Origin of the sequence: Leptospira mayottensis 200901116 (assembly GCF_000306675.2) — a bacterium.
Classification (GTDB): Bacteria; Spirochaetota; Leptospiria; order Leptospirales; family Leptospiraceae; genus Leptospira; species Leptospira mayottensis.
The window spans coordinates 2,840,001-2,897,671 of sequence record NZ_CP024871.1 but is presented as its reverse complement, the minus strand read 5'-3'; the positions used below and the strand labels follow the sequence as shown (position 1 = coordinate 2,897,671).

Below are 57,671 nucleotides of genomic sequence, written 5' to 3'. Positions count from 1 at the left end.
CGCGCCTTCCGCGGTTCGAAGGATCGTCCCGAGATTTCCCGGTTTTTCCACGCCTTCAATAACTAAAATAGGTTTCAATTTTTTGAATGTATCTGATTCTCTCTCGAAAAAATCCAGTCCTATCGGAAAAAAATGCGCGGTTGCGATAAGTCCGTCCGGTCTATCTCTATAGGAAATTTTTTCGAAGACCTTTTTCGGAACTTTGATGTTTTTGACTCCGATCGAACGGATGAGAGAAAATTCGTTTTCACCAAGGAAACATTCGGGAGAATAGAGTACGTTTTGAAATCGAACCTTACCTGATTTTTGCGCTCTGAGAATTTCACGATACCCTTCGATAAAAAAAAGCCCCGAAGTTTCCCTATGTTTTTTTTCTTTGAGATTGGAAATATGTTTCAGTTTCTCGTTTGAAAAACTTGTGATCTCTAAAAATGAAATATCTCCGTTCAAAGCGAAAGTCTCTCCGATACGTAAATACAATTCGAACCGGCGGGGTAAAGTCTTCCGTTTTCTTCCAGAATGGAAAGTTCCCCAAGATAAAAACGACCTTTGTTGTGGATTCTTCCCTCTAAAATTCTTTGAAGGGCCAATGGGCTAAAACCCGTAGAGTGACAAGTGAGAACGATAAAGTCTGGTTTATTTCCGCAGAGTTGCATAAGAAGGTCCATGAGTTCGGGAAGATCTTTTTCGATCTTAAAAACTTCCCCACTGGCTCCTCTTCCGAATGTGGGAGGATCCAAAATAAAACCGCGATAATCTTTGCCTCTTTTGATTTCCCGTTTTAAAAACTTCAGAACGTCTTCCACCATCCAACGGACCTTTTTGTCCGCGAGACCGGAAGCGCTTGCGTTGTCCCGCGCCCAGTCTACCATTCCTTTAGAAGAATCCAGATGGCACACCGAAGCTCCTCCGTCTAACACTGCCAAGGTGGAAATTCCCGAATACGCGAACAGGTTTAAAACTTCCTCTTCCTTTTTTAGTCCGGAGGAAAGCTGCTGGATTGTTCTCCAGTTTTCCAACTGCTCGGCAAAGATTCCGAGGTGTCCAAAGGGAGTGAATTTTATTTTAATAGAATATTCTAAAATCTGAATGTAAAATTCTTCGTCTACTTTTTTGTGCCAATTCCAGGTTCCACCGCCCTTGTCCGAGCGAACATATTCTCCGTTGGCGTTTTTCCATAAATTCGGCTTTGTTTGGGGCCAGGCGGAAACGGGAGAAGGGCGAATGATCGTATAAGGACCGATTTGTTCGAGTTTTCGAAAGTCCCCGGAATCGAGTAGTTTATAAGAACCTGCTACGATTATCGCGTTGCGACTTTGAGAGGATCGTTCCGGTTTTTTAAGTGAATTTGTTTTCGATCGATGAGGTTCAATTTTTTTTGCAGTTTTCATAAATATGCACCTTAAAATAATTTCCTTCCGGAAAATTCTTTCTTATCGGATGATCCGCTTCCGGTTTTAAACTTGTAAACCGTTCAAATGTCCAGCCTTTTGCTTTTAGAATGTTCTGAGCGAGTGATTCCAATTCTTCCGACCGAATTCTTCCGGAACAAGAACAGAGAATGATCGTTCCCGATTCTTCCAAAGACGCAAGACAACTTCCGAACAGATAAGAGTAGGATCTGAATGCGTTTTTTCTCGATTTTGCGTCCGGCGTGAGATTGGGCGGATCGATTACGATTAGTCCAAATGTTTTGTTCCCCAGAATGTCTTCTAATTCTTGAAAAAGATTTTTCTGAACGAAACTATGTTTACAACGATTTGTATTCCTTTTTAAACTCAAAACTCTTTGAAAAGAATCTAGAGCCTGTTTTGAGCCGTCCACGGAGAGAACGGAAGTTGCTCCCGCAACTTCCATACAAATCGACGTGAGTCCAGTATGGGAAAAAAGATGAAGGCAGTTTTTATCTTTGCTGAGTTCTTTTTTTTCAAGGAGAAATCTGCGTAAATTTCTAAGGTCTAAAAAGACGCCTCCCTTTTGTCCCGGAAGTTCAACCGGAAATTGGATGCCGTAAAGTTGGATTGTTTCTCGAATTCGAAATGGTTCTTTTTCGAACTTATCTTTTCGTTTAACAGATTCCTGGTTGTCTTTTGTTGGGCCGGTTCTCATCTTGATCTGTTCGTACTTTCCTCTCCAAAGTCTCTCTTCGATCCGTTTTGTTATATTGGATAAATTCGATTTTAGTAATACAGAATTTTCTGATGTTGTCGGAAAGTCCGGTAAAGCCGGACTCCGTAAAAGTTCTGAAAAAACGGTTTTGGGATTTTGCGTCGAAGGGGCGAAATTTCGGGGAGAATTATACATTCCAGATTCCGAAGAGAGGGAAGTTGTCGATGTATCTCCGGAATTGTGTTTTCTAAAAACGAACTTGTCGTCTCCGATCTTTTCGGCGGGGTCGAATAAAATCCGTTTCGGTTGTGGTTCTCCTAATTTAGAATTTTTGCATATATCGTAGAGATTCCAAACGAGCCATCGTCCATACGCGAGTAAAGAGGATGAATAAATCCGAACGACCCAGGTTGAGTTTAATCGATCGATCGTAACTCCTGGAAAGAAGTCGTTCTCTCCGTGTAAAATTCTATATGCGTTAGTGGTTTTTCTAAGTTCGTTTCTTTTTTGTAAGGCGTAGATTAAACTTTCTCGAACCTTTTCCTTGGAAAAGGAGGGTGAAAATTGTATCACCCGAATTGCCACGAGACCTATGTCCGAATAAATTCCGGTTGCTAATGGTAAATTTTCCGTGGAAAAAAGGCTCAACCATTGTCCGTTGACAAAGGGGGAGACTGCCGAAGAAAGATTTCCACTGAAGATCCAGGGATGTTTGCGTTGGATGGAAAGTTCGCTCTTCCGATTCAGCTGATATCTACGGAACCGGAAGTTTGCCATAGGAAGGTTCAGGCTTTTTTCTTGGCCTCTTTGTAGGAAGTTTCGGTGGCACCTGTGTAGATCTGTCTTGGACGACCGATTTTCATATCGGTCGATTCGATCATTTCCTTCCACTGAGCGATCCAACCGGGAAGACGGCCCATAGCGAACATCACCGTGAACATGTTCACAGGGATTCCAAGTGCGCGATAGATGATTCCGGAATAGAAGTCGACGTTTGGATAGAGTTTCCTTTCCACAAAGTAAGGATCGTGAAGGGCGGTTTCTTCGAGTTCTTTAGCAATATCTAATAAAGAATCCTGAACCCCGAGTCTTTTCAATACGGAATCACAAGCCTTTTTGATGATCTTTGCCCTTGGATCAAAATTCTTATAAACCCTGTGACCAAATCCAGAAAGACGGAACGAATCGTTCTTATCTTTTGCTTTTTCTACGATCTTTTTAACCGGTAGACCACTTGCTTGAATCTCTTGAAGCATTTCCAACACTTCCTGGTTTGCTCCACCGTGTCTTGGTCCCCAAAGAGCGCAGATTCCAGCAGAAATTGCGCCGTAAAGATTCGCGAGCGAAGAACCTACGAGACGAACCGTGGAAGTGGAACAGTTTTGTTCGTGATCGGCGTGGAGGATCAATAATAAGTTGAGCGCCTTTACGATTTCTGGATCGATTTTGTAGTCTTCGCTAGGAACGGAGAACATCATGTTCATAAAGTTTGCACAATAGTCGAGACTGTTCAGAGGATGGATTGTAGGTTGTCCGATAGATTTTTTATACGCGAATGCGGCGATCGTCGGGAATTTTGCGAGAAGACGGATCATGGAGATGTGTCTGTGTTCTGCGTTTTCGGGATCGTAAGAATCCTGATAGTAAGTGGAAAGAGATCCGATCATAGAGGACATGATCGCCATTGGATGGCCGTCTTTCGGGAATCCGTTGTAGAGACGTTTTAGATCCTCGTGAATGAGAGTGTGCATCGTAAGTTCGTCGTTCCAACGTTTGAGTTCTGTGTCCGATGGAAGTTTTCCGTAAATCAGTAAATAGGCGACTTCGGTAAATGTGGAACTTTCCGCAAGCTGTTCGATTGGAATTCCTCTGTATCTTAATATGCCGAGTTCTCCGTCGAGAAAAGTTACCGAGCTAGTACAAGCTCCCGTGTTTAGATATCCGTTATCCAGGGTTACATATCCGGTCTGTTGACGAAGTTTTGAAATATCGATTGCTTTTTCGTTTTCGGTACCTACGATGATCGGGAGTTCGTATTCCTTCCCGTCGATTTTCAGAATTGCTACCTCTGCCATGTTTTTCTCCTAAAGAATTGTTCGTTGTTTTTACCAAGTTATCAATCGTTCAAAAATTGCGTTCTAAATCGTTTCAGATTCCTATCCTATTCCTTCCGTTAGATAGACAATCTAAAAAATCAGAATGACCCAAGAACTTGACTGAAGATTTTATTTTCATTTTAGAGTTTCTTTACGCTATACAAACGAATAGCTTTTTGGTCGTAAAGAATCTGATAGAATATAAAATCGGAATTTGTCTAGGTTATTTGAAACTGACGGATACAAATTCTTCTTTTTTGCAAACAAAGGACCCACACATATTCCAAGTTTACAAAGGGGAAAGAGTTGCAGAATTTTGGATTTAGCCTGAAATACAGTTAGATGAAAACTACGGTTTTTGTTCTCAAAGAGCTTACGCTGGATTCAAGTAGGAATAAAAAAGAATCAAGTGTTCAATACAAGAAAATGGAATGACTTTTTCAATCCGTAATACGAATGCCCAGGAAGTTTGGTTTGATCGGATAGTCTTTGGGTTACTCTCTGGTGGAAGAAAACGTTCCGTACTTATTTTCCTCGACTGCTTCGTTTTACTGCGGAACAAAGATCGAAAGTTCATCGTTCGATGAGACCTCAGCGTAAGCGGACTGCTTTTGAGAATCAGAGAGACCAAATCAAAAAAACTTCGCGTTAGAGGTTTTTATATCTTCTCAAATTCTGATAGTTATAATAGTTCGAGCTAACAATTCTGCAGTAATCTCTTGGTTCTTTAATCGGGAGTTCTTCCAAGAAATGATTAAAGTCTCCGCGGTAATGGTTTCGTTTCCATTTCCGTAGATTTCCCGGCCCGCCGTTATAAGCGATCGAAGCCCATTGAAGACTGTTTCCGTTGGAGACGACTAGATAGCGTAAAAATCTCGCGCCCATTTCGATGGAAACTTCCGGATCAAAAAGAGAATAGGAATCGAGATTCATTCTTTTAGCGATTTCTTTTCCAGTCGGGCCCATGATCTGCATTAGTCCTCGCGCATTTGAAATCGAAGTTGCATTCTCCTTAAAAAAAGATTCCTGACGCATGATCGCGTAAACGATGTCTTCTTCGATTCCGACGTTTTGGGAAACGGAAGTCACGAGTCCTCTGTGCGGTCTCGGGTAAATTCTTGCGGCGAGTTTGGATGGAAGAAGGATAACATCGTCGCTGAGTTTTTCTTTTTTCATCAGGGATCTTGTGTAAAAGACGGTCAAGTAAGGAGTTCCGGTTTGTTCTCCGAGAGCCGCGAGAATTTCTTCCTTTTCGCTTTCTCCGATTCCTTGTTGGACTTTGTACCTTTGAACTAAGAAAAGCGCGTGAGCCATTTCTCCGACTTCCAGATATTCCTTTGCCGATCGCAGAGTGGCGCTTTCTCGAATTTTGGAATGAGCACCGTCGATTCTCACGTTCAATTGAAATGCCGCAGCTTGAGTTGCAAAGTCCAAATCCTTACCCAAGATTTTTCCTGAAAGTTCTGGAATTCCCGCAGTTAAAGAAAGATACTCGAAGAGGCTGTCTTTGTTCCAAGTAGGATTGGAAGGAAGTGGAAAAGAGGAAATTTCCTCCTGAAATTCCTCTCGGATAACGCGAGTGTAATACGAGCCCGGGATATGTCTGTAATAGGACTTAAGCCAGGAATTTAGTTCTTCGGTTCTTCCATTTTGTTTTAGAAAACGAAGATACCAATATACGAGTCTTCCTTTGACAGGAAGATCCGGAATTTTACGGAGAGCGTCTTTCCAGTAAGCGTCTCCCAAAAAATGTTTGTGGCTTCCTGTCAGAAGATCTATAAGTTCATCTTGTCGAATTAAATTTGTGGGACTTTTTTCGAGAGAATCTATTAGATTTCTGAAATATAAATTCTTGTTTCCCTGTTTTTTATAAGCGCTGGCGTAACTATAAAGAACCTCTTCGTTTTTTTCTGGACTCACTTCGTTTAACAAATTCAAGGCCTTACTGGAAAGATTCTGGTTTGTGAGTTCTCTCGATATCGCGGCCGTAAAATCCGGATTGGACCTTGCGAGGTTCACATTTCTTTTAAAGAGGTTTGGGAGAGCTTCCGGTTCAAAAGTTATAAGGGCTCTTGCGGTGTTACGAAACGCTTCTCCTTTAGAAAAGGAAACTCTTTTGAGATCTTTCGATAAGACCAGATGTTTCCTTTCGGAAGAATCCAAATGCGGAAGAAGCAAGGCCGCGCGTTCGGGAGTCAAGGAAGTGTAAAAGGAGTTTCCTTTCCAAATTTTAAGATCTGTCTGGATAAATTTTTTGACGGAAGAAAAAACGGAAGAATCTTCCAGAATCGAATAGAAGATGGTTTCGGCTTTTTCTGTGTCCCCGGATTTATAAAGAGATTTCGCATAACGATATAAGATCATCGGGGAAAAAATTTCCGACTGTTCCCGGTCGGAAAAACTTTTAAAAAATTCCAAACATTCCCGGATCATCCCCGCTTCGTAATAGATTCTGAAAATTTCGGAGATCGCGTTTTGACTTAGTGGATCGTTTTCTCTGGGAAATTTTTTTAAAAGACCGATTAATTCCTCCCTTCCTAAAATTTTTCTGCGTGAACTTTCCTCATAGAGTTTCCAGAGAGACAGTTTTGTAATAACCGAAGTCGAGGGCAGTGGGGAATGGAGAATCTCTAGAAGATCTTGTCTTCCGGGTGTGAACACAATTTTTCCTTTAAGAAGAGAAACCAGGTAAGCGAATTTTTTATCCCGGTTTCCATTCGGGTGTTCTTCGTGGTATCGGACTAACGCGTAGGCTTCGGATTCTGTTCCCGGGTGTCTTTCTTGAAAAATGCGGTGGATTTTTTGAAGACTGTAAGATTTGATCAGATATTTGAGATCATCGTTTGCGTAAAGGTTGCCGAAAATGAATAAGAGTAGGCTGGTTAGGGCGAATTTTTTCATTCGTATTCTTTACTTACCTTTTCGGCCTAAGGATTCAATCGCAAAAAGGAAATTCCCATGCAAATCCTGGAAAAAGAAAAAACGGACCATCTCTGGCCGGAAATCACATTGTCTTCTTATTCGGAGCAGTTTCTTATCAAGAAAAAAAAGTCAAAGAGTCCGATTTCCCGTAATTCAGAAATCATCAGACTCAAATCCAAAATTTTGGAATATTTTTCCGGAGCCTTAAACAGGATCCATTCTCCTTTCTACAACCTGAGAATCGACTTATTCGGCGAGTTTCGTTTTCAAACCGACGTTACCTCTCCTTTCGAAGAAGAAGGTCTTTCTGAGCGAGAGAAAAATCTTCTCAAGATTTTTTTCGAAGAACTTTTGGACAAGGCCCTTGAGGAACACCAGGCCGATCCCGAGGTCTTTCAAATTTTAGAATCCTTTCTATTACACGAACAAAAACTGGACGAATACCTGGAATTAATCGGTGTCTATGACGAGGATCTTCCGTTTATCGCGGAAGCGAAACAATTCTTAGCGCTTATGGGAAAAATTGAATATTCAACTTCTTTAAAGGACAAGGAAGTTTCCCGTTTTCAGAAATATGGAGCCCTTTGGAAATTTGGAGGCCTCCAGCTTGAAGATAGGGAAATGATCTACGATCTTGTCGTCACAGGTGAAGAGCCTGGTTTATTAGGACTTGCGTGGCTCCTTTTCAAACACGAGACCGTCGGTTTTCGAACCGTATTTCCGATCGAGAGAAGGATTCTTACTCTGATCGAAACGTTTAGTTCCGAAGAAAAGGAATCTTTTTTCAAAGCTTATTCTTCCCGTCACGGTTATCTGGAGAATTATTTTGTTTTGAGGAGAATTCATCCGATAGAATACAGAAAAGCCTGGCTCGAAGGGGAAAAAAGAAAAAACGGTAGATCGGTTTTATTGGGCTCTTTACAGGATAAGATTTTAGAAAGTCAAGACGAATCCCTAGAGAAACGTTATGCGATTTTGAAGCAAAATCATCTCGTTTATACTTTGAGTCCTTTCGAACTTTTGATCCTTTTGAATTCCACCGAATCCTCGAACGTTCAAAAAGAAATCGGAGGTGTGGAGAAAAGGCTTCCGGATTCTTATTTAACGAGAAGGGCCAAGGCAGTTCTTTATTTTTTCAAAAAGAACTTTGAGGAATTTTTGAAGTCTCTTGAACATTGTGGCCGTTTCCGATTTTCTCCGGAGATGCTTTATCTTCAAGGTTCGGCTCTTGTCGAAATCGGTAGAACCAGCGAAGGGATTGGACTTTTAGAAAGTCTTTTGATGAAGTTTCCCGATGCCGATTATCTCCGTTTGGTTTTAGAGCGTTATAAGAAGAATTGAAATTTAACGCACTTATTTTGTCCGATTTTTGATTTTTATTACTTGGACGCATGAAAAAGAATACTGTAATAAGTTCGTTTCAACAGTTGGAATTCTTCTTCAAAAAAGCCGACAATTCCGGATTTGGCGTGATTTTATGAGGACTTTTATATCTTTGCAAAAGTCGGGTGTTAATTTTTAGTACCATTTTCATGCGTCCAAGTAGTAAGTCTGAGATTTTGCGAAAGTGTTTTTGTTATTCTTATAGTTGAGGTACGAACGATCGAATAGATCAAAACCTTCGATAGAACTTTCCCTTTTTCTAGGGAGTCACCCCAAGCGTTTCTTTAAAGTTCGACGATCGAAAACGGCTCTCCGATTCATAAGCAGTAGCAAGATTCTTTTGCTCCGAAAATAAGTTTATGGTAAGAATGGATTGGGAGATTGTAGAAAGTTTTGACCGACCTTTTCATGTTGTTTTAAACTATAGATGATGGATGTCTATATGAACCAAATAACTCGCCGATATATTTTTGGAATGTAAATTCTTAATGATTACTTTTGTGTTCCTTAATCTTGGCAAGAGTTGGATGATTGACGCATGAAGATAATACCCAAAATTAACGGTCGATTTTGTGAAGGTGTAAAAGTTTTCAAAAATTATATCTAACACGGAATTTATGGTTTTTTTGAGGAGATCCCCGTCTTCTAACTTTTTGAAACAAGCTTATCATAGTACTATTTTTATACGCCCGAGTAACAAAAGTTCAAGAGTTTACGGCTAAAGTTTAGAAATGATGAATACATTTTCACAAAAAGAGTAAATTTATATACAATGAGAAAAATCATACCGTTTTTAATTTTGTCTTGTTCGTTGTTGTTTGCAAAGGACTTAAAGATCGAAACGTCGCCCGCACAAAAAAAATCAAATCCCTCCGTTTCGGAAATTATAATTCGATTGAAATCGATGGAAGGAAATTTAAAAAAATTGAATTCGCGTCAAATCGGAGATTTGGATCGTTTGAAAGAATCTTTAGCAGGTAAGAATGAAAAAGCAGCTAGGGAATATATAAAGTATCATGCCGACGATTTTTATTATTACGAACCTGCCGCGCAGTTTGTTTATAAACAATTTAACGCGAATATGAGTTTGTTTCATAGAGGTGCTCGAAAAAAAGAAGTTTTAGGATTTTTAAAAACCGTTTATAAATGGTATCGATTGGACGAAGAATTTTCGTACGATCCAGAGAAGGATCCAAAGTCGATTCCAATGCATCTAAAAACACGGTTTACGAAAAATATTTCTATACTGAATATATAAAGTATTTATATTATAAAACACATTGTAAAACATCAGTTTTCGAGGCAGTATCTGAAGAGGGCTGCGGACCTTGGATGGAATATGAAGAGGAACTAACCGTATGTTGAAAAAATATAAAGTCAAAGACGTTTTGCCCTTGGAAACAAACTGTCAATGTTATGGTTGTTAAAAAAACAAATCTGTAGAAGCCCCTATATTTTTTAAATGTAAGAACATATATGAGCGTATTTTATAAAATTCCGTTTGTAAATGAACTGAAGTGTTTATCGGTAGGTGTCTATAGAATTTCTTGACAGCCTGAAAGAATCAACTTAATTCTATTATGAATTTTAACAAATTTTAGGGAAAGTGATAAAACTCTGAATGAAAAAAAGAGGATGCGAAGTAGAATTTTAGGATAGGAAATTTACACTATACGAGCGGTTTACAATTTGCAATGACTCACGAAGACAATAGCGATGACATTCAAAGTTTATTATGTTGCTTCAGAGGAATCGTACATAAAAAGAGTAGAATTTAACGAATATGGAGATAGTAAATCGCAGAACTTCGTAGAATAACACAGTTGGATATAGGGACAAAATCAAAATGGCAATCAGTCACGAACAAATTCTTGAATTGCAGAAATACCAGAAGATGATCCTCCAATTGGAAAAAATCGCAAAAGGATCTCAAAACGACGAACAACGATATCGAGTTTCTAGGGAACTGGAAAAATACAAAACGAAGATGAAGGATATTTCTCCCGAAGGAATTCCGGACAATCTCGACATGACCGCGGAACAGATCAAACGATACAAAGAGAACCCAAATGAGGCAGGAAGGGTTCTGGCAAAATATCCGGTCATGAAAATTTCTCCGAACTCGAACGATCCCGAGGTCAATCAGATTGGAACTTGGATCAATATAATGGATCGGGAATATCTGCCCGTATTAAACGAAACTCACGTCCGTTTCGATTTTTCACATACGAACGAAAAAGACGGGGTCGTAAAATATATGGAGAACATTCGAAGGAACATCAAGGTTCTCACCGAAACTATAGAAGAATTTCACGCCGCGGAAAAGCAGGAATTCAGAGAACAGCTGAGTAGGATGAAAAATAAACAGACTAGGATCTTCATTGCGGAAGCCTTTGAAATGTTTCAAAAATTCAACGAATTTTTAAACAAGGTAATCAAAGAGGCCAAGGAAGTGGGAGGTGTTATTATGAACTTGGAAGATTCGATCCGGTTCAACCCGAGATTCGAAAGAGCCACCGAACTGGAGGGAAAGAGTATTATGGATGCTCTTAAGGAATTCCAGGAATTTACTTCCGAGGTTTTAGGTCGAATCAACGTTCCCAATATCCGTTGATTCCTGTTCTCTTTGTCAATTTTCAAAATGAAGCCTTGAAAAATCCTTTTCCGATTGATGGGATCTGCATATTTAGTGATTTTAACTCCCTCCGAAAAGGACACATAGGCGCATGGCACTCGTTAAAAATTCATCCGAAGTTACGAACTCCACTATCGGAGAAAATTCCTACTTCAGTGGCAAATTCTTTATCAATGGATCTCTTAAGATTGACGGAAAATTCGAAGGTAAATCCTTACAGGCTGAACAACTTTATATCGGCGTTACAGGTAAAGTAAAAACTAATATCACCGCAGCCAGTGTTATCATCGAAGGAATTGTAATTGGAAACATCACCGCAAGAAACAGGGTAATGCTCCTTCCTACTTCTAAAATTCTTGGAGATATCCGCACACCGGAATTGATCATCCAAAACGGAGTGATCCTTGAGGGACGTTGTATGATTTCGAATGACCTCAAACATTCCGCGAAAGACCTAATTGACCTCGAATATTCCAAAGATTCTCTCAGTGTCGAAAAGATCTTCGGAAAACAATCCGGAGCGAGAGAATAATTCGAAAGGTTTTCCTTTCGGAAAAAAATTTCCGGAATGAAAACCGACTTCTCAAAACAGTGAAGCGGATCTTGATTACAGAAGGCGATCCTTGTGGAATCGGTCCGGAAATTTTCATTCGTTCCCTTTCTATTTTAAGAAAAATCTCCAAAACAAGACCGATCGTTTACTTTCATTCGGGTAAGTTTCCACTTCCGAAAGAATTCGTTTCAATTTCTTCTTCCTCCGAAATCCTGAAAAAAGGTTTGTTTGCGATTGTCCACGATTCTCTTTCCAAAAAAGAAATCTCTTCTTTGAAATCAGGTAGACCTTCTGCTTTGTCGGGAAAATCTGCGTTAGCGGCTCTTTTACTCTCAATAGAGTTTCAAAAAGAAGGCGGAGGAGATTTGATTACTCTTCCTCTCAGCAAAGAATGGGTGATTGCGTCTGGTGTTTCCATGTTTCGAGGTCATACCGAATTTTTAGCGGAGGCGTATCGGACAAAAACGTTTATGCTTATGTCCGGAAACGATCTTCAGGTACTTCCTCTCACGACTCATATCCCTCTTGTAAAGGTTCCCGAGTTTTTGAAAGAGATCGATCTGAAATCGCTTGCGAATTCTATTCTTTCCTGCGAGAAGATCAATCTCCAAAAACCGATCGCATTTCTCGGCTTGAACCCGCATGCGGGAGAAGGGGGTAAGGTCGGTAAAGAAGAGGAAGAAATTCTAGTGCCGATGATTCGATCCTTAAAAAGACAAGGTTTGAAAGTGGAGGGACCTCTTTCCGCCGATTCCGTATTTGGCGAGTCCGCACGAAAAAAATTCGGTTTGCATCTTGCTTGTTATCACGATCAGGGTTTGATTCCTTTCAAAATGTGGGAAGGAAAGAAGGGCGTGAATCTAACCTTGGGTCTCCCGTTTACCCGAGTTTCACCGGATCACGGAACGGCATTTGACATTGCCGGGAAAGGGCTTGCAGATTCGACGAGCTTTGTAGAATGTCTGAACCGGATTTTACAATATTCATGAGTTGTATTACAATCGAGGTTTTATGCCGGGACTTTTAGAACAAATTGTATTTCCGATTTTTCTTTTTTGGTTCTGCGGATTGACTCTGCTTTTGTTTCGTTCCGATTTCGAGTTCGTTTGGAAAATCATTTTTGTTTTCGTTTTTGTCTTTTATTTCTTTCAATATTTTCCTGAGTTAAAAACGAGTTATGAACGTTTGACCGTGGGTTATCCTGTGGAAATTATTTCTTGGATTTATGGAATCGGAAAAGGTTTCTATTTCTTTCTGTTGTTTCTTTGGCCCACCGCTTTATTTCGAATCTTTTATTCTGCTTCTCCCCATGCAGGTAAATCCCTTGTAAAGGCTCTTGTGAGTGCAACTTTGATTTACTGGTGCGGTTTTATTCTATACAATAATTTTTCTTTGGAAATAGACGGCTTTTTAAATACGACCTTTCTCAAGTTCTTGAATTTTTCCGTGAAGTAAATCCCGTCTAAAGTGTAGAATGAATCCACTCTATTTACAATCTTTTGGAGAATCCGAAGATGCTAAAAAGCATTTTTTGACCGCTTACGAATATCAAACCAAGGGAAATCTCAAACTGGCTTCCAAACACTATAGAATGTCCATCGCGGCAAAACCGACAGCAGAAGCCTGGACGTTTTTGGGCTGGTCTTATTCTCTTGCCGGTAAATTGGATCGTGCGATTGAATTCTGTAAAATCGCGATCGAAACGGATCCTACATTAGGAAACCCTTATAATGATATCGGGGTTTATCTGCTTCAGCAAAAACGTTTTGAGGAGGCGCTTCCTTGGTTTGAAAAGGCAAAGTTTGCTCCTCGTTATGAGGTTCCCGTGTATCCGTATTTCAACGCAGGTTCTTGTTTGGAAATTTTAGGTCATATTGAACTCGCTCGTTTAGAATACGAAAAAGCCATTCAAATTCAGCCGAATTATCCTCCAGCAAACCTTGCTCTGAAACGGATTTACATCCGTTACAATTGACAAGATAGTAGTTCCCGTAGATTACTCCTCTTCCCAAAGAATTAGGGGTAAATTATGAAAGCTGATTCTTAAGGTTTTGAGACGGCTCTAAATATTTATATGAGTTTCCACATTTAGAATAAAATCGAATTTCCCGAGCCGTTACGCACATCCTGTTCTACTTAAGCTCCTACGGCGTCTCAAACTTTTCGTGTAGTTCGGTCATACTATCCACTAATTGTACCTACCGGGACTCGAACCCGGACCCCAGGCTCCGGAGGCCTGTACTCTATCCGTTGAGCTATAGGTACGTTTATAAGTGAGTCTTTTGAAAATGTTTGGGCTGTCAAATGTAAATCCTGAAGAGGGCTTAGTAAAGGAAAATCCTTGAAAAATGAATCGTATAAGAAATCGTTTTCCTAAAAATTAAAATAGAGGTAAAGATGAAGGTTTCGTTTCTGAATTCATGGAAAGGACTTTTTTTTCGGAGGGTCGTTTTCATTTTTGTATTGGTTGGGGCGTGTGGAGTTTTTACGCCGATTTTTTCAGTTAGTGAAGAGGAAGAAGCGAGGCTTTTGGAAAAAGCTCTCGTAGAAAGTGCGGTGACTCCAGGGCAAAAACAAGCGATCGCAAATTATCTCAAAGCGACTGCGGTTGCCAAAAGAGCAAGAGCAAATGAACTCAGAGAGTTGGCGAAACTTTCCAGAGGAGAGAAATTTCTTCAAGCCAGGGTTCGCAAAGAGAAACTTTTTAAAATGGCGGATTCTCTGGATCGCCAAGCGGATCGTCATGAAACAACTCTCAAAGAATTTCAAATCGAAAGCCATTGATATTATATATCAAATAAAAACGGATCTGAGAATCCTAAACGGGCTTATAGAAGAAAACGAGCCAGTCACGAGGAATTAAAAGTTTAGAAAAATTGGATCGGTCGAAATCATCTCATCTAAAAGTCCGATAATTAAATGATGGAAAAGTTGTTAAACATCGTATTCTTGTTTAAATAATTCAGGAAATTTTTCTTGGATTCTTTTTAGGAGTTTATTTTTATCAATAAGTTTATGATTAGGTGATATGCTCCATCTTTCAAGTTTTCTTGATATTGATTCTGGTTCTGGTAAATTTTGATAATCGTTTAAAAATTCAATCTTTGGTGATTTAAATTCAATTTTATGAGGTCATTTATAATTGATTGCTATTAAGAAGTTCTTAATATTAGATATCAATAAAGATAAAATTTGAATTTCACTTAGAGCCTGTCTTAAAAACCTTAAAAGAAATCAGTTACAATGATTCAGTACGTTCGTAATAAAATATGGAAGTTTCCATATGAACTCTTTGCATTTTATTGATTCCTACTTGGAAATTGTGTTCGCCAAACGACGATTCTGCGTTAAAATTGAATTCTTTAGGATTTTATAGTGGGCTTCTATTAACATTTCTTGAAAAAATTTCCAGACATTCCTGAACAATCTCGTCCGGGCCTTTTTTGCCGTCGATTCGGATCGTTTCTTTTGGGAGAATCCTATCATAGGCGGAACGAATTTTTTCAAGTTGAACTAACGTTTCGAATCTTTCTTTATTCTCTTTTCTTCGACTTAGTCTTTCGAGTGCGATTGCGGGATTAAGATCCAAATAAAATAGAAGATCCGGAATCCTAAAGTTCCTCTTCAAATTTTTTTCGATAATTATTTCGGGAAGAAGATCCTCGCCGCTCTGATAAGCGGCTGTGGAATACATATAACGATCCAGTAAAACGTTTTTTCCGGATTCTAAAGAGGGAAGGATGTTTTGTCTTAAAGATTCTTCTCTGTCGTTTAAAAAGGCATCGATTTGTTCTTTTCTTCCAAGCTCGATTTCCCCTCTTAAGAATTTTCGAAGATACTTTCCAGTTTCAAAGTTTGTGGGTTCGGTAAAGTTTACGGAAGGAATTCCTTGTTCGGTAAGTCTTTCGGTTAAGGATTTGCAAAGAGTCGATTTACCGCTTCCATCGATTCCTTCAAAAACTGCAAAGATTGGTTTTTCGATCTTCATTTTTATGGTTCCGATTCAATTCTTGACAAAGAGGGATTTATACGAAATCATTTCTATCTACATGGATTCTTTTGGAAATAGAGAATCCAATGAAAATTCCGTTATGGGCCCATATTTTTCGATTTTGAAGTTTTTCGGAGTGATTTTTTATTTCGGGTTATTTTATTTCTCCTGTTTTTCTCCGATTGCACAAACAAAAGAGACGGAGCCGGAAATCGATAAGCAGCAGACTTTTTCCGGAGAATCCCTTCACTCCGATCATTCTCCTCTTTTGCGCTATCCCAAAAATAAAGTTCGAGTACATCATATTTTTGAAGAAGTCTATCCGAGTTCTTCAGCGAGTTCGGTTTCGATTCTCGCCGAAAAAACGACTAAATCTCGGTTTCTTCATTCTAAGGGCGGGCATTTTTTGGAAAAAGTTTTGATTACCCTCGGCTATGGAATCGTTCTGAATCCGCAGGGTTACATTCTTACGAACGCTCATGTGATCGGGACTTACGATCATCTTTGGGTGAAGTCAAAATCAGGTAAATCCTACGAAGCGGTCATCATCGGTCAGGATAAGAAAATCGATTTAGCGATTTTGCAAGTCACTCCGGATGAGGATATCGTTCCCGTGGAAAAGTTAGATTATTATACTCTTCAAAGGGGAGAGGCGGCGATTCGAAAATATATCAATGCAAAAATTCAGATCAAAAAGAATCGGGAATCCAATCAGCCAAAATCCAAAAATCGGACTTCCGACTTGTAAATCTTCTCGATTTGTCGATTGAAAACGGAAACTCTTTTCTTGGTGGCTCGGTCTAAAAAATGAAAACGGAAGGATTCTCCTTTCCGTTTAAATCCAACTCATTTAATCGAATGTGTGTTCTCTAAGGACTGGCTTCCAAATCTAACTTGACAGTCATAGAAGCGAGCCGATTCTTTTAGATACCAAATGGAAATTCATTTTCAGAGGGATAGAATTCAATGAAAAACATGGAAAAACTGAAGTATGTTGCGATCGTAAGCATTTCACTTCTGCTCGGAGCGTTCTTATCTCCTGTCATGTTTTGTGGAACTGGTCAAAGCAGTCCTCTTTTTTTAAACGCTAAAGGTGATAAGGAGCCTAGTCCGGCGACTCGTCAGGCGATCACGATTCAACAAGCCTTTGAGGAAGTTTATCAAACCGCTTCTCCAAGTGTAGTTTCCATCGCTACGGAAAAAATTCAAAACGTTCCTGTTCATTCCGGGCCTTTCGGAGATCCTTTCTTCGATCAATTCTTCGGCAGAGGTCAAGGCGGAAGCGGAAGAGTGATGAAACAAAAACAAACCGGGCTTGGTTCGGGGATTATTCTCAATACTCAGGGATATATTTTAACCAACGAACATGTGGTTCGCTCCATGGATAAGCTTACCGTTCGTTTAAAAACGGGTAAGACATTTAACGCAGAACTCGTCGGCTCTGATCCTGTGATTGATTTGGCTCTTTTAAAAATCAAGCCGGACGGTGAAATTGTTCCGATCGAACTTGGAGATTCTTCCGCGGTAAAAGTTGGGGACTGGGCAATTGCAATCGGGGCCCCTTTAGGTTACGAACAGTCTCTGACCGCAGGTATTGTCAGTGCGGTCGGTAGAGCCGGAATCGATAACAGCGGAGTTCATTATCTTCAAACGGACGCTTCCATCAACCAAGGAAATTCCGGAGGCCCGCTTCTTGATATCAATGGTCGTGTGATCGGCATCAATCGTATGATCGCTTCGCAGAGCGGAGGTTCGGTGGGAATCGGATTTGCGATTCCGATTAACGAAGCGAAGGCGATTATGGAAGAGTTAAAAACCACCGGTAAGGTAAAACGTCCCGCACAGGCTTGGCTTGGAGTCGGAGTGGATTATCTTCACGAGGAAGATGCGAAGAAGTTGAATATTTCGGGCGGTGCGGTTGTCGTTCAGATCATGAATGATTCTCCTGCGGATCGCGCTGGAATTCAGCTGATGGACGTAATTACTGAAATTTCCGGAACTAAAATCAATTCTCCGGAGGAAGTGGTCAGCACGGTTAAGAAGAGTAAGGTAGGTGATCGTATCACCGTTACAGTTATGCGTCAGGGAAACATTTCTAGAATTTCGATCCAACTTAAGGAAAGACCGAACTGATTGGCAAAATCCCATACGCTTAATCCTGAGGAAGAATTTGAAGAAGAGTCGGGCCTACGTCCTTCTCTTCTTTCCGAATTTATAGGTCAGAAGGAGGTTCTCGATAATCTTACAGTTTATGTTCGAGCCGCTAAAAATCGAAAGCGCGCGCTTGATCACGTTTTGATTTCCGGTCCTCCCGGTCTCGGTAAAACGACTCTTGCCGGAATTGTTTCCAACGAACTTGGGACCAGGCTTACCATCACCTCTGCTCCCGTGATTACCAAAGGCGCTGATCTTGCCCGTCTTCTTACAAGCATGGGAGAAAATGAAATTCTATTTATAGATGAGATCCATACTCTTCATAAAAAACTCGAAGAGATTCTTTATCCGGCGATGGAGAATTATATGATCGATCTAGTGATTGGAGAAGGGGTGACCGCTCAAATGGTTCAAATTCCTCTCAAGCCGTTCACCTTAGTCGGAGCAACTACCAGAAGCGGACTGATCAGCGAACCTCTCAAAAGCCGTTTCGGAATTCAATTGAGGTTAGATTATTACAACGATGAAGAGATGAAGGAAATCGTTTTGCGTTCTTCTCGAATTTTGGGAGTTAAGATCGAAGACGATGCTGCTTTGGAAATAGGAAAACGTTCTCGTAAAACCCCCCGAATCGCAAATCATCTTTTAAAAAGAATTCGGGACTTTAGCGAAGTAGAGGGTAATCTTTCCGTGAAAAAAAATCTTTGTCTCAAGGCATTCGAAAAGATGGGGATTGACGACTTGGGATTGGACGGTATGGATCGACAGATACTAGGTTGTATGATTGATCGTTATAAGGGAGGTCCTGTCGGTTTAAAAGCGATTGCTGTTGTAGTCGGAGAAGAAGAAAAGACTATCGAAGATACTTACGAATCATTTATGGTTCGGATCGGACTCATCAATCGAACTCCCGCCGGTAGGGTGGCGACCGAAAAGGCCTATCGACAATTGAAACGAATGCAAGATTTTTCCGAAAACCATGGACAAGATCCGACTTTATTCTGAATACTCCGGAATTCCCGAAGATGAACAAAGGTTGATCTATGCCTCCTTTCTAGTTCTTGTACTCGCGTCTTTTTTTACCGCGCATTTGCTTACACGTAACATGCTCTGGAAAATTCTCGGAAGCGAGCCCATGGTCAAGATGGAAAGCAATGAAGAAAAAGAGAAAATTTACGAAGTTCTTCTTGAACAAGATTTCGTGGACAAAAACATAAAAGACGAATATAAGGCCCTTTCTAACGTGGACGCTGCCGGAGCCGGTGGAATCACTAAAAAGGAAGGGTTTCATTCCGCGAGCCCCTTTCGTGAGTTTATCATGGGTAGTATGGCGAGAAGACCTTCCGAAGCGCAGAAACAGGAAGCTAAAGAAAAGAACGACGAGAAGGTTTTCGAAGTAGGAATTTACAAGATCGATCCAGTACAAACCACTACTACGGAAGAAACCAAACAAAGTTCTCAGACCTACGGAAGAATGACGAAGATTCCGTTTAACTATCGATTCGAACAAGACTTTCTTTTTCGTTGGGATGGAAATCAAGCCCTTTCGATTCCTAGAAAAAAACTCGCGGGTTACGAATACTTCAAACGGATGTTGAAACAAATCGAAGGCAGTTTTGCTCCTCCTGGCGGAGGCAATTATGCGTATCGAGATATGGCGGGAACCGTGGTTCGAGAGGGAATTCTCCCTGGACAGGTCAAAGTCCTTTTTATGCTAAGTGAAAGTGGTCAGGTTCTAGATACAAGGCTCGTTTCGAGCCAGGGACAAGATGTGGTCAGTCAGGCTTGCGTCGATTCCATTCAAGGACAAAATTTCGGGAAGGTTCCTGATGAAGTCAAAGCACAGGGAATGATTTTCGGAATTAACTTTATCTTTCCGATGATGCGGACTCGCTGATTTTTTTGGTGAAAACCGGTTGACTTTAAGATCTTCGGGGCTACTTTACTGAGGTACGAAAGCTGTCGGGGTCAAGAATCTTAAAGAAAACTTGAATACGTTTTTACGCCTTGTAAAAGAAGGTGAAACGATTCTTGTGACCGATCACAGTCGAATCATTGCCGAAATCAAAAAAACCACTTCCGATATTTTAAGTTCGGATCTAACCGTCGAAAGTTATATTGAGAAAGAACAAAAAAGCGGTCTTCTCTTAAAAGCAAAAAGAAAATCTACCGTTTTAAAGCCTCCGTCCAAAGTAAAAGAAAAGTTTCAGTTGGATTGGATGAAAACATATTATGAAGATCGGGATTGATTTCCCTTTTCATGCCGGTTTATATCGATACTAGTTTTTTTCTTTCAATCATTTTTGAAGATACTAATTACGAACTATCGTATGAAAGTTGGATAGGGACAATTACAGATTTTCTTCCAGTCTACTCGGAAATCGAATCATTCATCATATTCATAAAATCTACAGAGAAAATCGGAATCGGGTTAAATGCGAACATTGTGGGAAATTTACAAAGATTTTTAAATAATCCAGAATGATCGATATTCCAGTTAAGCTTTTACTACACATTCTCGCTTCCGGTAATGCTTGGGAACAAAATTGACCAGACAAAAAAACTTTTATCAGAGATTCCTTTAAAACGAATTGGTTTGGAAATTTATGAAAGAATTCGAAAAAACGAAGAACTGACTTTTTTAAAGTCCTTGAATTCGATTCATTTGGGTCCCGTTTCGTTGAACACAGACGTTTTAAAAGACAGATTTTTTTCCTTGCGATAAAAATATTATAAAAATTGAATTCTATATGAATTTTAAAATTTGTGACGAAGAGGTATTATTAGGAAATCGGAATATTTAGTTCGAACAAATTTTCAGAACCTTTAGAATGGAAAACATAGCTTGCTCCCAATTTTTCGGATCTCATTCGAATACTGCTCATTCCGATTCCGGAAACTTCTTCCGGATTGATTTCGAATTTTTTCCCGTCGTCCGTCACTTTTAGAACCAAATTTTTTCCTTCTTTTTTCCAGGAAATTTGGATTTTCTTCGCTTCGGAATGTCTGAGAATATTGGACGCGACTTCTAAAAAGATTTTTTGAACGTGTAGACATTGATCCAGATGTATAAAATTGGAAACGTCTTCAATTTCCATTTTAACTTCTATGGTTCCGGTGCGTTGGATTCTATCTCCGTATCTTTTTATCACTTCTTCCACTAGTTCTTGGTTGTTTCCCTGATGGTGCATAAGAAATACGATGTCTCTTACGTTCGAAATGAGATGATTCACTTCCGATTTGAGCTTTTTCAGTGTGGAATCGTTTTTATCTCTGGATTCTAGCTCGAAAAGAATTGCTGTTAGCTCAGACCCTATGGAATCGTGAATATCCGAGGCGATCCTTGTTCTTTCCTGTGCTTGTAGTTTGAGCTGTTCGTTATATCTGATTTGAAGTTGTGCGAATTCTTTTGCCTTTTCTAGATCTTCTGCGAATCTTGAGGAAATAATATAGGAATTTAATGCGACAAAAGCGATAAGACCCAAAGGAAAGCTGTACGGATATAAGGTATAAATCTCGTATAAACCGTAAATTCCGTCATTCATCATTGTAAACGCCAGAATAAAACCGGTAAAAAGTTCTTTGGCCTTAAAAGTGGTTGCTGTACCTATAATCAAAATCAATGCATAAAGTGGAGGAAAATACATAAACCAAGAATAAAACCAGACTATGTTCCGTTCGTTTAAAGCGAAAATTCCGAAAAAGAAAATTGTACTCGTTCCAATTGCGATTTGGATCCATTTCCGGTTGAACTGAAGCGGAAACATCTTACGGAGCATCAGGAAAGAAATAGGGAAAAATGCGATCTCGCAAAAAAATTTTATCCGTAATCTCAGATCTAAAGAAAGATCCGGAAGAGCCATAAATTGAATTTCGGAGGTGATGAAAGAATATCCGGAAACTAAAAAACAAAACGCGGTGAAATAGAGAGGAATCGGATCTTTTCTGTAGGAAAAGAAGAATACGACGTGATAGATTCCGAAAGAAAAGATAACGACGATTAGAACCATCTCCCTCCATTCTTCTCTTTTTTCTTCCAAATCAATCGCCTTTGCGGATCCGATTTGGAACGGTTTTCGAATTCCACCTTTGAGATAATTTCCTTTGAAAGTGGAAACGGCTACGGTGATATAAAAATCTTCAGAAGGTACTACGATATTTGTCATTAATGGATGAGCTGAAAATACCGTGTCTAAGGGACCAGTTCCGGCGAAACCGTTTGAATAGACTTTGTGGTCGTCGAAGTAGACTTCGTAAACTCCCGGAAGTCTGGGAATTCTGATTTTTAAATTGGTATATTTACAATCGCATAACACGCGCAAACGATAAGTCGCATAACCTTCCGGAGTGAAGTTAGGATCGTAGTCCCTCCAAATTCCAGGAACGGGAAAATAAAAGAGAGTTTTAGGGATCGGACGATTGCCACGTACCAATTCTTGCCAATGAAATTCCCAGTTTCCGTTAAGTGTGGTAATGTTCTCGTCGAGATTAAAATTTCTGAGATCGATAACGCCTTTTTCCGCAATCGGCGCGTTCTTGGAGTTACATCCCGTCGAAACCAAGGTAAATATAAAAAAAATAGAAAATACGAATATTCTCTTTGCGAGCATTTAAGGATAGCCTGGAACGTCTCGTATAATTCCCATTCTTCTTCCTCGGATGATGGCTTCGGATTTGGAATGCACTTCCATCTTTTTATAAATCTTTTCGATATGTCTGCTGACAGTATGACTAGAAATATCGAGTTCGTCTGCTATATCTGCAACGGTCATTCCAAGTGCCACGAAATTAAGAATCTGGAGTTGTCTTTTCGTAAGTCCCAAAGTATTTTGGATCGGCGGATTTTGGTTTTCCTCTTTTTTGGTGAATTCTCGGATGATCTTGTCCGCAATTCTAGGAGTAAGTGGAGCGCCTCCTAGTACGATAACTTTGAGTTCAGCAAGGAACAGTTCGGGAGAAGTATCCTTCAAAAGATAACCAGATACTCCTCCTTGGATTGCTTCGACTATTTTTTCTTCGTCTTCAAAAACGGTAAAGATCACATACTTAGTGTTAGGTGTTTTTTCTTTGAGTTCTTTGAGACACTCCAATCCGTTCTTTCCGGGGAGTCCTATATCTAGGATCACGATATCGGGAATATTTCTCTGAATACCTTCGATCGCTTTTTGAGAGTCGGGGTAGTGTTCTAAAAATTGGAAGTCGGAGGAATTGGAAAGAAGTTCTTGAAGATTGAGGGCTGTGTGTTGATTGTCTTCGATGATGGAAACCAAATAAGGAGGTTTGGTCTTTTGTGAAGTTTTCGAATGTATCATTGGCTTTGATTATACGAATTCAGTTCGATTGGTAAATTGTTTTTTACTCGCCTTCATTTTAGTTTTACTAAAAGTAAATTCTTAAGTTACGAGCTATAAATGCGCCAATAAGAAGGTTTGTTTGAGTCGACAGACCTTATAAAGCCGTTTCAATCAAGTTTAGGAAGGGGAATAAAAGTTTATGCTGTTTCGCTGAAGTTCGCTTCTGACCTCAATATATTCCTTGGTGTTTTGTTTTCTAGAGGTCGTTCGAAAATAGAGGTGTAAAACTAAAGCGCCCTATTCATTTAAAAAGTTCGTCCCATTCTTCCTTCGCTTTTTTCCATCTTCGTTTGCGTTCTTCTTGATCTTTGATCTTAAGATACAACCTGGATTCTTTTCCGGGAAAGATAATCCTCACTCTATGTTCATGGAGAACTTCTATGAGGATGTTTTGTTTGTTTTCAATTTCTAGATCATAGAGAACCACATTTTTCATTCGCAGAGGAAGAGGGCCTTGGCCTAGGTCGCCAATTCCTTTTCTGAAATTCAATTCCACACATTCAACTGGTTTGTGCCAGACGTCGCAGAACTTTCCTTCGGGAGGGGGAACGGGTTTGAGTCCGCAAGAAACAATCCAAGTTGTAACTAAGGATACAATAAATCCTTTGAAAATTTTCGGGATAAGATGAGATTGCACTTCGTTTAACATCGATTTTCTAAAGATTTTACCGAGCCAATTCCAAATCGAGTTTCGTTTTAAGGGTCGGCTTTTCATTGACGATTTCTTTTACGAGTCGAATAATTTCCTCCCTTCTATTTTCCATCTTTGGATAAAGTTCTTCTAAAATCGCGATTGATTTTGCGTGTAGATTTTGAAGTCTGAAAATTTTCGCTTCTAAAATCCAAGATCCGATCGTGATAAAGTCTTCGTTTTCGTTTCTAACCTTACGGATGAAGTTGAGAGAAGAAACATACTGGCCTGCGCGGAATTCGGAAAGTCCGATTAAAAAAAGAGCTTCTCTTTCGGTGAGAAGAATCGATCCGCTGGATTCTGGACTTGCAAGATTGCGTTTTAAGAATTCCGTATCTCCTGATAAGGACGCTCCTAAGATCGCAATCCAGGTATAGCCGATTTTAAACTCGGGACTAATCTTGTTATACGGAATCGAATTTAAAAGATGAGTGAGGGATTTTTTGGAAAGATGTTGTTTTACCGTTTCTCCAAATGCGATCATCACTTCGTTATCCGGATTTTCGCCGATTGCGGGATCAATTGCCTTTGCACGAAGCGCATTTCGGTACATATCTTCCAGGATCGGAAGATATGATTCGTCTTCCTTGAGAAAGTCGTTGAATCCGGAATAGGCGAGTTTGACTAAGGTTCCCGAGTCGAAAGAGAATCCGTTAAGCAAAAACGAATTATAATTTCCTAATGCAATATAAAAATATCCCAATTCATCCGAAGGATTTGCGTGAACGTAATCTTTGGCGGCATTTTGGAAATTTTTCACGGAACTTTCTTCGAGAGTTCCCGAATGGATTTGTTGCTGAATGTTTTTTCTTTCTTTTTCGAGAAGAATTTTTCTATCACCCGCGAATAAGTTTTTGATACTCTGCTGGAAAAAAAATCCCGTTCCACCTAAAATCAACATAAGAGCGACAAGAATATAAGGTTTGTAACTGGTTTTCTTTTTATAACTTTTCAGGCCGGATTGATACAGCATACTTCGTCGATTTTTTATACACCTATTCTGGGTTCACGTATTTTTTGAATTCCCTAAAACTTGACACCTAAGCCTCCCCTGATTCCGTTGGATTTCTATGCCTTACGATTACGATTTTGATGAAGATTTTGAAGTTGAGACCGGTTATGATGAGGATGGGACCGGAGAAGAGGTATTAACGTTTGCTTGTGAAGATTGCGATCATCGTTGGGAAGAGGACGCTTACGAAGCCGAAGATTACGGCCTCGAAGGGGCGATTTGTCCGATGTGCGGTTCCTCTGTAGTAATCGAGTTTTGAAAAATACTGAGCCGGTTTGGCGATTCGCCAAGAATTGTGCCAGCCGGTTCCTCGTATCCGCATTTGCTTTATTTCCTCAAGGTTCGGTCTTACCGACCGATTTCAGCGACGTTTACGATTTTTACAAAAAAGGAAACTATGATACCTCAGTAAAGGTTTCCCGGGTTGCACTTCAAAGGGAGGAGATTGATTATAGGATTCTACTTTTATATACCTCCGCAGAAAAAGATCCGGAAGAAATCGATAAAACTTTGAGAAGTATCTATGAAAAAAAGGGATCTCATCCTGGAATTTTTTACAATTCTGTGTTTTTGTTTTTAGAACGTTGTCTGGTATTGGAGGACGAATCTTCTGGGATTTATTGGGGAAAGATTTTTATCGAAAACGGAACATCTTCGATACGTTATGCGGAAGGGCTTTACACCTATGCTTGCATTTTATACGGAGCCGGAAAATTTTCGGAGGTGAAACAAATTCTTGTCAAACTTAGAGAATTGCAATCGGCCGAAAAGTTAGCAAAAAAGATTCGGATCTTGGAATTGAGCGTCGAGAAAAAAACGGAGTAAAAATGTGAAAGCACTCAAGGTACAGGCCGGAAAGTTCAAAGGTAAGTCGATAGAAACGCCTATTGCCGTTGCGGGAAACACGAATTTTACTCCCGCGATTTTAAAAAAATCCGTTTTTGATATCGTCGGCTCTTTAGTTTTAAAAGGAAGATTGATACTTGAAGAAACCGCGTTTGTGGACTTTTTTGCGGGTTCTGGACAAATGGCTTTGGAAGCAGTGAGTCGAGGATTTGCAAGAGTCGTTTTATACGAGCTGGCTTGGGAAAGGTCGGATAACCTTCGGAAACTTTTCGCAAAACTCGGTGACAACTACGAGATCAGCAGAAAAGACGTATTCCGTTTTTATAATAAACTTGATATTCCCGAAAAATCGAAGATCTATTTTTTAGATCCTCCATATTCTTTCTGGGATAAGAAAAAGGAAAAAATCAAATCTCTTTTGGACTTTTTGTTAAACGACGATGCTACCGTAGCCGTTTTTGTTCAGTCTCCGATTGATCCGGACTGGCCCAGTTTTGAAACTCGTAAGTTCGGAAAAAATTTCTTAACTTTTCGTGTGAATGAAGTTTTGGATGTTTCTCGGCTTCCGAACGAAAATGTATCCGAAATTTCAGAAGAAATATCCTCATTTCATGAAAATGAAGATTGAATATTCGAAAAGTTGAATTCTATTTTGGGAATCGATTCCAATTTAACTTTTCTTTTTTGGAGAAATTTCGGAAGTGCCGAAAAATGGAATTTGCGGTTCGTAATTCCGGCGATAAGCACAAAAAATGGTTTGCTGGAGACTTAAAAAGTGCGCACTTAAATGGAAGTTGGTCGATTTTTTGCGGAGAAAAAGTTTTTATACGGTGTGGCGCGATGGTTTTCATCTTGTAATCGATCAAAGTTCGATTGTGGAATTTATCATTTGAATCTTAAGGGAGTAAACTTTCCCTTTAATCCTGTTTTTCGAGAATTTAGATTTCGACTTCAAACTTTTTTTCAGAAAAATCGTTTGTCGGAGCAAGTAAAAGAAAATGTTTGTCGAAAGCGAGATTGGGTTTTCGAAAACGTTCTGAAAGTGAGAATCACAGAAAATTTATGCCGAAGATGATCACAATCCTATTGGCGGAAAAATCCGTAAGATTATATCTTCGATTTTTTGCAATCGGAATGGGAATTTCTTTTGCGACCTTGATTTTAAACTCTTCGTTTCGGTTTATGGGAGTAGATCTTTCCGAATTCAAGTCCTTATTTTTATCCATTCTACCTTTATTCTTAAAAGATTATATTCAAACTTTGATTGCGAGCGGGATTTTGTTTGGTGCGATCGGTTTGCTTCTTTCTTCTGCGCAGCTTGGGAATAAAAAAGAGGTTTTAATTGGTTCGTCTTTTATGGATCCTTTGTCGGAAGAAGTAGAAGATGGGACCTTGTTGGCTCAAGATCTCGATCCTTTTGTCGGAATTGAAAAGGCAAACTCTTGTCGAAAAGTCTTTTGGACTTTCGGAGTATTTGTATTTCTTCTTTGGTGTCATTCTGTGATTTTTTATCCCCAACTCTATGGAGAATTTTTCTTTTATCGATTTTCATTTTTGCGTTTCTTTTTGTTTTTTCTTACGGATTGGGTTTCTCCCTGGATTCCGCTGACGATCGCGCTCGGAATTTTGGGAATTTGTATCATAATACATTCTGTTTTTTTAATATTAAAACGAAACTGGCACGGTTTTATCTTTTTTGTTTTGTTTTGTTGTTTACTCTTTTGGTCCCATTCTCACGGAAGTCTTTCGGGGATATTGAGTACGACTGTCTTTTATCTTTTCACTCGAGTTTTTGAGAACAAGGTGGTTCCGATTTTTGATCTAGCTCGGACCGTAATTTTAAAAAATGTAACTTGGAATCGAATCGTTCTCGTTTTTATTCTTTGTTCTTCTCTGATTTGTTTCGCTTCTTCGAAAAGTTGTCTTGGAATTTTTACTTTAGCTCCAACTTGGAACAAGGAAGTTCCAGAAAATACCGTCCTGAGTACGGAAGGTTTTCCGAATATTCTGATTCTGAGCGCGGATAGTCTTCGTTATGATAAAATGGGATACGTGCAAGGTAAGGAGGGATTGACACCTCATATCGATTTACTTGCGAAGGATTCTGTAATATTTCAAGATCATCATACTACAATTCCCAGGACCTTTCCTGCCTGGGCGGATTTGCTCACGGGACAACCCAGTTTTATACACGGAATTCAGGATATGTTTCCAGATATAAAGGATCGGGAGGGTTTGAACGATAATGTTTCTAAAACACTTCCGAATATTTTATCGCAACTCGGATACAAGACAGAGGTCGTTTCTTCGTTTGCGGGGGATATCTTTCCTCGAGCTGATTGGGGATTTCAATCTGTAAAAGCTCCTATGTTTCACGCGGAAACTCTCACGGCGCAAAGAATTTTAGAAACTCAGATTTTTCTTCTTCCGATCGTGACCGGTTCGATTCCGGGCGCGGGGGAATATTTCGGGGCAATTCGCGGATTTCCAAGTTTGGGGGACGATTCTAAAATCCTTCCAGATCTTTTGGCCGGATTAAAAAAGGAGGGAAATCCGTTTTTTACGGTCTTTTTTTCCTCTGTGACACATTTCCCATTCAGTCCTCCGTATCCGTATTACAAGATATTTACAAATTCTGAATATTATGGAAAATTTAAGTATTTTAAATTTGTAAATCCGAGTGATTCTTCCGAACTTTCGAACGGCGATCAGGAACAGATTCGAGGACTCTTTCAGGCTTCGATTTATTCTTTTGACGACTCGGTTGGAAGGATTTTGAAGCATTTAAAAAAAGAAGGGATTTACGATTCCACTCTAATCGTTTTAACGAGCGATCATGGGGAATCCTTGTTTGAAGCCGATCATAGCCATGGGCACGGGGAACATCTAAGAGGAGAGGGTGTGACTCATATTCCTCTGCTCATTAAATTCCCTCAAAATGTCGGCGCTGGTCGGAGGTTTACCGGAATCAGTAGTTCCCTGGATCTGTTTCCGACTTTGCTTTCGTTTGTTGCAAACCGGGTTCGAGATTTTTCCTTACGCGAGAATTTGCGAAACGAATTGAAAAATCGTTCTGGAAGGGATTTGTCTGCAGGTTTGAGTTTTCAGACTTGGAAAGATTCTCGAAATGTCTACGGTGAAACTGGAATTTGGTTTAGCGATTCGGGAGGTCAGTTTTATCAAAAGGAAAGAATTTACTATCCCGACATTCTTCATTTGCATTCGATTGAATCGGGAGAATTTCCTTTTATTTCGATCGGAGATTCTTACGCGAAGGAGAGTGTGATCGTTTCCAAACATAGGATGTTTCAGAATACGACCCGTAAACTCATCTACATCCCTTCGGAGAACGGTGTGTTTTGGCGTTGTTACGATCGGATTGCCGATCCTTGGAACGAAAGGTCGCTTGCGATCGAAGAGTGTTCTTCTCTGAAAAATTCTCTCGTTTCGTTTCTAGTCTCTTCCGGAAAATTCAAGAAAGCAGGTGAGTATTTGCTCCCTTTGTCGAATTGATGCTTGAAGGATAGGGCAAAACTAAAAATCTGTATTTTAGTATGCCTAGAAGAGAAGATATACGCTCTGTACTCATCTTGGGTTCCGGTCCGATTGTAATCGGACAGGCGTGTGAATTTGATTATTCTGGAACTCAAGCCGCTAAAGCCCTGAAAGAAAAAGGGATTCGTGTCATTCTACTCAACTCGAATCCTGCGACTATCATGACCGATCCGGATCTTGCAGATGCCACTTACGTAGAACCGATGACGGTTTCAGTCGTTCAAAAAATTCTCGAGAAAGAAAAACCGGACGCAATTCTCCCCACGGTCGGAGGTCAGACCGCTCTCAATCTCGCTCTTGCTTGCAACAGTGCGGGGCTTTTGGAAAAATATAACGTGGAATTGATCGGTGCCAAAGTGGACGCGATCAAAAAAGCCGAAGACAGAGAGCTTTTCAAGAAGGCGATGGAAAAAATCGGTGTGAGAGTTCCTGCATCCGGCTTGGCGAACAATCTCACAGACGCCGCCGAAATCAAAAAAAAACTCGGGCTTCCTCTTATCGTTCGTCCTGCGTTTACTCTCGGTGGTACTGGGGGGGGAATCGCTTACACCGAGGAAAATTTTGAGGAGGTCGTTTCAAAAGGTCTTAAGGCTTCTCCGATCAGTCAGGTTCTTTTGGAAGAATCGGTTTTAGGTTGGAAAGAATTCGAACTCGAAGTTATGCGTGATCTGGCAGATAACGTGGTTATTATCTGTTCGATTGAAAACATAGATCCGATGGGGGTTCATACTGGCGATTCCATCACCGTGGCTCCTCAACAAACTTTATCCGATAAGGAATATCAAAATTTAAGAGATATGTCGATTGCGATCATTCGTGAGATCGGAGTAGAAACGGGTGGTTCCAACATTCAATTTGCGGTCAACCCGACAAACGGAGATGTGATCGTGATCGAAATGAATCCGAGAGTTTCCCGTTCTTCGGCTTTGGCTTCCAAAGCGACCGGGTTTCCGATTGCAAAAATCGCCGCTCTTCTCTCCATAGGATACACGTTAGACGAAATTAATAACGATATCACGCGGGTAACTCCGGCGTCTTTCGAACCTTCGATTGACTATGTCGTGACAAAAGTGCCACGTTTTGCCTTTGAAAAATTTCCGGGCACGGACGATACTCTCGGGGTTCAGATGAAGGCGGTCGGCGAGGCGATGGCGATCGGAAGAACGTTTAAGGAGAGTTTTCAGAAGGCGCTTCGTTCTCTTGAAATCGACCGTTACGGTTTCGGTTCGGATGGATATTTTCAAGAATTATTATATGCAAGAAGTTTAAACAGTGATCAAAGAAAGGAATGGATCGATTCCTTTCTAAAACGTCCGAATGATAAGCGTATTTTTTACATCAAACTTGCTTTCGACGAGAAATACACCGTGGATCAGATCCACGATCTTTGCAAGGTGGACCGGTGGTTCCTCTGGCAAATGGAAGATCTTTTCAAATTGGAAAAGGAATATTTCGAAAAGGGAGACTCCGTCCTTGCCAAAATGAAACAGGCCGGTTTTTCCAATAGACAACTTTCGTTTTTAAAGAATAAAAAACAGATTTTGGATCTTCTCGACGGCGGTCTCAGAGTCGATCTGAAAAAAACAGAAATTCAGAATATTCTTAAGAAGTCGGAAGAGGAAATTGAAACCAAGCTCAGTTCCGAAAAAATTCTTCCCATTTACAAAAGAATCGATACTTGTGCCGGAGAATTCGAGGCTTATACTCCTTATTTCTATTCTTCTTACGATGAAGAGGACGAATCCGATGTGACTTCTACTAAGTCTGTGATGATTCTCGGAGGGGGACCGAACCGGATCGGTCAGGGAATCGAGTTCGACTATTGTTGTTGTCAGGCTTCCTACGCTCTTCAGGATTTGGGAGTCGAATCCATTATGGTCAATTCCAATCCGGAAACTGTTTCGACGGATTACGATACGTCGGATCGTCTCTACTTCGAGCCTCTGACCTTGGAGGACGTATATTGTATTTATCAAAACGAGAAACCGGAAGGTGTCATCATTCAATTCGGGGGACAAACTCCTCTCAAACTTGCAAAGGATCTGGAAAGAAAAGGGGTTAAAATTCTGGGAACAAGTCCAGATTCCATCGACCGCGCCGAAGACAGAAAGCGTTTCGTTGAAGTATTAGAAAAATTGAAACTGCATTCTCCAGAAAGTGGAATTGCAACTTCTATGGAAGAAGCGAGAGAAATCGCGCAAAAGGTCAAGTATCCGATTTTGGTTCGTCCGAGTTACGTTCTCGGAGGAAGAGCGATGCTTATCATCAATGAAGAAAAAGAGCTCGATCGTTATATGGAAAAAGCGGAAGAGATTTCGAAAGACAGGCCGCTTTTAATCGATTCCTTTTTGGAGGATGCCGTGGAAGTGGATGTGGATGCTCTTTGCGATGGAAAAGAAGTTTTCGTTACCGGTATCATGGAACACATCGAAGAGGCTGGGGTTCATAGCGGAGATTCGGCTTGTATTCTTCCTCCGCAAACGCTTTCCAAAAATATGATGGACGAAATCCGTAAAGCGACCGTGGATCTTGCTTTGGAACTTCAAGTCAAGGGTCTCATTAACATTCAATATGCAGTAAAGAATGAAATCCTTTATATCATTGAAGTGAACCCAAGGGCCTCAAGAACCGTTCCGTTTGTGTCCAAGGCTCTTGGTCATCCGATTGTAAAATATGCAACTCGGATTATGATGGGAGAATCTTTGAAAAGTCTTCCTCTTCCGAAAGAAATGGCGTTCTCTCAGGTTTCCGTAAAAGAAGTCGTTCTTCCGTTTAATAAATTTCCAGGAGTCGATACGATTTTAGGTCCGGAGATGCGCTCCACCGGAGAAGTAATGGGAATCGCTTCCACTGTCGGAGAAGCATTTTTGAAATCCCAATATATGGCCGGTGACGAACTTCCTTCTCAAGGGACAGTTTTTGTAAGTATTAATGACAAGACGAAGTCGGAACTTCTTTCTTATATCAAGGATCTTTCCGAACTCGGTTTCAATTTGATCGCGACTTCGGGAACTCATAAATTTCTTTCGGACAATGGAATTCTTTCTTCCAAGATCAACAAGGTTTACGACGGAATATTTCCCACGGCTTTGGATTATATCAGAGAGAATAAGATTCATCTTATCATCAATACTCCTCTTTCAAGGGTCACAAGAGATGATAGTTTTACGATCCGTCAGGCGGCTATAAGATTTAAGGTGCCTTGTTTAACTACGTCTAACGCCGCTAAAGCTCTCATCAAAGGAATGGTGGAAATGAAAAACAAGGGTTTTGCGATCCATTCTCTCCAAGAAATTCATACAATGCCAAAGGTTTTATGAATTCTATTGATTTAGAATTTTAGAATATTCTAATTATTTTGCAATATTTTTCTTGCGTGAATGCCTACTTGTAATTTTGAAAAGTTTTTTAGAGAACAACAACTTTAAAAAACAAGCTTCAAAATCTACCGGATGTAGTAGTGCACTCTGATTTCTTTTTTAGTTTGAATTCTCGCATTGCAGTTTGGAATAAGTTCTAAGAGTCTGTTTTAAAACCTGAAGAAAAAGCGGTTACAATTATTCTGTAAATTGGTAATAAAACAGTAGAGTTCCCACATTACGTCCCTATGGACTTTCGAACAGACTTTATTTCTGTTAAATTCTCGTGGGAGTTCCTACATTTTGAGGCTCTGGAATAGACTCTAAATTATCCCGCCGAGTTCGGTGCGACAAGTTTTCCCATGATTGGTCGACTTTTTTACTTTCTTCTAAGGACAGTATGAAAAATTGTCAGTAACTTTCCTCGTTTTTTCTAGAAACCATGTCTTTGAGAGCGATTTTTGGAACCGCTTCGGTTATGGACATTCTTTTGTTGAGCTCCGATAAAAAGATTCAATCCGCCTTGAATGAAGGTGTGGTCGGTTCTGATTCTCTTTTGGTTCCTATGAGTTATTGGAATCAGTTGGATACAGCTGCAAGGAAAGCCCTTTCTAGAAAACTTCCATTTTTGCTTAAGAGATATACGAAATACGTGGTTTCTTTGGATCGACTTCACTGGAGAGGCGGTAAGATCAAATATAATTGGGGCGTCGGGGAATTAAAGAAGATGACGATTCATGTGAATTCGGGTGTATGGACCGTTTTGGGCGCTTTGGCGGCTGCACATGGAGTTTCGAGGTGTTATCTTTTCAACTATTTACTTTGGCTTGAAGAAGTGGGGATCGGAGATTCTGTAAATGATGTAATAAACCGAGGAGTTCCTCAGTTTCATGATATTTACAGAATGATCTGGACCTTGGATCTACAGAAAAATCAAGTATCTAGAGAGTTATACTTTGAACCAAATCCGTTAAAAAATAAACACGCTAATGCATTACCGAAACCGGACCTGTAGAAAAATTGCTTACGTTGTTATAAGCTCAATCAAAATCAAGTTTTTATGTGTTCGAATTCAGTAATGTACTAAACTATTCTAAGTAAGCCTATGGTTTACTAAACACAGAAAGTATCGGTTTACGAATTGAAAAACGTATTCTAAAGAATTTAAAAAAACGGCGAGAAAAATCGCTAATACGACGTAATTTGTGGGGAATCCCACGTTTTTTAGAAACTTACCGGATTGTTTAAGGTTTTGAGACGGGCGCTAAGTTTCAAACACATTAATTGTCCAAAGGAATCAATTTTTGAGAATAGATTTCCGATGACGCTAATTGGAAAAAATCGTAAAATTGCGGATATCGACCGAATACGCTCTTTTCTTTAAACAAACCGAAAAAGAGAAAAATATGAGCGTATAACGTAAATCTTCTATCGTATTTGAATGTCACAGGGTGTTGTAATGTTTCTGACTCGACTGTGAATACTGCTTTCTTTATAACAGAATTCCATGTAGGGACTAATCCCAAGGTGAAAACCGTCAATAAAATTGTTCCGAACATAGTTTTAGTATTATTATAATCTTCTAATTTAACTCGAATGACATTTTTGTATTTTTTTTGGAGGAGATCTAAATCGTCGATCCCTTTGAAAGCGATCACTATGTTTTGAAAACAGCGGCATTGTGCGAAAGCGCTTGCAAAGTTTCTTTTTGCATATCCGGCAATCAAGGGGTTGCGAAATTTCTGAAGAGAGTTTTCTCCCATTTTGGAAGCATTTTCTAGGTCTACGAGTTCCGGGTTCACGTTGCTCCAAAATTCTTCTATAATCACCAACGTTTCTTCCAATCTGGGAAGATGATTACCGAGTTCAATTTTTGGAGGAAGTTCTTTTTCGGTTATTGTAAGGCAACCTTGTAAAAGAAAGGATATAAGGATAAAAAGAATTCGATTTTTCAAAATGATTGTCTATTAAGGTGGAATTTTTTTCATTGCTTAAGGAGAGACTCATAATGTCAATTTTTTTAAATCGAATTGTGTTCGTCGCGTTTTTTGTATTAGTTTCGAATTGTACGAAGGAAGTGGTGCGTGTATATAATCCTATAACAGATAAAGATAAAAAATCATATGGGGTCATGGCTTTCGGGCTTTATGCGTACAACCAAAACCACAAAGATTTATTGAATTTATTCAGCAAAGATTCAGGAACGGTATTTGCTGAGCTTGGAATGTACGGGGTCAAATTCTCCGAGATCGTTTCAAAAGACACCAAAAAAAATTCTCTGAGTGTAAGCCCGTATCCGATTGAAGAACCAGTGATGGTGGAAAAAGTAGAATCGACTCAATACCTTGAAGGAAAAACTGGATATCTTTCTCCGTTTTATCTTTTACTCTCGCTTGATCCTGCAAAGGAATATGCAATTACCGGCATAACTTATACTTACCAAGTAAATTGCGGTCAGAAGTGTAGACGAGTAGTGGTTCGAGATTTTTCGGTAGAGCCATCCAAATCTTTTAAGGTATTTCCTATCAAAACAAAAGCGGGGGATATCACATTTGGTGGGATTTTGATGGCAAAGGTGGCTCCGGCTTCTAAAGACGATCCTTACGGTATTGCAGATGATACTCCGAATCTCAGTGAACTTTTTGCCGGAAATAAAGTATTGGTAAATCTAGAAACTGGAGAAGAGTATATCAAAGGAATGGAATCTGATTATTTAAAGAAATTATTTTATGGTGGAGAAGTAAGTCAGAAGAACGCGGAAAAATTGTTCTATGAGAATCTAATCAAAGCATATCCGGAAGGTTATTGGAAAACGCTTGCTGAAAAAAAGAGAGCGGCTTTAGGCAATTAATTTTGAAACCGATTGCCCGAATCGGGCAATCGACCCGAAAAAAGTTTAGAAGCTTCTTAACTTGTATAAATTCTGAAACAAAGTATTATATAAAAGAAAGACCTATTTCTATTGAACAGCTCTTTGAAAGTTGGATCGCCGCAAATACTGAAAGGGTCACGGTTTGTTTCCAATGGAGTTGAGGTATCGTTTCTTTTGTGGGACGACTGTTATGCACGTTTTACAAGAACTACAATGGAATCCTAACTACGTTCTATCTTTGTACTTTGAATGTCCGAGGTCGGAAAAAATTTCCGTACAAATCTTTGATGAGCTGGCTTTTCTTAGGTTTGTTTCTTTTAGAAAGGAGAAAATTGAATGCCAAGGACGGTTTTTGGGAAACTAAAAAGATTCGAAAGAATTGAATGGTTTTCAGTAAAAAACTTATTGTTTTTTATAAAAAAATAATTTCGTGAAATAGGTTGGATTTCACTTTAAGATAAAAGTAATGTCTCTTCTCGAATCTGAAAAAATACCCTTAGGAAGCTTACTCCCTGAATTTCGTTTGGAAGATCCGGATGGAAAAATGTATTCTTCCGATCAACTATTCGGTTCGACGGGATTGTTGTTGGTCGTGACCTGTAATCATTGTCCTTATGCCCAAGCGATTTGGCCGAGACTGATTCGTTTTGCCGGAGAAATCCAATCTCTTGGGGTCAGGACGGTCGCAATCAATCCGAATATCCACCCGGATTATCCTGACGATTCTCCTCAAATGATGCTTTCGAAAATAAAGGAATGGGGGGTTCCCTTTCCTTATTTGGTTGATAAGACCCAGGAGGTCGCAAAAAAATTAAGTTCTATGTGCACGCCGGATATTTATCTTTATGATGAGGAAAAAAAGCTTTATTATCATGGAAGAATGGATGATAACTGGAAGAACGAAAAGCAGGTTTCTAGAAAGGAACTGGAATACGCGGTGCATCAGCTTGTAAAAGGAAATCCTGCTCCGATCAATCAAATGCCTTCAATAGGTTGTTCCATCAAATGGAAGGAATAAACTCTTGCCCGCAATAACGCCTGACCATACTTCAATTTCCGCGGAATCTTTTCAAAATGCGGATTTTGTCAATAGACATTATCGTGAGATTGAAACGAGAGCTCTGGATCATTTTAGAGATGAGTTAAGAAAAAACGAAAGTTCTTTAAATAAGGTGTCTATCGTTGCTCTGAGTACTTTCCTAAGAAAGAGTGGCGATCTGTATCAGGATTGGAGAATATTAAAAAAGAATCTTACAGACAAATACGAGGAGCTTCAGAGAAGCCGGAATTTGGAATACGAGCTTGTATATCGTAGTCTAGTTGCAAATAAAAGTCACAAGAAGCCAGCCACTTTAATAGAGGACATCTTTCAGTCGGCGGTTGATGGTATTTTGAATACCGTATATACTTGGTTTGATTTGGACAAAAAATCGGAATTTCAACCTTCACAGAAACCGGTAGACACTCGCGATTCATCTGCAAAGGACGACGAACTCAAAAGATACTATCGAGAGATGATTCAGAAAAAACTGAAAGAAAGAGATCGAAGTTTTTCTCTTTTTCAGGATTTGCTAAAGGGATCGGCTCTAAATTGGAACCAGACTTATCGGAAGAAATTTCATCAAAGTCTTGCATCGACGCTAAAACTATTGGAGTCGTCTAAGGCGAATAAGGCGGAAATTTTAAGCAATAAAAAGATTGCTAAAAAGGCGGTTTCTGGTTTTCAAGAGGAGGATAGGATCCAGAAATATTCAGTTTTCATGATAGATTATTTTTTCGATCGACTTCTTAAAAATGAGCCGATCGTTGAAAGTAAAATCGCAGTTCTCGAAAAATTAGAAAATACGAAGCCGGAAGAAAAATCTCAAAATCAGAATAATGACAAAAGTGCCATTCCAAATTCTACAAGAAAAGATTCCGAGGTTCAAAAGGTGGCCGATCGAACCGTGGTTGAATTCGATCGGGTAAATGAAAGATCGAATTCTTCTAACAAAAATTGTCCGATCACTGATCTTCCCGAACATTTGATCAAAGAATGTTATTCCGACTATTTGATTGTGGATTTGTCCACTAAGGAAAAACGTCTTGAATTACATCGAATCCGTTTGGGTAAAGAAAATCAAAATACAAGAGCCGAAGCTATTGAATTTTTCAATGATTGTACAAACAAGGATCCTTTCGCGATTACTTTGGCGGAGTCGGTTCTAAAAAGGCATACTATCACCCAGGAAGAAGAAAATCGATTGAGTGCAATGATTCAGAAACAAAAAGCTTGCAAGTAGTGGATTATTGGGAAAAGCCCTTATTTGCCTAGTAGAAATTATCTTAAAAACTTAGGATGTAGGAACTCTGATAAGAATTGAACACGAAAAAGCTCTTCGAAGGCCCATTTTATATGAAAATCGATGATAGAAGACGGATCCGATTTGTTATATGAATCATTTTGAAAAAATCGTCGATCGATACGGTGGATGGAAACTTTGGGATCGTTTGGATTTCGTGGAGTTTTATTTCCAACATTTGGGCGGCCCGCTTCCTCTTTTGAAAGGACTCGGTAAAACTTTCGGTAAATGCGACAGCGTGAGAGTTTTTCCTAAGAAGTTTATCGCTGAATTTTTGGAATATCCAGCTCCCGGAAAAAAAATCGTATTCCAAAATGGTAAAGTAGGAATCTTTAATGCGGATGATGATCCAAACACGTTCACAATCTCTAATTATAGGGACAGTTTTCGCGGCTTGCGAAAATACAGGCGTTGGAGTGATCTAGATGCTTCGTATTTTTTCGGTTATGCGGTCACTCAGTATTTGAGTGTTCCCTTTATTCTGAAGGAATATGTGGTTCGGGAAGTCGAACTTGCCGACGGTGGATTTCGTATGGATGTGGAGTTTCCACGATATCTACATACACATTGTGAAAAACAATCCTATCGTTTCGATAAAGAGGGACTTCTTGTTCGCAACGATTATACTGCTGATATTGTCGGACCTTGGGCTAAGGGCGCACATTTTACGACTCACTTTCAAGAAATAGACGGACTTCCAATTCCGACCAAAAGAAATGTGTTTGTTCGTTTGGGAGGTTTAGTGACTCCGATTCCTGTTTTATCGGCGGAACTGAAACCCTTCAAGGTTCATTTTCTCTGAAATTTTTCCTTAGATCTGTCCTAAAACCTTAGGATGTGGAAACTCCTATAGAAGTTTAACGACGAAAGAGATTGTTCGAAAAGCGATAAACTTTCTTAAAGAGACGTAATCTGTGGGAACCCCAGCGCTTGTCACAGATTTTCCGAATGATTGCAAGTTTCTTTTGAGGTTTTGGGAACGGGTATTTGTAACTTTCCGGAACAGATCATTGAAAAGTAGGAGATGAGTATTTCTTGTAAAAGTTATGGTATGGATCCTCTGCATTTTCAAAAAAATTCGAATTCAAAAAAACTTATCTAAGTAAATAGTTTGTTCGACCAAAAAATGGCGTTTCAAGGCCCGATAGGGGATTTAGTGATAAAGACATCGGCTTCAGTTTATTTTAAAGCGATTCAAGAGACATAGTACAGTAAGAGAATGTTCCGACAAGATGATTCAATAAAGAGTTGTTTCCTAATCGGAGCCTTGCGGCGATATTTTTACATACGAAAGAAAATTAGAATATAAAAGCCGTTGTAATTTAAAAAATCTTCAAGGAATTCTGCGAAAGATCGATTTTAATACTGCGGAGTGTAGTATGAATATTTCTGGTGATCTATCCATTTCAGAATTTAAAACAGAGCGGTATGCCGAAGCCGTTCCCCCAAGGAATTTGGGGGGAGGACTTGTCAGGAAGAATTCCTTTCTTGATTTAATGAAAACTTTACAAGGTTCTGTTCAGAAGGGATTGGATGAAACTCTGACTGAAATTCAAAATACGTTTCCAAAAACGGAAGATTCCGCAATTCAAGAAGAGAATGTGGAAAGCTTAATAAATGAAAAAAAGACCGAGTCTATGCATACTCAGGAAGAAGTCGAATCGGAGATCGGAAAAATCTCAAAAGAAGGGGAAAAAGAGCTCTGGGCAATTGAAGAAGCGGCTAACGTAGTTGCATTACCCTGGTTTCTCGTTGCAGAAGAGAAACCGAACGAAATCCTAGATTCCGAAATCGAATCCACGGTCCTTGACGGACTTCAAGCGGAAATCACGAAAGAAGCTTCCGTTGAAACCTTAGAATCCAAACAACCAACTCCCACGAGCAAACTAATCGAAAACCTTTTTTCAAAAGAGGAAAGTTCGTTCGATGTGAAGGGGGAAACTTCTGTTTCTCTTGAAGACCCGAAGGAAATCCAAAGCCGAACTTCGAAAAAAGAAAGTTTGGTTCGCGAAGTGGAATCGAAATTATCCGAATCTAATAAAGTTATATCCGAAATATCTAAATTTAACGAAACCAACATAAAAGAATTTCAAGAGAACGGTAAGGGATTTTCCAACAAAGAAATTTCTTTCAAAGGTGTGGACGAAACTAAGACGGAAGTTTCTAAAGAGCTGATTCTCGATTTAGAAAAGTGGAAGATTGATAAGGATAAAAAAACGGATTCTTATGCGAATTTGAAAACTTCTGGAAAGGAGGAAATTAAAACCGCAATATTGAGTCAATTCTCTGAAAATTCTTCCGGAAGGTCGGGACAGGAACAATCCTTCCGTTCTGGGGGAGGAGATTCTTATTCTTCTCTCGTAAAAGGAATTGGAACTCCGACTGTTTCCGGAAGGGAACTGAATACGCTCGGAAAAGATTTTTCCATATCAAAAGAAACTAACGTCCTTTCTAAGAGAGACATTCAACAAAATTTTCAAAATCTGATTCGCTCCGCCCGCGTTCAAATTCTTGAAAACGGAAGAACGGAAGCGAGTATCCGGATGAATCCGAAAGACTTAGGGCAGATGTCCCTTTCCATTTCAACAGACAAGGACGTCGTGCGGGGAAAACTTCTTGTGGAATCCGATAGCGTTAAACAGCAGTTAGTGGCAGAACTTGCAAGTTTGAAGCAAGATCTAAAGTCGAACGGACTCGAACTCGAATCTCTGGTGATCGAAGTCAAGGAAAGAGAGGAAGCCTTTGCATTTAACGATGAATCCGATAAGAACGGAAAAGATCCGCATTCTTTCCAAGCTGCTTTCAAAGAGGACGACTTTAAGAATTCTTTTTACGAAGAAGACGAACTTTCTTATGAAGAAATTTCTTCCGAGTCTCATGGTTTTTCGGAAAAAACCGAAGGGAAAAGCGAGAAACTGCTCGATCTGAAAGTATAGGTCTCGGAGGAAATCATGTCGGAAACAACGGGCATTAGCCAGCAAGCAACCAAAGATCGTTATCTTGAAGGAGACAGAAGTTTCAATATCCGGAACCACATGGAAAATTTGGAACGGGAAGAAAAGAACGGTCTCAAAGGAATCGAAATCCGTTCCACTGTAAAGTCTCTCGGCAAGGACGATTTTCTCAAACTGCTCATAACGCAACTTTCTTCCCAAGATCCTACCAACCCAGTCAAAGACCAAGACTTTATCGCACAGATGGCTCAGTTCTCTTCTCTGGAACAAATGAATAACATTTCCACTGGGATTCAAAAGATGGGGAACCGTCAGAGTTTTTCTCTCGTCGGAAAACTTGTTTCCGGTCCTGATTTTGTAACCGGTGAAAGCGTCGCGGGAATTGCAGGTGCTCTTTTTTTCGATGGGGAAGGTAAAACTTTCGTTCGTGTCAACGGAAGATCCATAGATGTCGAACAAATTTCCTTAGTCAGCGATCCAGTTGTTTTAAAAGAACAGGAAGCCGTTTACAATCAGAGTCAATTGCAGCAGTCCGCTCCAGTTCAAACATCGACTCACGCTCCGGAGATTAGAACTAATGTTCCTTCTCAAGAATCTCCTGCCTCTAATGTGTCACCTAACGTTTCGCAAACGGAAATTGAAAAAAAAGAAACGGTGTCAACAATCGAGAAACGAAAGGAAGTCGACACTTCGATCGTGGAACAACAAACACCGGAATCACAAAAGAAAGTCGTCGTCGAAAAAAAGACTTCAGACTGGAATTTCCCGGGAAAAGACAAAAGCAATTCATACGAATAAATAAACAAAGGATAATCGAGGTAACAGCTTTATGATGAGGTCACTCTATTCCGGTGTATCCGGACTTAAGAACCACCAGGTCCGAATGGATGTCATCGGTAACAACATCTCCAACGTGAACACGCACGGTTTTAAAACCGAACGCGTTACGTTTCAGGATATGATTTCTCAGGAACTCAGGGGGGCTTCCGAGCCTAAGGAGAATATAGGAGGCGTGAATCCTCAACAAGTAGGTTTGGGTTCTTTGATTGCAGCAATCGATAAGATCATGACCCAAGGCTCTCTCCAAACCACGGGTAAGAATACGGACGTCGCTATGTCCGGAGAGGGATTTTTTATCGTTAAGGACGGGGACAAACAATTCTATACGAGAGCCGGAGCTTTTAACCTCGATAAGAACGGCTACTACGTAAACCCCGCAAACGGACTCAAGGTTCAGGGTTGGAATTCAAGATTGGACGATAAAGGAAATAAGTTCATCAACTCCTCGGCTTCCATCGAAGATATTATCATTCCTGTATATTCTAAAGAACCCGCGAAGGCGACTTCTCAGATCGATTTCAAATCGAACCTGAATTCTTCTGCGCCCGCGGTTCCTCCGGATGCGACTCAGGAAGAGATCACCGCGATGATCAACGATCCCGATCCTAAGATGAGAAGAGGCCACGTAACCACGATTAATACTTTCGACGATCAGGGAATTCAGAGAGAATTCAAAATGGAATTTTATAAGGTCCGCGATAACACTTGGAAGGCGCGTCTGAGTATGACCGATGCGACTCAACTTTCGACGGACGTTTCCGGAACAGGGGGACAAAACACTCAACTTCCGGGAAACACCGAACTTGAGTTCGGATTTACTCCTGACGGAAAACTTGTCTATGTTTCAGACGGAGTCGACTCGATGAACAGCGGTAAACTGAACGCAAAGGTATCCTTCAGAATCGCTGGTAATCCTGCGGTGCAGAGTTTTGATTTGAATCTCGGAGAAGCGGGAATGGTGGACGGGATCACTCAATTCTCCTCTGACTTCACTACCAAAGCGGTCAAACAAGACGGTTATACGATGGGATATTTGGAATCCTTTTCCATCGATAATTCCGGAACGATCACCGGGGTATTCTCTAACGGAGTTCGTCAGCCTTTGGCAAGAATCGCGACCGCGGTTTTTAATAACCCTGCAGGTTTAGACAAGGCCGGAGACACGATGTTTGCGTATTCCATGAACTCGGGAGAACCTAACATCGGTGAAGCGGGAGTTCAGGGAAGAGGTAAGATCAACGCGGGCATTTTAGAGATGTCTAATGTGGATCTTTCTGATCAGTTTACGGATATGATCGTTACACAACGAGGTTTTCAGGCGAACTCAAGAACGATCACCACTTCCGATCAAATGATTCAGGAAGTTTTAGGTCTCAAACGTTAACTTTTTAAATGATTTCCTCTTCGATGATTGATTGAAATGAGTCGGAGAGGAATTAAAATCTCATACATCTCAAGTTATAGATTTGTTATCTTTTTTTGCAAAATTTGGGGAAAAATTCTCTTTCCTATAATTTCCGGTACTGTTTGATTGATTCCTGGTAAGATGAATCAGGAATTTCCTAAATATGTAGTCACGGACTTTCGTTCTATCGTTGAAAGGTTGGATCCGATCGTTCTTCGTTTAGGAATACAATTTTTAAATCTTAAAGAATTCATTCAGTCTGAACATATTCTCAATTCCATCGGATTCTTAAACGTCGTCTTCTATTTGTCGGCTTCTCGTCTTAAAGAAACTCAAAGAGAAGTTCATGAACGGTTTCAGAAAAATCCGTTGATCTTAAGCCGTTTTATCTTAAACGAAAACTTGGATTATGTTCACTCGAAAAACCTAAAAATCGAGGAAGACCTGATCTTTTCGATCCTGCCGGAGTCGTCTTCGGATATGATCTTAAACAAAACTTTTCTCAACGCGTTTACTCAGCTTCAGATGATCACGGATCAGTTCGATCTTCAACACAAAGTGAACACTACGAAGTACGAAATCTCGAAGTTGACTCAGATTGGAATCAATCTCGCGGATGAAAAGGACATCAATAAACTTCTCCGGGAAATTATTTTTAGCGCGAGAGAAATAGCGATCGCCGATTCAGGATCTTTATACCTCGTGGAAAAGGACGAGCAGGGGGTTGTGCATAACCTTAGGTTTAAAATTTCGTCTATGGATATCAATACGGAGGAATTTTTACTTCCGATTAATAAATCCAGTGTTGCTGGTTACGTTGCCGCCACGGGAAAAATTTTGAACATCCCGAACGTTTATGATCTGCCAGAAGACGCAGAATATACGTTTAACAGCAACTTTGACGTTCTTTCCAATTATCACACGAAATCCATGCTTGTAGTTCCTATGAAAAATCATAGAGACGAGGTTGTGGGAGTTATTCAACTCATTAACAAGAAAAGGAATTTCAATCAGAAGCTGACCATTGAACAGATGAAAGGAGAGGATGTTTTTCCTTTCGACGATTATTCCGCTCAGCTTGTGATGAGCGTCGCAGGACAGGCCGCGGTCGCGATTCAGAACAATCATCTTTTAAAGGAGATTGAAACTCTTTTTGAAGGTTTCGTAACGGCGTCCGTAAACGCGATCGAAGCCAGAGATCCTACGACGAGCGGTCACTCGTTTCGGGTTGCCATTCTAACGGTCGGTTTGGCGGAAACGGTGGATTCTATCCGAGAAGGTAAATACAGATACACTAAATTTTCGAAAGAACAAATCAAAGAAATACGTTATGCATCATTACTTCACGATTTCGGAAAAGTGGGGGTTCGGGAAAAGGTTTTGGTCAAATCCAAAAAACTGGAAGACTACGAACTTGAGTTGATCCGATGGCGATTCGAATACATCAAAAAAGACATCGAATCCAAAACACTTCAAAAAAAGATGGATTACTTAAAAAAGAACGGGAGCGCCGGTTTCTCCGATTACGAGATTTCTCTCGAATTCGAGCTTCAAGCGGAATACCAAAAGCTTGATAGGATGTTTCAGGTCGTTGTCAATTCCAACGAACCATCTATATTAGAAGAATCTAATTTTCAAATGTTGGAAGAAATCGCTCAGGTGAACTATTTCACTACGGGAGGGGACAAGCTGCATTTGATCTCTCCGTATGAATTCGGTTTTTTGACGATCAAAAAAGGATCTTTGGATCTAGCGGAAAGAAAGGAAATTGAATCTCACGTGGAGCATACGTTTCAGTTTTTAAGTATGATTCCTTGGACTGGAGACCTGAAAATGGTTCCTTCCATTGCGCATGCGCATCACGAAAAATTGGACGGTACTGGTTATCCAAGAGGGCTTACCGCCGATTCGATTCCGGTTCAATCGAAAATTATGGCGATCTCTGATATTTTCGACGCGCTTACCGATAAGGATCGACCTTATAAAAGGGCAGTTTCTGTGGAAAGAGCATTGGATATACTACAAATGGAAGCGAAGGAGAATCATGTCGATCCGGATCTTCTCAAGATTTTTATAGATGGAAAGATTTACGAAAGCTTATCCGGCTCGGGTTATATTCGTTAATATGCAAGAAGAATCCTCTCTTTTTTCGATTGAGATGATTCTTGAATTTTGACTGATGTTTTCTTTTGTGAGTTGAAGTATCTTTAAAACAATCGTTTTAAAAATTCATTTATTTGATTGAAGACGTCGTTTTGGAACAACCCGAGGTGAGATGCAGATGGTATTCAGAGAAAGTTGGAGTTCTTTTTTCAGGAAGAATTTTCGACGAATCATTTGTCAGAATAGATAAAAATTTCCCCGATTTTGAACGATTATCGAATTGATCCGATCATTTTCTTATTTAGAATCTGTCTTAAGAATCTTAAAGAAATCAGTTACAATGATTCAGTAAGTTCGTAATAAAATATAGAAGTTCCCACAGATTATTTGAGGAAAAATTAGGACAGTTATCTACCTCGTGTTATTTAAGAAATCTTCTACCAAAGAAAGGAAGTGGCTTCCTCTTTCTTCGAAGTTCTTGTATTGATCGAAACTGGCGCAGGCTGGAGAAAAAACGAAGTAGGAAATCGAGGTTTCGCTTGAAGGACTAATTTTGTGACTCTTGGACGACTCGGAAATAGAATTCCATTTTTTGAATATTTTAAATGCCTCATTTAAATTTTCGACGGAAAACAGTTTTTCTCCGATCACGTTTCGGATCCCTTTTTCCCAGACCGAACGAGCTTCTCCGATTAAAATTACACAACCTATTCCCCGTGTTAGAAAATCATAAAGTGGTTTCGGGTCTTCCTGTTTCGGTCTACCTCCTAAAATTAGGCAGGTTCGATCCAGATTCTTCCAAGTAGACATTCCCGCGAGCATGCTGTGTAGGTTTGTGGATTTGGAATCGTTGATAAACGAAATGCCTTGTTTTTCTCCTGCGATTTGAAAACGATGGGGAAGTCCCATAAAAAGTGGAATCCGAGCTTGGATTGATTCGGGTTCTCCTCCTATTGCTTCCGATGCAAGAATCGCTGCTGCTAGATTTTCACGGTTGTGAGTTCCCGGAAGATAAAATCGAGAAATGTCGTAGATGAATTTTGAAGTTCGTATCTCCGATGAGCTCTCATCTAAAACCGCCTCCGATGTCGCAGCTCTTCCAAAGCTCAATAATTTACACCGAACGGAAGTGGAATTTAGAATTTTCTCCCTAATTTTTTCGGAGACGATCAATGAATGATTCGGATTTTGAAGATCAGCAATTTTAAGTTTTGCACGAAAATAATTTTCCATCGTTTGGTGTCTCTCTAAATGATCGGGAGCGAGATTTAAGAACACGGACACGTTCAAATGAAGCGGGTACGAATCGTCGAGTTGATAACTGGAGAGTTCTAAAACGGCTAAGGAAATCGGTTCTTTGCAGAAGGAAGTGAATGGGATCCCCAAGTTTCCACCCTCTTTGAGATCGGAAAAATCTTTTTTCAGAAGATGAGTAATCAGGGAGGTTGTCGTCGACTTTCCATCCGTTCCTGTGACACCGATAATTTTCCCTTTAAAAAAAAACCTGCCGAGATCAATTTCGGAAAACACAGGAATTTTTTTTTCGACAGCATAAGAAAGAATTGGGTGTGTTGGTAAAATTCCGGGAGATTTGATGATCAATGAAATTTCGGAAAAAGATTGTGGGTCGATGTTGTCGTGGAAGAAAGGGACCGAGATTGTTTCGGGTCGATTTCGATCGCAGAGAATCGGTTGCGCTTCTTCAGAGATTAAAAAATCAAGTGCGGAGTTTCCGGAGATACCTCCTCCCAACACAAGAGTCTTTAGGCCTTTCAATGACTCGGGAAATTTCATTTTTAAACCGTTGAACAGTGATTGACAGGGTATTTTCGTCCCCGATAGTTGTCAGTAGCAAAAACTAAGGATGTTCCCTTGCTTGAGCATAAAGTACAAGACGACGTTTTGATTGTATATCTCAAAGGACGTTTGGATGTTTCCATCGCCAATGAGGTTGAGGAAAATCTAAATGATCTGATTGACAATCAAGGTCATAAAAAAGTAATTCTGAATATGCAGGAAGTGGATTATATGTCTTCGTCCGGTTTCAGAGCTTGTATTTCCACTCTTAGAAAATTAAACTCGAAAGAAGGTGTATTAAAAATTAGTAATATCAAACCGGCAGTAAAGCGGATCTTTGACGTAATCGAACTCACCTCTCTTTTTGATATTCGCGAAACCGAAGATGAGGCTTTGAAATCCTTTTAAACCTCTAATGCCTTCATCTCAACTTCACCGGGTTCTCCGGGAAATTATCGCAACTAAACAAAACGAAATCAAAAAAATACAGAATTGGGACCCGGCTCCCTATCAAGGGCTTGGGTTAAGAGAGTCTCTGAAAAGCAGAAACTTTTCCATCATCGCGGAATGTAAGCACAAGAGTCCTTCCGCCGGAGAGATTCGCTCCGATTATGATCCTGTTCAAATTGCTAAAACATACGAGGGTTTAGGAGCTTCCGCGGTTTCCGTACTTACCGATCGGGATTATTTTGGAGGTTCTTTGGAAGATCTGAAAAATGTTTCTTCCGAGTTGAAAATTCCGATTTTAAGAAAGGACTTTATCCTGGATGAAATTCAGATTCGAGAAGCGAGAGCATTTGGCGCCTCTGCGATTCTTTTGATTGTGAGAATCTTAACCCCCGAACAGATCAAAACGTTTTTAAAATCTGCTTCTTCTTTCGGAATGGATAGTCTGGTTGAAGTTCACACACCGGATGAGGCGAAACTTGCTTTAGATTGCGGGGCCGAAATCATCGGAATCAATACGAGGGATTTAGATACGTTTCAGATTCATCAAAACCTTGTCGAAGAAGTAACCGCTTCTTTACCGCGTAACATAGTAAAAGTGGGAGAATCCGGAGTGCGGAATCGTTCCGATTTGGACCGGTTTCGAAAATTGGTCAACGCGGCCTTGATCGGAACCTATTTTATGGAGAAACCTGATATTCGCAAAGCTTGGTTGGAATTATTTTAGAATTTTCAAAATTCTTAATATATCTCTTTGTTCTCCGATATCTGAAATTTCATTCAGGATCGTTTGTATGAAATTAGTTTAGAACCTGTTCTAAAGGTTCCTTTCGATTTTTCAAAAATGCGCAAAGATTATTTTTCTTTCGTAATTATAATTCTTCCTTTATTTTCAGGGAATGTGGCGCAATTTCCCGTACAGGTGATTTTATATCCGCCCGAAAAAGTGGAAAACGATGTAAGGAATAAGGATCGTCTTAGATTTCCGGTCGTTGCCGTGTCCGTGCATGTAACTTGACCGACTCCGCGTGTAGCGGTACAGACGGGAGGATTCGTATCAAAAGGAGTTCTGTAATCGTACGGAATCAGGGCGAGTTTAGTTTGATAATCGAAAAATTGAGTGGACGTTGCCGTTTCTATATCTTGTTTAAGCACGGCGCCGATTGTACGGCGGGCAGCGCCTTCCTTTTCATTCAAAATTTGGATCTTATAATTTCCAGGTTCCGGGTAATCAAACGTCGCATAAACTCCTGTCCCACTGTTTAGCGACTCACCGTAGCAAAAATTCGTTCCATCAATTAGTTTACCGATATGCGGACTTGTATAATAATTTACGTGGTCGGAGTTTAACCATACGGAGCTGTCGGTTACGACACCCGATTTACAAGTTGAAGTGAGCGCGAGCTGTACAAGGGCCAATACTTTCAAATCATCGGTTGCATCTTTTTTCTTTTCTCCGATTGTGTTCTCTATAACGGAACAAGATAGGGATGAAATTAAAAGGAGAGTGGCTAGAGTTATTCTATTCATAATTTTCACTTTTTACGAAAATAAGATCAAGATTTTAAGCCCTTGAATTTTGACAATGAATTCAGCGTCAAGAATCGCACGGACCTGAACGCCTTCCGCAGACTCGTTAACGCGGCCCTGATCGGAACCTATTTTATGGAAAAGCCTGATATCCGTAAAGTTTGGTTGGATCTGTTTTAATCTATTGGAACTTTAGGAGATTATAATATACTGTGGGTTCGGAATAAAAAAGGGATCTTCCCCATCTTTAAGACCGTAGGAGTTCCTGCATATATATGTTCAGAAAAATATTCGCAAATTTGAAAGCTCTTTGTTCAGACGATCAAGAACTCCCTAGCTCGTTGTAAACAACGGTTGGGGAGTAAGACAGAAGAAGTCTTAGGATAAGTTTTTAGTCTTTTATCAAACGGACGTCCGGTTAAGTCAAAATTCGAAAGCGTTTAAGGACTCGATTGCCATACGAGACCCTCGTCCTCTTCGATATCGGATCCCCAGGAATCGTGAAATACGACCGCAACTTTGAATGTTTTCGTTTTGTTTAAGGTTTTAAATTCTTTGGAATCTTTCGCTTTTTCCGCCGCCATTGCGGCCGTATGTGCGAACAGATTCATGGCCGCGTTCCAAATCAGATGATACGTTTCCTTGTCCGTGTCGAAGTATTTTTCCCAGGCTTCGTGTAGGATTTTCCCGGGTTCTTCTAAATTAAAATGTGCCTCATCGTGCACCGGACCGGATTGATAACCCGGATCGTCTTCCTCTTCCGCAAAGGAAATTTCGGAAAGTCGAAATCCGTTTTCGGTTTCTCCGGACATATAAAGTAAACAACCGGAAACTTTTTCATCGGAATCGATCGCGACTTGATATGCGGTGCGAAGACTTTCGGCTATCGTATTCACGTATGTATTCCAATCGATCTTTTGAAGACGCTCTACATAAGGACGACTGACAGGATTTTGGTTCGCAGTGTCTAAAGATTCCTTTAATTTTTCAGTAAATAGATTCATAAATCGAATTCTCCGTGAAGGATATGAAATTGTTTGCATTTGTTTCAGCAAGTATTTTATCGTAAAATATACCGGATCAATTCCCGTCGTCTTTCCCTTAAAAGAGTTTTCTCCGTAAACAGATGAAAAAAATCGACAATAAGGACATCCTTATGACGCAAGAGATTCTCGAAGAAGTTCAAACCGGAAAAATTCCGTTAAAAGGAAGAACCTTAAAGGAACTTTCTGAGATCATGGCCTCTCTGGGAGAAAAATCTTTTCGTGCAAAACAAATCTATCACGGATTATACGTAAACCGTTACGAGTCTTGGGAACAATTTACCACATTCTCCAAAGTGTTAAAGGAAAAGTTAGAAGACCTTTGTTCTCTGACACAACTTACAGTTGCCAAACATCTTAAATCCGTGGACGGAACTCAAAAGTTCACGTTCGCATCCGAACATGGAAAGGAATTCGAAGCCGTTTGGATCCCATCCGGAGACGGAGGAAGAAAGACGATTTGTATTTCTTCTCAGGTCGGCTGTACCCTCAATTGTAAATTCTGTGCGACAGCAAAATTGGAATTTCAAGGGAACCTAAAGGCTCATGAGATCGTGGACCAGGTTCTCCAGGTGGAAAAAATGGTCGAAGACAAGGCGACTAACGTTGTTTTTATGGGAATGGGAGAGCCGCTTCACAATTACTTCAACGTGATACGCGCGGCTTCTATTTTTCACGATCCAGAAGCGTTTAACCTGGGGGCCAAAAAAATTACAATTTCCACGTCCGGAGTAGTCAATGGCATCAGACGTTTTATTGAAAATAAGGAGCCTTATAACTTTGCGATCTCTCTCAATCATCCGGATCCGAACGGAAGATTACAAATCATGGACATCGAAAAAAAGTTTGCTCTTCCCGAACTTTTACAAGCCGCGAAAGATTTTACGAGAGAGTTAAAAAGAAGAATCACTTTCGAATACGTGATGATTCCTGGAGTCAACATGGGACCCGAGAATGCAAACAAGCTTGTAAAAATCGCAAGATCTCTTGATTGTAAGATCAATGTGATTCCGCTCAACACTGAATTTTTCGGATGGAGAAGACCCACGAGGGAAGAGGTCGTGGAATTCATAACTCTTTTGGAACCGGCCGGAGTTCCTATTCTCAACAGAAGATCACCCGGAAAAGATATCTTCGGCGCTTGTGGAATGCTCGCTTCAAAAAGTTGACCTCGGTTTTCGTTTCTGAAAAATGGGGCAATGAATCCAAAAAGAACTCTTATTCTTTTTTTATGTTTTTTTTCTTTCGTTTCCTGTCAGGAATATGTTCAGCAAAAATGCAGTTCCGCTTGTAAGTTCTTTGTACAGTGTGCGGCAACTGAGTTTAAAGACTCGAAAATTACGGAAGTTGAAAAGAATCAAGCGATGATTGATTGTGAGAGTGGCTGTATCCGCGAACAAAGTTTTGTTCTTCCCTGTTTTGAATCAGAAACCACATGCAAAGGTTTTAATACTTGCGTGATGGAATCCGGATTTATGGATTAAAGAAGGAGTTCTTATGAATGAGATTTTCGTAGATGATAAACGACCGATTTCCGTACGAGTTCTTTTCGTTCTTCTAATCGTTTCCATCCTTCCTTTGATTCTAACTCTTCCTTTGGACGTGATCGATATCGATTCTTCCCAGTACGCAGAAATTTCAAGAGAGATGGTGGAAGGAGGAAATCCTTTTTTTATCCGAGACAATGGAAGAAGATATTTGGATAAGCCAATTCTTACTTTTTGGAAAATTTCCCTTTCTTTTTTCGTGTTCGGTTATCAAAATTTTGCGTTTCGTCTTCCGGCTCTTTTGTTCACTTTTCTTTCTCTCTGGGGAATGTTCAAACTCGCCGAACTTTATTCTGGAAGTCGATTGAGGGCTTGGATCGCAGTGTTTTTATACGCCCTTTCTCCGGGACTTTATTCGATGGTAGTGGATCCTAAGATCGACGTTTATCTGACTCCCTATCTGATATTGGTTCATACCTTTTATTATTTGGGTTTTAAAAGGAATAAGAATTACTATTATGGAATGTATTTTGCGATGGGACTCGGCTTTATCACTAAGGGGCCGATTGCGATGGTGATTCCTGGGATTTCGATCGGAGGTGATATATTATTCCGAAGAGATTGGAAACGGCTTGCGGAAATGAAACTCTTTCCGGGAGCGCTTCTTGCGGTTTTTCCGCCGCTTTTGTGGTCGATTCCCTTGTATCTTGAATTTCAAACTTACGGTCCTTACTTCTTTTGGTGGATCCAATCCTTTGGGCGTTTTTATGTAAAGATGTACAATCAGAAATTCAATCCTATGTTCTTTTACTCCAATTTTTCCTGGGCGTTTGGCGCTTTTATTCTACCGTTTGCCGGATTCGTTTTCGAGCGGGTTCGATTTTTTCTTAAGGAAAGGCAAGTAAAAGGTGTATTTAAGAATATTCTGAAAAACGAATATATAAATCGGGATTTTGTCCCCGGTTTTTGGTTGTTTTTATTTCTATTTTTGATCGGCTTTTCCAGATATCAGCTTCCTCAGTATATCTATTGGTGCCTTCCCGCTGCTGCGGTAATCGGTGCGGGAGTTTTGGAATCGATTCTTTTTTCTGCCAAAGATTCTGAAAAAGGTAGTTCTATTGATAAAGTCCGTCTAAACCTTTTCCTATTTACTGCAGGAGCTTTTTTAGTAGCGATTTTTATTTTGCCTTTTATCAGTATTCAGGTTGGTTGGAGTTATCTGATTCTTCCTTTGATTTATCTTGGAATTTTTCTTTGGGTATTTTTTCGGTCCGAAAAAGAAGGAAGACTACTCGCGTATTGGGTTTTTCCGGTTTCTCTCTTTTTCTCAATCGTGAGCTTGTATCTCTATCCTATGCTCACCTCGTATCAACCCTCTAAGGAGATCGGAACTCTTATCCGTGAAAACGAACCGAGTAAGGAAAAGTTATTTCTTTTCGGAGTTCCCGCTTCTAAAAGGTCCTATGCTTATTATTCCGGGAGAATTTCGAGGACACTTTTTGATCCCGCAATTCTAGTCGAGGCGATTCAAAAAGAAGGGCAACGTTATCTGATCGTTCAGGACAAATGGCTTCCGAAAATGGATGAATTTTTCGGAAAGGACATACAATTTGAAACCGTTCAAGAATTTCCTTCCTATAAGGTTGCGACTCCGGAAGGAAAATTCTTTTTGAAAGCGCAGAGAGATCGGATCGTGGGTAAGGTGATTGTAATGAGGGCGACCTTAAATAGATCGCAGAAAAAATGAGAGTTCTTTAAAAAAAGGCGAGGGGAATATCGAGTTTCTACCGAAAAATGAATTAGGCTAAATTGTGAGCCTGGTTTGGTTTTGGTCCCTGGGTAAAAACCGGGGACTACTTTTCCTACCTTCATGGATTTACTTTCACTTATTTTTTTATCGAATTCACTTTTATCTGAGGGGTGAATGTTCCGAAAAAAACCTTCCATTTCAAATCCGACTTTGTTATTCTTCCGTTCCGGATAATCATCAGATCGGTCCGGATGTTTTTTCGAAAAGGAACTTTGTATGAATGTAACTCCCCATTTTTTCGGTTCGAAAGTTAGGCGGTTCTTCCAAAAGTGTAGGCGACGAGAGTATAATATTTTTTAATTTATTTTCGTTTTGTTTGAGTATTCTTGCAAGTTCAATTAGGACCGACTATTCCGGATGTATAGTCGTTTGCACCTTTTTGTCCGTGCCATAATGGGCTTCGTCGCGGTTTTACTTTTTATATTCGGTCCCAATCTCATGACTCTATTTTAAAGAACGATCCGCGTAAATTTGTTTCCAGATTCGATTCCCGATTTTAAAAGTTTGGCTCGGATATAAAAAGGCTTTGTTTAAGGATTTTACGTTTCGAGAGTTTTTATTCGGAATCGAAGTCGGTTCCGGAACGATTTCTTTTAAATCGGAAACGTTCGTTTCTATTTTAACATGAGTTCGGCATAACAAATGTGAAAGCGATTATTATACTGCAATCTGTAGAGAGCGGCACTTTAGTTTGAAAAGCTCAGGTGAAACTCTTTTCACGAAAGCGTTTCAGTTATGAAGTTTGCGAGCGATTCTCCCAAACATCGAACTCAGGTTATTTTAAATTTTTACGAATGTATTTCCTGTGATAAGTTGGAGTGCAGATATGAACGGATCCCTATTTGTTTTCATGGCCGAAGACTCGCTGCTCGAAAGTCAGAGTCAATTTTGCGGATGACAAAATACGGAGATGTTTGTGAATCAATGGGATCGGAGTTGTAAAAATGGACGCTAATTTTTGGCATAAAAAATGGGAAAAGAATGAGATCGCTTTTCACGAAAGCAAGGTCAATCCACTATTAGTGGAAAACATCGATAAATTATCTTTGGCCGAAAATGGTAGAATCTTTTTGCCGCTTTGCGGAAAAACGCTGGATATTTCTTGGTTGCTTTCAAGAGGTTTTCGCGTTGCCGGAGCCGAGTTGAGTAAGATTGCGATCGAACAATTATTTCAAGAGTTGGGCGTCGAACCGAAGATATCAAAAGTGGCGGAACTCGAACATTATAGCGCGCACCATCTTGATATCTTTGTAGGCGATATCTTTCATTTAACCGCTGCGTCGCTCGGTTCCGTGGATGCGATTTATGACAGAGCATCTTTGGTTGCGCTGCCGGAAGACACGAGAAAGCGTTATGTGAAACACTTGATGGAAATCACAAATACGGCTCCACAGTTACTGATTTGTTACGAGTATGATCAAAGTAAAATGGAGGGACCTCCTTTTTCGATCAGTAGCGAAGAAGTGCAGAGACACTATCGAAATCATTATCGCTTCAATTTGATTGTCAGTAAAAACGTGGTCGGCGGTTTGAAAGGAAAATGCGAGGCTACGGAAAATCTATGGTTATTGCTGAAGTAATATTCCATGACGGATTGAAAAACATGGGTTCAAGAACGAGCTTAAATGGATTTTATTATAACTTATCTCAAAAATATCTGAGAATGATTGGAATTATACTACTAAGAGCGGGAAGGGAAATGAAGCCGTATACTGGTTGAAAAAATCCTTACGTTGCGAATTGAACGACGCGCCTCATATCTCACTCTATAATTTTGCCACACTGTATAAAATCTGGAATTGCCCCGAAAGATCGCTTTAGTATCTGTATTGTGCGATCCTGAAGAAAACCGATTTTGAAGAAGTCAAAAAATTCAAAGAAGAACTGGGCTCCGCGATTTGAGTTAAACTTCGTAACGTTCAAAACAACTCGAATCGTATTCTCGTTTTTGAATCTATCTTAAAGAAAATCGCATATCGGTTTTATATCGCTGCATATCTTCCGATCAATTGAATTTTCAAATTAAAAAAATCATTCCTGCATCTTGGAAAGAAGGATTTTGAAATCATCGTCTTCCAGAAAAGGCTTAAATTCTTCGAATTTAAGAAAGAAATCTTTCCTGTGTTTGAGGGAGATACAAACCGAAACGTAATGAAGTAGTTGCTTCCGGTCTTCTCTTTTGGCGAAATATCGGGCTAATAGAAAAGCGAAACGTGGGCTTTGAATTTTGTCGGGAATGAGATCCCTTGCTTTATCCAGTATTTTTTTGTCGAAATCGGGATCGATGTCTGTGCCAATACAAAGTATGCAAAAATAGGATATTGTAAAAGTATAATATATATTTTCTCGGTTGCCAGGTCGCGTTTGAAATCGGGTAAATCCAAAAATGCCCTCAGAATCTGAATCGCTTCCTGCATTTTTTCTTTTTTCGGATCTTTGTTAAAATCGGAATCGTTGGCGACGAGATTACTGATTCTCTGACACGTCCATTCCGTCAAAGCTCCACCCAAGTCGTTCAGAGAAAAATTGATCGATTGCAGCGATTTTACAAAGGTTGTATTGTTCTCGTTGAAATCGGAGACAAGGATCAGAGCGAGAAGGGAGGAATCGGAAAGCGAATTTCTAAAGCGCAATAACTCTTCAAAAGTGACTTTCGTTTTTCTACAATAGAGAGTAAGCATTTTTTTCGTTTTGTAGAACGGCTTTAGATCCGAGAAATTTGTATTGTCCGCGTAAAGAGTCCGAAGCGGAAGTTTGGAAAGAACCTCGAAGGATGATACGGGGGAATCGGACAGGTTGAGTTCTTCCAAATTTTTCAGGTTTTCTAAGTGTGAGATGTCGGTTACTTTCGTATTCGAAATCCTAAGACTACGAATTTTCGTAAAAGGTTTTAAAATCGATAGATTTTCAATCGGAATATCCTCAAAATCCAGGGATTCAAGTCTGCCGGATAATTCCATATTCAAAAATTCTAATTTTTCTAAAAACCGGGTAGGCGATCGTCAAAACTTCCGCTTAACGTGAGTTTTTTCAGTTTTTTGAAATCTTTTAATACACTGAGATCTGCGTTCGATTTCGTAATCGTCAGTTCTTCCAAACGATTTCCAAGAATTCGTAAAGGCGAAAGATCGATTCCGTTTTTGTTATGAATCGAAAACCGTTTCAGTTTGGAAAATGCGGATATAGGCTCTAGAGAATCGATTTGATCCGCTTCATAGATCGTAAACCGATCCGCGGCGAGAACAACTTCCGGATTTACGATGGTCTTGTGCATCGCAGCTTCTCTTTCGAATTTTTCTTTCCAGCCAATATTCAGTTGTTGGAACCAGTCTTCGGGTTTTAGTTTCATATTTCTGTTAGAGGTGCGCCGTTTGTATCGTAAAGTCAATCACTTAAATTTAGACAAGATGGCGCACTTCTGGGCATGAAAACGTGGGTTAGATGCAAGTATTAACCACAAAACAAAAAACCGAAAGTAATGATAACTGCAGTTTTGAGAAAACTATCCGGACTTCTTTGGGCATCGATGAATCTGGTAACTCAGAGTTAGAATAATGTTTCATCAAATGGTTTAATTGGTTAGAGAAGATGTATGATAAAGGAGGAATACTTGTTGGTTCAGTGCTGAAGCAAATTTGAATTTCAAATTTGATCCAGAACACGGACCCTTACGGAGGCGTTGATCGCCTTTGATCTTACAATACAAACGCTCGACTTTGTTAGGATATCTTTTACATCGCATGGTTGTACTCCGTAAGCTTGCCCGCGAATGGCAGCGTTGTAAATAGAGGAGCACATTAACGCGTAACAATTGAGACTTGGATCTATTTGCGTTCATGCCTGTTTGCGCAGGCAAACACTGTTACGGAAGTGAAGTGTCTTGAAGACCAAACGAGTCGATCCATCGCGAAATTGAGTTCGAGGCGTTCCGTAGAACGAAAGTTAGGCGATGTGATCCACCAGGTAGTTCAGAATTTCCTCCGCTTACAGATTATATCTTACGTGCGGAGGATGTTTGGAGTTTGTTAAGAAAAGCGGTAAACACATTGGTTCGAGGAAAAACGAATCACGAACTGGAAGGGTTCGAATGAATTCTGCAAGAATCCGCGAATTGTGTTCAGTAAGGGATCGCGCATTGCCCGATCAAAGTTAGGAATGACACGAAGCTCATTCAAAACTTCCGGTCTTAACCTCGCCCGCGCGCTTGTAATTCACAATGATGATACCATTGGGGGAAACTTGGCTTTCCATCACCTTGAACGCCGCCGGGATTGTGCCATCGACGAACAGCCTTTTTCCACTGCCCAACGTTAGCGGAAATATCTTTAACCAAAACTCATCGATTAAATCCTGTTTCATGAGAGTCTGAACAAGATTTGCG

General features: G+C 40.0%; 50 protein-coding genes, 1 tRNA gene and 4 pseudogenes (2 of these 55 cut by a window edge). 36 read left to right on the top strand and 19 right to left on the bottom strand.

Annotated features, from left to right (window positions below; translation table 11 throughout):
* The 5 genes from LEP1GSC190_RS13155 to LEP1GSC190_RS13135 all read right to left on the bottom strand — a co-directional run.
* Positions 1–480 carry the 5' portion of an RNA methyltransferase gene (locus LEP1GSC190_RS13155; RefSeq protein ID WP_173380631.1) on the bottom strand. The gene continues 378 nt to the left of window position 1, outside the view, so only the first 480 of its 858 coding nucleotides appear in the window; the start codon lies at positions 478–480; its stop codon lies beyond the left edge, outside the window.
* The gene (locus LEP1GSC190_RS13150) at positions 447–1,391 is read right to left on the bottom strand and encodes a class I SAM-dependent methyltransferase (protein WP_002745146.1); all 945 of its coding nucleotides are present in this window, start codon (positions 1,389–1,391) and stop codon (positions 447–449) included. The genes LEP1GSC190_RS13155 and LEP1GSC190_RS13150 overlap by 34 nt, the downstream gene beginning before the upstream one ends.
* Positions 1,369–2,856, bottom strand: a complete 1,488-nt coding sequence (locus LEP1GSC190_RS13145; RefSeq protein WP_174232284.1) for a class I SAM-dependent rRNA methyltransferase — start codon at positions 2,854–2,856, stop codon at positions 1,369–1,371. Before LEP1GSC190_RS13145 ends, LEP1GSC190_RS13150 begins: the two co-directional genes overlap by 23 nt.
* A gap of 38 nt (positions 2,857–2,894) precedes the next feature.
* Complete coding sequence (locus LEP1GSC190_RS13140; RefSeq protein WP_002745186.1) at positions 2,895–4,184, bottom strand: citrate synthase; 1,290 nt, start codon at positions 4,182–4,184, stop codon at positions 2,895–2,897.
* A gap of 669 nt (positions 4,185–4,853) precedes the next feature.
* Positions 4,854–7,106, bottom strand: a complete 2,253-nt coding sequence (locus LEP1GSC190_RS13135) for a lytic transglycosylase domain-containing protein (RefSeq protein WP_002745141.1) — start codon at positions 7,104–7,106, stop codon at positions 4,854–4,856.
* 57 nt (positions 7,107–7,163) lie between these two features.
* On the opposite strand from LEP1GSC190_RS13135, the gene LEP1GSC190_RS13130 reads away from it, so the two are divergent.
* The 7 genes and pseudogenes from LEP1GSC190_RS13130 to LEP1GSC190_RS13100 all read left to right on the top strand — a co-directional run bounded on the left by LEP1GSC190_RS13130 (position 7,164) and on the right by LEP1GSC190_RS13100 (position 13,673).
* A complete protein-coding gene (locus tag LEP1GSC190_RS13130) occupies positions 7,164–8,468 on the top strand; it encodes a hypothetical protein (RefSeq protein ID WP_002745158.1) in 1,305 nt (434 codons plus the stop codon).
* Positions 8,469–9,282: 814 nt separating this feature from the next.
* A pseudogene (locus LEP1GSC190_RS13125) lies at positions 9,283–9,937 on the top strand (hypothetical protein).
* Positions 9,938–10,356: 419 nt separating this feature from the next.
* The gene (locus LEP1GSC190_RS13120) at positions 10,357–11,124 is read left to right on the top strand and encodes a hypothetical protein (RefSeq protein WP_002745204.1); all 768 of its coding nucleotides are present in this window, start codon (positions 10,357–10,359) and stop codon (positions 11,122–11,124) included.
* Positions 11,125–11,236: 112 nt separating this feature from the next.
* Positions 11,237–11,677, top strand: a complete 441-nt coding sequence (locus LEP1GSC190_RS13115; protein WP_001229815.1) for a bactofilin family protein — start codon at positions 11,237–11,239, stop codon at positions 11,675–11,677.
* Between the two features lie 59 nt (positions 11,678–11,736).
* Complete coding sequence (locus LEP1GSC190_RS13110; protein WP_036037135.1) at positions 11,737–12,687, top strand: PdxA family dehydrogenase; 951 nt, start codon at positions 11,737–11,739, stop codon at positions 12,685–12,687.
* Positions 12,688–12,709: 22 nt separating this feature from the next.
* Positions 12,710–13,153: a hypothetical protein gene (locus tag LEP1GSC190_RS13105; protein WP_002745179.1), complete on the top strand. Its 444-nt coding sequence runs from the start codon at positions 12,710–12,712 to the stop codon at positions 13,151–13,153.
* Between the two features lie 19 nt (positions 13,154–13,172).
* Positions 13,173–13,673, top strand: coding sequence for a tetratricopeptide repeat protein (locus LEP1GSC190_RS13100; RefSeq protein WP_002745283.1), 501 nt, complete (start codon positions 13,173–13,175; stop codon positions 13,671–13,673).
* Positions 13,674–13,891: 218 nt separating this feature from the next.
* Here LEP1GSC190_RS13100 and LEP1GSC190_RS13095 read toward each other — a convergent pair.
* A tRNA-Arg gene (locus LEP1GSC190_RS13095) sits at positions 13,892–13,963 on the bottom strand.
* Positions 13,964–14,095: 132 nt separating this feature from the next.
* On the opposite strand from LEP1GSC190_RS13095, the gene LEP1GSC190_RS13090 reads away from it, so the two are divergent.
* Positions 14,096–14,482 (top strand): LIC10421/LIC12816 family protein, encoded by a 387-nt coding sequence (locus LEP1GSC190_RS13090; protein WP_036037138.1) that lies wholly within the window; start codon positions 14,096–14,098, stop codon positions 14,480–14,482.
* 150 nt (positions 14,483–14,632) lie between these two features.
* On the opposite strand, the pseudogene LEP1GSC190_RS13085 reads toward LEP1GSC190_RS13090, so the two are convergent.
* Together LEP1GSC190_RS13085 and tmk are read right to left on the bottom strand one after the other, a co-directional pair.
* Positions 14,633–14,902 (bottom strand): annotated as a pseudogene (locus LEP1GSC190_RS13085) (hypothetical protein); the annotation flags it as partial.
* Between the two features lie 166 nt (positions 14,903–15,068).
* Positions 15,069–15,686, bottom strand: coding sequence for a dTMP kinase (gene tmk / locus LEP1GSC190_RS13080; RefSeq protein ID WP_002745176.1), 618 nt, complete (start codon positions 15,684–15,686; stop codon positions 15,069–15,071).
* Positions 15,687–15,747: 61 nt separating this feature from the next.
* Here tmk and LEP1GSC190_RS13075 point away from each other — a divergent pair, with 61 nt between their 5' ends.
* The 6 genes and pseudogenes from LEP1GSC190_RS13075 (at position 15,748) to LEP1GSC190_RS21175 (ending at position 20,647) form a co-directional block, all read left to right on the top strand.
* Positions 15,748–16,437, top strand: a complete 690-nt coding sequence (locus tag LEP1GSC190_RS13075) for a trypsin-like peptidase domain-containing protein (protein ID WP_036037202.1) — start codon at positions 15,748–15,750, stop codon at positions 16,435–16,437.
* Between the two features lie 218 nt (positions 16,438–16,655).
* Positions 16,656–17,822, top strand: a complete 1,167-nt coding sequence (locus tag LEP1GSC190_RS13070) for a S1C family serine protease (RefSeq protein WP_002745252.1) — start codon at positions 16,656–16,658, stop codon at positions 17,820–17,822.
* Positions 17,823–18,848 (top strand): Holliday junction branch migration DNA helicase RuvB, encoded by a 1,026-nt coding sequence (gene ruvB, locus LEP1GSC190_RS13065; protein WP_002745232.1) that lies wholly within the window; start codon positions 17,823–17,825, stop codon positions 18,846–18,848.
* Positions 18,823–19,740, top strand: a complete 918-nt coding sequence (locus LEP1GSC190_RS13060) for an energy transducer TonB (RefSeq protein WP_002745192.1) — start codon at positions 18,823–18,825, stop codon at positions 19,738–19,740. Before ruvB ends, LEP1GSC190_RS13060 begins: the two co-directional genes overlap by 26 nt.
* A 91-nt stretch (positions 19,741–19,831) precedes the next feature.
* Positions 19,832–20,092 (top strand): hypothetical protein, encoded by a 261-nt coding sequence (locus LEP1GSC190_RS13055; RefSeq protein ID WP_002745162.1) that lies wholly within the window; start codon positions 19,832–19,834, stop codon positions 20,090–20,092.
* An 11-nt stretch (positions 20,093–20,103) separates the two neighbouring features.
* Positions 20,104–20,647: pseudogene (locus LEP1GSC190_RS21175) on the top strand (PIN domain-containing protein).
* On the opposite strand, the gene LEP1GSC190_RS13040 reads toward LEP1GSC190_RS21175, so the two are convergent.
* From LEP1GSC190_RS13040 to LEP1GSC190_RS13025, 4 genes are all read right to left on the bottom strand, one after another.
* Entirely contained in the window at positions 20,627–22,453 is a 1,827-nt protein-coding gene (locus LEP1GSC190_RS13040; protein WP_002745206.1) for a sensor histidine kinase, read from the bottom strand. The pseudogene LEP1GSC190_RS21175 and the gene LEP1GSC190_RS13040 sit on opposite strands and share 21 nt — an antisense overlap.
* Positions 22,454–23,155 carry a response regulator gene (locus tag LEP1GSC190_RS13035; protein WP_036037143.1) on the bottom strand — a complete coding sequence of 234 codons (702 nt, stop codon included), beginning with the start codon at positions 23,153–23,155 and terminating at the stop codon, positions 22,454–22,456.
* Positions 23,156–23,438: 283 nt separating this feature from the next.
* Entirely contained in the window at positions 23,439–23,846 is a 408-nt protein-coding gene (locus tag LEP1GSC190_RS13030; RefSeq protein ID WP_002745236.1) for an LIC12806 family lipoprotein, read from the bottom strand.
* A 16-nt stretch (positions 23,847–23,862) separates the two neighbouring features.
* Positions 23,863–24,861, bottom strand: a complete 999-nt coding sequence (locus tag LEP1GSC190_RS13025) for a hypothetical protein (protein ID WP_002745262.1) — start codon at positions 24,859–24,861, stop codon at positions 23,863–23,865.
* 97 nt (positions 24,862–24,958) lie between these two features.
* Here LEP1GSC190_RS13025 and LEP1GSC190_RS13020 point away from each other — a divergent pair, with 97 nt between their 5' ends.
* From LEP1GSC190_RS13020 to LEP1GSC190_RS12990, 6 genes are all read left to right on the top strand, one after another.
* The gene (locus LEP1GSC190_RS13020) at positions 24,959–25,159 is read left to right on the top strand and encodes a hypothetical protein (protein ID WP_002745160.1); all 201 of its coding nucleotides are present in this window, start codon (positions 24,959–24,961) and stop codon (positions 25,157–25,159) included.
* Complete coding sequence (locus tag LEP1GSC190_RS13015; protein ID WP_002745166.1) at positions 25,156–25,725, top strand: hypothetical protein; 570 nt, start codon at positions 25,156–25,158, stop codon at positions 25,723–25,725. Before LEP1GSC190_RS13020 ends, LEP1GSC190_RS13015 begins: the two co-directional genes overlap by 4 nt.
* Before the next feature lie 4 nt (positions 25,726–25,729).
* Positions 25,730–26,374, top strand: a complete 645-nt coding sequence (locus tag LEP1GSC190_RS13010) for an RsmD family RNA methyltransferase (protein ID WP_002745170.1) — start codon at positions 25,730–25,732, stop codon at positions 26,372–26,374.
* Between the two features lie 434 nt (positions 26,375–26,808).
* On the top strand, positions 26,809–29,259 hold the full coding sequence (locus tag LEP1GSC190_RS13000) for a sulfatase-like hydrolase/transferase (RefSeq protein WP_002745178.1): 2,451 nt from the start codon (positions 26,809–26,811) through the stop codon (positions 29,257–29,259).
* Between the two features lie 41 nt (positions 29,260–29,300).
* The gene (gene carB / locus LEP1GSC190_RS12995) at positions 29,301–32,621 is read left to right on the top strand and encodes a carbamoyl-phosphate synthase large subunit (RefSeq protein WP_036037145.1); all 3,321 of its coding nucleotides are present in this window, start codon (positions 29,301–29,303) and stop codon (positions 32,619–32,621) included.
* 481 nt (positions 32,622–33,102) lie between these two features.
* Positions 33,103–33,675 (top strand): DUF1564 domain-containing protein, encoded by a 573-nt coding sequence (locus LEP1GSC190_RS12990; protein WP_002745155.1) that lies wholly within the window; start codon positions 33,103–33,105, stop codon positions 33,673–33,675.
* Positions 33,676–33,940: 265 nt separating this feature from the next.
* Here LEP1GSC190_RS12990 and LEP1GSC190_RS12985 read toward each other — a convergent pair whose 3' ends face one another.
* The gene (locus tag LEP1GSC190_RS12985; protein WP_002745258.1) at positions 33,941–34,615 is read right to left on the bottom strand and encodes a hypothetical protein; all 675 of its coding nucleotides are present in this window, start codon (positions 34,613–34,615) and stop codon (positions 33,941–33,943) included.
* A gap of 53 nt (positions 34,616–34,668) precedes the next feature.
* On the opposite strand from LEP1GSC190_RS12985, the gene lp30 reads away from it, so the two are divergent.
* The 8 genes from lp30 (at position 34,669) to LEP1GSC190_RS12945 (ending at position 45,197) form a co-directional block, all read left to right on the top strand.
* A complete protein-coding gene (lp30, locus tag LEP1GSC190_RS12980; RefSeq protein ID WP_002745142.1) occupies positions 34,669–35,511 on the top strand; it encodes a plasminogen-binding receptor Lp30 in 843 nt (280 codons plus the stop codon).
* A gap of 487 nt (positions 35,512–35,998) precedes the next feature.
* On the top strand, positions 35,999–36,550 hold the full coding sequence (locus tag LEP1GSC190_RS12975; protein WP_002745281.1) for a thioredoxin family protein: 552 nt from the start codon (positions 35,999–36,001) through the stop codon (positions 36,548–36,550).
* A 4-nt stretch (positions 36,551–36,554) separates the two neighbouring features.
* Positions 36,555–37,814 carry a hypothetical protein gene (locus LEP1GSC190_RS12970; protein ID WP_002745121.1) on the top strand — a complete coding sequence of 420 codons (1,260 nt, stop codon included), beginning with the start codon at positions 36,555–36,557 and terminating at the stop codon, positions 37,812–37,814.
* Positions 37,815–37,965: 151 nt separating this feature from the next.
* Positions 37,966–38,676 carry a hypothetical protein gene (locus LEP1GSC190_RS12965; RefSeq protein WP_002745139.1) on the top strand — a complete coding sequence of 237 codons (711 nt, stop codon included), beginning with the start codon at positions 37,966–37,968 and terminating at the stop codon, positions 38,674–38,676.
* A 577-nt stretch (positions 38,677–39,253) separates the two neighbouring features.
* Positions 39,254–40,810 carry a flagellar hook-length control protein FliK gene (locus tag LEP1GSC190_RS12960; RefSeq protein ID WP_002745134.1) on the top strand — a complete coding sequence of 519 codons (1,557 nt, stop codon included), beginning with the start codon at positions 39,254–39,256 and terminating at the stop codon, positions 40,808–40,810.
* A 15-nt stretch (positions 40,811–40,825) separates the two neighbouring features.
* The gene (locus LEP1GSC190_RS12955) at positions 40,826–41,626 is read left to right on the top strand and encodes a flagellar hook capping FlgD N-terminal domain-containing protein (RefSeq protein WP_002764539.1); all 801 of its coding nucleotides are present in this window, start codon (positions 40,826–40,828) and stop codon (positions 41,624–41,626) included.
* 31 nt (positions 41,627–41,657) lie between these two features.
* Positions 41,658–43,052 (top strand): flagellar hook protein FlgE, encoded by a 1,395-nt coding sequence (gene flgE, locus LEP1GSC190_RS12950; RefSeq protein WP_036037153.1) that lies wholly within the window; start codon positions 41,658–41,660, stop codon positions 43,050–43,052.
* A 162-nt stretch (positions 43,053–43,214) separates the two neighbouring features.
* A complete protein-coding gene (locus tag LEP1GSC190_RS12945; RefSeq protein ID WP_036037156.1) occupies positions 43,215–45,197 on the top strand; it encodes a GAF and HD-GYP domain-containing protein in 1,983 nt (660 codons plus the stop codon).
* A gap of 390 nt (positions 45,198–45,587) precedes the next feature.
* Here LEP1GSC190_RS12945 and murD read toward each other — a convergent pair whose 3' ends face one another.
* Positions 45,588–46,970, bottom strand: a complete 1,383-nt coding sequence (murD, locus tag LEP1GSC190_RS12940) for a UDP-N-acetylmuramoyl-L-alanine--D-glutamate ligase (RefSeq protein ID WP_002745144.1) — start codon at positions 46,968–46,970, stop codon at positions 45,588–45,590.
* A gap of 78 nt (positions 46,971–47,048) precedes the next feature.
* Between murD and LEP1GSC190_RS12935 the strand changes: the two genes are divergently transcribed.
* Together LEP1GSC190_RS12935 and LEP1GSC190_RS12930 are read left to right on the top strand one after the other, a co-directional pair.
* Positions 47,049–47,381 (top strand): STAS domain-containing protein, encoded by a 333-nt coding sequence (locus LEP1GSC190_RS12935; RefSeq protein ID WP_002556323.1) that lies wholly within the window; start codon positions 47,049–47,051, stop codon positions 47,379–47,381.
* Between the two features lie 7 nt (positions 47,382–47,388).
* Positions 47,389–48,147 (top strand): indole-3-glycerol-phosphate synthase, encoded by a 759-nt coding sequence (locus LEP1GSC190_RS12930; protein ID WP_002745230.1) that lies wholly within the window; start codon positions 47,389–47,391, stop codon positions 48,145–48,147.
* A gap of 128 nt (positions 48,148–48,275) precedes the next feature.
* On the opposite strand, the gene LEP1GSC190_RS12925 is transcribed toward LEP1GSC190_RS12930, so the two are convergent.
* Positions 48,276–48,950: a hypothetical protein gene (locus LEP1GSC190_RS12925; protein WP_002745220.1), complete on the bottom strand. Its 675-nt coding sequence runs from the start codon at positions 48,948–48,950 to the stop codon at positions 48,276–48,278.
* A 42-nt stretch (positions 48,951–48,992) separates the two neighbouring features.
* Between LEP1GSC190_RS12925 and LEP1GSC190_RS19850 the strand changes: the two genes are divergently transcribed.
* Positions 48,993–49,130, top strand: a complete 138-nt coding sequence (locus LEP1GSC190_RS19850; protein ID WP_002745108.1) for a hypothetical protein — start codon at positions 48,993–48,995, stop codon at positions 49,128–49,130.
* A 260-nt stretch (positions 49,131–49,390) separates the two neighbouring features.
* Here the strand turns inward: LEP1GSC190_RS19850 and LEP1GSC190_RS12920 are convergent, their stop codons facing one another.
* Positions 49,391–49,954, bottom strand: coding sequence for a hypothetical protein (locus tag LEP1GSC190_RS12920; RefSeq protein ID WP_002745219.1), 564 nt, complete (start codon positions 49,952–49,954; stop codon positions 49,391–49,393).
* Between the two features lie 152 nt (positions 49,955–50,106).
* Here LEP1GSC190_RS12920 and rlmN point away from each other — a divergent pair, with 152 nt between their 5' ends.
* The 5 genes and pseudogenes from rlmN to LEP1GSC190_RS12890 form a co-directional block, all read left to right on the top strand.
* Positions 50,107–51,162, top strand: a complete 1,056-nt coding sequence (gene rlmN / locus LEP1GSC190_RS12915) for a dual-specificity RNA methyltransferase RlmN (RefSeq protein ID WP_036037209.1) — start codon at positions 50,107–50,109, stop codon at positions 51,160–51,162.
* Between the two features lie 30 nt (positions 51,163–51,192).
* A complete protein-coding gene (locus LEP1GSC190_RS12910; protein ID WP_002745109.1) occupies positions 51,193–51,477 on the top strand; it encodes a Cys-rich protein in 285 nt (94 codons plus the stop codon).
* 13 nt (positions 51,478–51,490) lie between these two features.
* Complete coding sequence (locus LEP1GSC190_RS12905) at positions 51,491–53,227, top strand: ArnT family glycosyltransferase (protein ID WP_002745217.1); 1,737 nt, start codon at positions 51,491–51,493, stop codon at positions 53,225–53,227.
* Between the two features lie 1,007 nt (positions 53,228–54,234).
* A complete protein-coding gene (tmpT, locus tag LEP1GSC190_RS12895) occupies positions 54,235–54,870 on the top strand; it encodes a thiopurine S-methyltransferase (protein ID WP_002745119.1) in 636 nt (211 codons plus the stop codon).
* 86 nt (positions 54,871–54,956) lie between these two features.
* Positions 54,957–55,192: pseudogene (locus LEP1GSC190_RS12890) on the top strand (tetratricopeptide repeat protein); the annotation flags it as partial.
* A gap of 293 nt (positions 55,193–55,485) precedes the next feature.
* Here LEP1GSC190_RS12890 and LEP1GSC190_RS20380 read toward each other — a convergent pair.
* From LEP1GSC190_RS20380 to LEP1GSC190_RS12880, 3 genes are all read right to left on the bottom strand, one after another.
* The gene (locus tag LEP1GSC190_RS20380) at positions 55,486–56,250 is read right to left on the bottom strand and encodes a leucine-rich repeat domain-containing protein (RefSeq protein WP_002745171.1); all 765 of its coding nucleotides are present in this window, start codon (positions 56,248–56,250) and stop codon (positions 55,486–55,488) included.
* Positions 56,251–56,270: 20 nt separating this feature from the next.
* Positions 56,271–56,639 (bottom strand): hypothetical protein, encoded by a 369-nt coding sequence (locus tag LEP1GSC190_RS20375; RefSeq protein ID WP_002745177.1) that lies wholly within the window; start codon positions 56,637–56,639, stop codon positions 56,271–56,273.
* Positions 56,640–57,457: 818 nt separating this feature from the next.
* Positions 57,458–57,671 carry the final stretch of a dihydrofolate reductase family protein gene (locus LEP1GSC190_RS12880; protein WP_002745149.1) on the bottom strand. Its footprint extends 386 nt past the window's final position, so 214 of the gene's 600 nt are visible here — the last part of the coding sequence; its start codon lies beyond the right edge, outside the window — the gene reads right to left on this strand; it ends in the stop codon at positions 57,458–57,460.

Bases quoted from the DNA above. Each gene is read 5' to 3' on its own strand.
- LEP1GSC190_RS13150 (WP_002745146.1), bottom strand. From the start codon at position 1,391: ATGAAAACTGCAAAAAAAATTGAACCTCATCGATCGAAAACAAATTCA.
- LEP1GSC190_RS13140 (WP_002745186.1), bottom strand. From the start codon at position 4,184: ATGGCAGAGGTAGCAATTCTGAAAATCGACGGGAAGGAATACGAACTC.
- LEP1GSC190_RS13135 (WP_002745141.1), bottom strand. From the start codon at position 7,106: ATGAAAAAATTCGCCCTAACCAGCCTACTCTTATTCATTTTCGGCAAC.
- LEP1GSC190_RS13130 (WP_002745158.1), top strand. From the start codon at position 7,164: ATGCAAATCCTGGAAAAAGAAAAAACGGACCATCTCTGGCCGGAAATC.
- LEP1GSC190_RS13120 (WP_002745204.1), top strand. From the start codon at position 10,357: ATGGCAATCAGTCACGAACAAATTCTTGAATTGCAGAAATACCAGAAG.
- LEP1GSC190_RS13115 (WP_001229815.1), top strand. From the start codon at position 11,237: ATGGCACTCGTTAAAAATTCATCCGAAGTTACGAACTCCACTATCGGA.
- LEP1GSC190_RS13105 (WP_002745179.1), top strand. From the start codon at position 12,710: ATGCCGGGACTTTTAGAACAAATTGTATTTCCGATTTTTCTTTTTTGG.
- LEP1GSC190_RS13100 (WP_002745283.1), top strand. From the start codon at position 13,173: ATGAATCCACTCTATTTACAATCTTTTGGAGAATCCGAAGATGCTAAA.
- LEP1GSC190_RS13090 (WP_036037138.1), top strand. From the start codon at position 14,096: ATGAAGGTTTCGTTTCTGAATTCATGGAAAGGACTTTTTTTTCGGAGG.
- tmk (WP_002745176.1), bottom strand. From the start codon at position 15,686: ATGAAGATCGAAAAACCAATCTTTGCAGTTTTTGAAGGAATCGATGGA.
- LEP1GSC190_RS13075 (WP_036037202.1), top strand. From the start codon at position 15,748: ATGGATTCTTTTGGAAATAGAGAATCCAATGAAAATTCCGTTATGGGC.
- LEP1GSC190_RS13070 (WP_002745252.1), top strand. From the start codon at position 16,656: ATGAAAAACATGGAAAAACTGAAGTATGTTGCGATCGTAAGCATTTCA.
- LEP1GSC190_RS13060 (WP_002745192.1), top strand. From the start codon at position 18,823: ATGGACAAGATCCGACTTTATTCTGAATACTCCGGAATTCCCGAAGAT.
- LEP1GSC190_RS13040 (WP_002745206.1), bottom strand. From the start codon at position 22,453: ATGCTCGCAAAGAGAATATTCGTATTTTCTATTTTTTTTATATTTACC.
- LEP1GSC190_RS13035 (WP_036037143.1), bottom strand. From the start codon at position 23,155: ATGATACATTCGAAAACTTCACAAAAGACCAAACCTCCTTATTTGGTT.
- LEP1GSC190_RS13030 (WP_002745236.1), bottom strand. From the start codon at position 23,846: ATGTTAAACGAAGTGCAATCTCATCTTATCCCGAAAATTTTCAAAGGA.
- LEP1GSC190_RS13025 (WP_002745262.1), bottom strand. From the start codon at position 24,861: ATGCTGTATCAATCCGGCCTGAAAAGTTATAAAAAGAAAACCAGTTAC.
- LEP1GSC190_RS13020 (WP_002745160.1), top strand. From the start codon at position 24,959: ATGCCTTACGATTACGATTTTGATGAAGATTTTGAAGTTGAGACCGGT.
- LEP1GSC190_RS13000 (WP_002745178.1), top strand. From the start codon at position 26,809: ATGCCGAAGATGATCACAATCCTATTGGCGGAAAAATCCGTAAGATTA.
- carB (WP_036037145.1), top strand. From the start codon at position 29,301: ATGCCTAGAAGAGAAGATATACGCTCTGTACTCATCTTGGGTTCCGGT.
- LEP1GSC190_RS12990 (WP_002745155.1), top strand. From the start codon at position 33,103: ATGTCTTTGAGAGCGATTTTTGGAACCGCTTCGGTTATGGACATTCTT.
- lp30 (WP_002745142.1), top strand. From the start codon at position 34,669: ATGTCAATTTTTTTAAATCGAATTGTGTTCGTCGCGTTTTTTGTATTA.
- LEP1GSC190_RS12975 (WP_002745281.1), top strand. From the start codon at position 35,999: ATGTCTCTTCTCGAATCTGAAAAAATACCCTTAGGAAGCTTACTCCCT.
- LEP1GSC190_RS12965 (WP_002745139.1), top strand. From the start codon at position 37,966: ATGAATCATTTTGAAAAAATCGTCGATCGATACGGTGGATGGAAACTT.
- LEP1GSC190_RS12960 (WP_002745134.1), top strand. From the start codon at position 39,254: ATGAATATTTCTGGTGATCTATCCATTTCAGAATTTAAAACAGAGCGG.
- LEP1GSC190_RS12955 (WP_002764539.1), top strand. From the start codon at position 40,826: ATGTCGGAAACAACGGGCATTAGCCAGCAAGCAACCAAAGATCGTTAT.
- flgE (WP_036037153.1), top strand. From the start codon at position 41,658: ATGATGAGGTCACTCTATTCCGGTGTATCCGGACTTAAGAACCACCAG.
- LEP1GSC190_RS12945 (WP_036037156.1), top strand. From the start codon at position 43,215: ATGAATCAGGAATTTCCTAAATATGTAGTCACGGACTTTCGTTCTATC.
- murD (WP_002745144.1), bottom strand. From the start codon at position 46,970: ATGAAATTTCCCGAGTCATTGAAAGGCCTAAAGACTCTTGTGTTGGGA.
- LEP1GSC190_RS12930 (WP_002745230.1), top strand. From the start codon at position 47,389: ATGCCTTCATCTCAACTTCACCGGGTTCTCCGGGAAATTATCGCAACT.
- LEP1GSC190_RS12925 (WP_002745220.1), bottom strand. From the start codon at position 48,950: ATGAATAGAATAACTCTAGCCACTCTCCTTTTAATTTCATCCCTATCT.
- LEP1GSC190_RS12920 (WP_002745219.1), bottom strand. From the start codon at position 49,954: ATGAATCTATTTACTGAAAAATTAAAGGAATCTTTAGACACTGCGAAC.
- rlmN (WP_036037209.1), top strand. From the start codon at position 50,107: ATGACGCAAGAGATTCTCGAAGAAGTTCAAACCGGAAAAATTCCGTTA.
- LEP1GSC190_RS12910 (WP_002745109.1), top strand. From the start codon at position 51,193: ATGAATCCAAAAAGAACTCTTATTCTTTTTTTATGTTTTTTTTCTTTC.
- LEP1GSC190_RS12905 (WP_002745217.1), top strand. From the start codon at position 51,491: ATGAATGAGATTTTCGTAGATGATAAACGACCGATTTCCGTACGAGTT.
- tmpT (WP_002745119.1), top strand. From the start codon at position 54,235: ATGGACGCTAATTTTTGGCATAAAAAATGGGAAAAGAATGAGATCGCT.
- LEP1GSC190_RS20380 (WP_002745171.1), bottom strand. From the start codon at position 56,250: ATGGAATTATCCGGCAGACTTGAATCCCTGGATTTTGAGGATATTCCG.
- LEP1GSC190_RS20375 (WP_002745177.1), bottom strand. From the start codon at position 56,639: ATGAAACTAAAACCCGAAGACTGGTTCCAACAACTGAATATTGGCTGG.